General features: G+C 73.9%; 38 protein-coding genes (2 of these 38 only partly in view). 11 read left to right on the top strand and 27 right to left on the bottom strand.

The genetic code is table 11. The features are described from left to right. The 10 genes from R2D22_RS33335 to sbnA all read right to left on the bottom strand — a co-directional run. Window positions 1-1,136, bottom strand: the 5' portion of a protein-coding gene (locus tag R2D22_RS33335; protein WP_318108859.1) for an MFS transporter. 121 nt of this gene lie to the left of the window's left edge; only the first 1,136 of its 1,257 coding nucleotides appear in the window; the start codon lies at window positions 1,134-1,136; its stop codon lies off the left edge, out of view. A gap of 100 nt (window positions 1,137-1,236) precedes the next feature. Continuing rightward, window positions 1,237-2,430, bottom strand: a complete 1,194-nt coding sequence (locus R2D22_RS33330; protein ID WP_318108857.1) for an ATP-grasp domain-containing protein — start codon at window positions 2,428-2,430, stop codon at window positions 1,237-1,239. Between the two features lie 35 nt (window positions 2,431-2,465). Further along, window positions 2,466-3,152 (bottom strand): LysE family translocator, encoded by a 687-nt coding sequence (locus R2D22_RS33325; protein WP_318108855.1) that lies wholly within the window; start codon window positions 3,150-3,152, stop codon window positions 2,466-2,468. 2 nt (window positions 3,153-3,154) lie between these two features. Continuing rightward, complete coding sequence (locus tag R2D22_RS33320; protein WP_318108854.1) at window positions 3,155-6,268, bottom strand: non-ribosomal peptide synthetase; 3,114 nt, start codon at window positions 6,266-6,268, stop codon at window positions 3,155-3,157. Between the two features lie 10 nt (window positions 6,269-6,278). Next, the gene (locus tag R2D22_RS33315) at window positions 6,279-7,337 is read right to left on the bottom strand and encodes a TauD/TfdA family dioxygenase (protein ID WP_318108852.1); all 1,059 of its coding nucleotides are present in this window, start codon (window positions 7,335-7,337) and stop codon (window positions 6,279-6,281) included. Then, window positions 7,334-12,490, bottom strand: a complete 5,157-nt coding sequence (locus R2D22_RS33310) for a non-ribosomal peptide synthetase (RefSeq protein WP_318108851.1) — start codon at window positions 12,488-12,490, stop codon at window positions 7,334-7,336. Before R2D22_RS33310 ends, R2D22_RS33315 begins: the two co-directional genes overlap by 4 nt. After that, on the bottom strand, window positions 12,487-14,349 hold the full coding sequence (asnB, locus tag R2D22_RS33305) for an asparagine synthase (glutamine-hydrolyzing) (RefSeq protein ID WP_318108849.1): 1,863 nt from the start codon (window positions 14,347-14,349) through the stop codon (window positions 12,487-12,489). Before asnB ends, R2D22_RS33310 begins: the two co-directional genes overlap by 4 nt. A 2-nt stretch (window positions 14,350-14,351) precedes the next feature. Further along, window positions 14,352-15,593 carry a phenylacetate--CoA ligase family protein gene (locus tag R2D22_RS33300; RefSeq protein ID WP_318108847.1) on the bottom strand — a complete coding sequence of 414 codons (1,242 nt, stop codon included), beginning with the start codon at window positions 15,591-15,593 and terminating at the stop codon, window positions 14,352-14,354. Further along, window positions 15,590-16,615 carry a 2,3-diaminopropionate biosynthesis protein SbnB gene (gene sbnB, locus R2D22_RS33295; protein ID WP_318108846.1) on the bottom strand — a complete coding sequence of 342 codons (1,026 nt, stop codon included), beginning with the start codon at window positions 16,613-16,615 and terminating at the stop codon, window positions 15,590-15,592. Before sbnB ends, R2D22_RS33300 begins: the two co-directional genes overlap by 4 nt. Then, the gene (sbnA, locus tag R2D22_RS33290; RefSeq protein ID WP_318108845.1) at window positions 16,615-17,607 is read right to left on the bottom strand and encodes a 2,3-diaminopropionate biosynthesis protein SbnA; all 993 of its coding nucleotides are present in this window, start codon (window positions 17,605-17,607) and stop codon (window positions 16,615-16,617) included. The genes sbnB and sbnA overlap by 1 nt, the downstream gene beginning before the upstream one ends. A 506-nt stretch (window positions 17,608-18,113) precedes the next feature. Here sbnA and R2D22_RS33285 point away from each other — a divergent pair. Beyond that, window positions 18,114-18,674, top strand: coding sequence for an LmbU family transcriptional regulator (locus tag R2D22_RS33285; RefSeq protein ID WP_318108843.1), 561 nt, complete (start codon window positions 18,114-18,116; stop codon window positions 18,672-18,674). 85 nt (window positions 18,675-18,759) lie between these two features. Then, window positions 18,760-19,692 (top strand): IclR family transcriptional regulator, encoded by a 933-nt coding sequence (locus R2D22_RS33280; RefSeq protein ID WP_318108842.1) that lies wholly within the window; start codon window positions 18,760-18,762, stop codon window positions 19,690-19,692. Here R2D22_RS33280 and R2D22_RS33275 read toward each other — a convergent pair. After that, entirely contained in the window at window positions 19,680-20,582 is a 903-nt protein-coding gene (locus R2D22_RS33275) for an IclR family transcriptional regulator (protein WP_318108840.1), read from the bottom strand. The two genes, R2D22_RS33280 and R2D22_RS33275, sit on opposite strands and share 13 nt — an antisense overlap. 94 nt (window positions 20,583-20,676) lie before the next feature. Here R2D22_RS33275 and R2D22_RS33270 point away from each other — a divergent pair, with 94 nt between their 5' ends. Further along, window positions 20,677-21,405: a thioesterase II family protein gene (locus R2D22_RS33270; protein WP_318108839.1), complete on the top strand. Its 729-nt coding sequence runs from the start codon at window positions 20,677-20,679 to the stop codon at window positions 21,403-21,405. Here R2D22_RS33270 and R2D22_RS33265 read toward each other — a convergent pair. Then, entirely contained in the window at window positions 21,380-22,687 is a 1,308-nt protein-coding gene (locus tag R2D22_RS33265; protein WP_318108838.1) for an NAD(P)/FAD-dependent oxidoreductase, read from the bottom strand. The genes R2D22_RS33270 and R2D22_RS33265 overlap by 26 nt on opposite strands. Window positions 22,688-22,779: 92 nt before the next feature. Between R2D22_RS33265 and purF the strand changes: the two genes are divergently transcribed. The 3 genes from purF to R2D22_RS33250 all read left to right on the top strand — a co-directional run bounded on the left by purF (window position 22,780) and on the right by R2D22_RS33250 (window position 26,105). Then, a complete protein-coding gene (gene purF, locus R2D22_RS33260; protein WP_318108836.1) occupies window positions 22,780-24,372 on the top strand; it encodes an amidophosphoribosyltransferase in 1,593 nt (530 codons plus the stop codon). 69 nt (window positions 24,373-24,441) lie between these two features. Further along, entirely contained in the window at window positions 24,442-25,320 is an 879-nt protein-coding gene (locus R2D22_RS33255; RefSeq protein WP_318108835.1) for a nucleoside-diphosphate kinase, read from the top strand. After that, on the top strand, window positions 25,317-26,105 hold the full coding sequence (locus tag R2D22_RS33250; protein ID WP_318108833.1) for a nucleoside-diphosphate kinase: 789 nt from the start codon (window positions 25,317-25,319) through the stop codon (window positions 26,103-26,105). The genes R2D22_RS33255 and R2D22_RS33250 overlap by 4 nt, the downstream gene beginning before the upstream one ends. Here R2D22_RS33250 and R2D22_RS33245 read toward each other — a convergent pair. The 6 genes from R2D22_RS33245 to R2D22_RS33220 form a co-directional block, all read right to left on the bottom strand. Continuing rightward, complete coding sequence (locus tag R2D22_RS33245) at window positions 26,078-27,196, bottom strand: oxidoreductase family protein (RefSeq protein ID WP_318108831.1); 1,119 nt, start codon at window positions 27,194-27,196, stop codon at window positions 26,078-26,080. The genes R2D22_RS33250 and R2D22_RS33245 overlap by 28 nt on opposite strands. Window positions 27,197-27,200: 4 nt before the next feature. Beyond that, window positions 27,201-39,824, bottom strand: coding sequence for a non-ribosomal peptide synthetase/type I polyketide synthase (locus R2D22_RS33240; RefSeq protein ID WP_318108829.1), 12,624 nt, complete (start codon window positions 39,822-39,824; stop codon window positions 27,201-27,203). A gap of 113 nt (window positions 39,825-39,937) precedes the next feature. After that, entirely contained in the window at window positions 39,938-40,477 is a 540-nt protein-coding gene (locus R2D22_RS33235; protein WP_318108828.1) for a CYTH domain-containing protein, read from the bottom strand. Between the two features lie 48 nt (window positions 40,478-40,525). Further along, window positions 40,526-41,797: an MFS transporter gene (locus R2D22_RS33230; RefSeq protein ID WP_318108825.1), complete on the bottom strand. Its 1,272-nt coding sequence runs from the start codon at window positions 41,795-41,797 to the stop codon at window positions 40,526-40,528. Continuing rightward, complete coding sequence (locus R2D22_RS33225; protein WP_318108824.1) at window positions 41,794-42,936, bottom strand: hypothetical protein; 1,143 nt, start codon at window positions 42,934-42,936, stop codon at window positions 41,794-41,796. The genes R2D22_RS33230 and R2D22_RS33225 overlap by 4 nt, the downstream gene beginning before the upstream one ends. Window positions 42,937-43,260: 324 nt before the next feature. After that, complete coding sequence (locus R2D22_RS33220; protein ID WP_318108823.1) at window positions 43,261-43,950, bottom strand: cupin domain-containing protein; 690 nt, start codon at window positions 43,948-43,950, stop codon at window positions 43,261-43,263. 251 nt (window positions 43,951-44,201) lie between these two features. Here R2D22_RS33220 and R2D22_RS33215 point away from each other — a divergent pair, with 251 nt between their 5' ends. After that, window positions 44,202-47,012, top strand: coding sequence for a helix-turn-helix transcriptional regulator (locus R2D22_RS33215; protein ID WP_318108822.1), 2,811 nt, complete (start codon window positions 44,202-44,204; stop codon window positions 47,010-47,012). Window positions 47,013-47,075: 63 nt separating this feature from the next. Here the strand turns inward: R2D22_RS33215 and R2D22_RS33210 are convergent, their stop codons facing one another. The 5 genes from R2D22_RS33210 to R2D22_RS33190 all read right to left on the bottom strand — a co-directional run bounded on the left by R2D22_RS33210 (window position 47,076) and on the right by R2D22_RS33190 (window position 50,193). Further along, a complete protein-coding gene (locus R2D22_RS33210; RefSeq protein WP_318108820.1) occupies window positions 47,076-47,342 on the bottom strand; it encodes an SHOCT domain-containing protein in 267 nt (88 codons plus the stop codon). Between the two features lie 52 nt (window positions 47,343-47,394). Further along, entirely contained in the window at window positions 47,395-47,844 is a 450-nt protein-coding gene (locus R2D22_RS33205; protein ID WP_318108819.1) for a DUF6325 family protein, read from the bottom strand. Continuing rightward, the gene (locus R2D22_RS33200; protein WP_318110132.1) at window positions 47,841-48,209 is read right to left on the bottom strand and encodes an SHOCT domain-containing protein; all 369 of its coding nucleotides are present in this window, start codon (window positions 48,207-48,209) and stop codon (window positions 47,841-47,843) included. The genes R2D22_RS33205 and R2D22_RS33200 overlap by 4 nt, the downstream gene beginning before the upstream one ends. 96 nt (window positions 48,210-48,305) lie before the next feature. Next, window positions 48,306-48,707 (bottom strand): SHOCT domain-containing protein, encoded by a 402-nt coding sequence (locus tag R2D22_RS33195; RefSeq protein WP_318108818.1) that lies wholly within the window; start codon window positions 48,705-48,707, stop codon window positions 48,306-48,308. 154 nt (window positions 48,708-48,861) lie between these two features. Then, window positions 48,862-50,193, bottom strand: coding sequence for a hypothetical protein (locus R2D22_RS33190; protein WP_318108817.1), 1,332 nt, complete (start codon window positions 50,191-50,193; stop codon window positions 48,862-48,864). Window positions 50,194-50,325: 132 nt separating this feature from the next. Between R2D22_RS33190 and R2D22_RS33185 the strand changes: the two genes are divergently transcribed. Beyond that, window positions 50,326-51,666, top strand: a complete 1,341-nt coding sequence (locus R2D22_RS33185; protein WP_318108816.1) for a DUF2254 family protein — start codon at window positions 50,326-50,328, stop codon at window positions 51,664-51,666. Here the strand turns inward: R2D22_RS33185 and R2D22_RS33180 are convergent. The 3 genes from R2D22_RS33180 to R2D22_RS33170 form a co-directional block, all read right to left on the bottom strand. Further along, window positions 51,663-52,085, bottom strand: a complete 423-nt coding sequence (locus tag R2D22_RS33180) for a DUF7144 family membrane protein (protein ID WP_318108815.1) — start codon at window positions 52,083-52,085, stop codon at window positions 51,663-51,665. The genes R2D22_RS33185 and R2D22_RS33180 overlap by 4 nt on opposite strands. 158 nt (window positions 52,086-52,243) lie before the next feature. After that, entirely contained in the window at window positions 52,244-52,864 is a 621-nt protein-coding gene (locus R2D22_RS33175; protein ID WP_318108813.1) for an L-threonylcarbamoyladenylate synthase, read from the bottom strand. Window positions 52,865-52,954: 90 nt separating this feature from the next. After that, window positions 52,955-53,308, bottom strand: coding sequence for an MmcQ/YjbR family DNA-binding protein (locus R2D22_RS33170; protein ID WP_318108812.1), 354 nt, complete (start codon window positions 53,306-53,308; stop codon window positions 52,955-52,957). A 105-nt stretch (window positions 53,309-53,413) separates the two neighbouring features. On the opposite strand from R2D22_RS33170, the gene R2D22_RS33165 reads away from it, so the two are divergent. Both R2D22_RS33165 and R2D22_RS33160 read left to right on the top strand, forming a co-directional pair. Further along, the gene (locus R2D22_RS33165; protein ID WP_318108810.1) at window positions 53,414-55,522 is read left to right on the top strand and encodes a DUF4139 domain-containing protein; all 2,109 of its coding nucleotides are present in this window, start codon (window positions 53,414-53,416) and stop codon (window positions 55,520-55,522) included. A 6-nt stretch (window positions 55,523-55,528) separates the two neighbouring features. After that, on the top strand, window positions 55,529-57,091 hold the full coding sequence (locus R2D22_RS33160; protein ID WP_318108808.1) for a mucoidy inhibitor MuiA family protein: 1,563 nt from the start codon (window positions 55,529-55,531) through the stop codon (window positions 57,089-57,091). 10 nt (window positions 57,092-57,101) lie between these two features. Here the strand turns inward: R2D22_RS33160 and R2D22_RS33155 are convergent, their stop codons facing one another. Beyond that, a complete protein-coding gene (locus R2D22_RS33155) occupies window positions 57,102-57,509 on the bottom strand; it encodes a RidA family protein (protein WP_318108807.1) in 408 nt (135 codons plus the stop codon). A 102-nt stretch (window positions 57,510-57,611) separates the two neighbouring features. Between R2D22_RS33155 and R2D22_RS33150 the strand changes: the two genes are divergently transcribed. Further along, window positions 57,612-57,671 carry the 5' end (the start) of a helix-turn-helix transcriptional regulator gene (locus tag R2D22_RS33150; protein WP_318108806.1) on the top strand. 921 nt of this gene lie beyond the right edge of the window, so 60 of the gene's 981 nt are visible here — the first part of the coding sequence; it begins with the start codon at window positions 57,612-57,614; its stop codon lies off the right edge, out of view.

Genomic DNA, 57,671 nt, shown 5'->3' with positions numbered 1-57,671 from the left:
CACATGGACCAGACGGCGGCGTCGTGGAACTCGAAGAGGGCCGCCCCGATCGCGGGGCCGACGGCGTAGCCGATGGACTGGCTGGTGGCCATCAGCCCGATGTAGCGGCCGCGCAGCTCCGGCGGGGCGATCAGGGCAGGGTACGCGCTGACCGGCGGCGCGCTCACGATCTCGCCGAGCGTCCACACCAGGGTGCCCACGACCAGGATCCACAGCCCGGCGGGCAGCCCGAACAGGGCGACGCCCACGCAGAGCACCAGGCTGCCCAGGGCCATGGTGAGGCGCATCGGCAGCACCTGGAGGACCCGGGTGAGCGGGAGTTCGCCGAGGATCACGACCAGCGCGTTGAGCGCCACGAGGCTGGTGAACACGTAGTCGGAGTGGCCGCGGGCCGCCACCTCCAGGGGGAGCACCGTCTGGTACTGGATCTCGACGACGGCCACCAGGAACGTGCCCGCCACCACGAGCACGTACCGGCGGTCGCGGAGCGCGGGCAGGTAACCGCCCTTCGACGCGGCGGCGGAGCCGTCGCTCTTGCCGCGCGGCATGACGGGCAGGCGCCACAGCACCGCGGCGGCCACCAGGAGCGCGGCGGCGGCGTTCACGAAGAAGACCAGCGTGTACGAGACCTGGGCGAGCGAGGCGCCGAGCAGCGGCCCGAGGGTGGCACCCGTGTTCAGGCCGAGCCGCATCGCCGCCGAGGCCATGACCAGCCGGTCGGCCGGGGTGAGTTCGGCGAGCATCGCGGTGGCCGCGGGCCGGTACAGCTGTCCGGTGGCGCCCGCGCAGGCGATCACCACGAGGAGCAGCCACATGGACTCGCCGGCGAGCAGCGGGACGGCCGCGACCAGCAGGCCGTACACGGTCATCGAGCCGGCGATGGAGGCGCGCGCCCCGACCCGGTCGGTGATCGCGCCGCCGGCGAGGACGCCGGGGATGGCGCCCAGGCCGAAGGCGGTCAGCGCCATCCCGGCGCGGGCCGCCGGGTAGTCGGCCTCGCGGGTCAGGAACAGCACGAGGAAGATCGGGACGAAGCTGCCCATGCGGTTGATCGCGATGCCGACGAGCAGCACGACCACCTCGCCGGGCAGCTCCCGGAGGGTCCTGAGGACCCCTGCCGGCTTGGTTTCCGCCACTGTCTGTCTTCTCCTTCTGCCGTTCGTTCGTGCGCCGGTCCCGCCGGTCGCGCCTGGTTCCGCCGGTTCCGTCGGTCCCGCGGGTCCCGCGGGTCCCGCCTCAGCCGAAGCGGGGGTGCAGCCGGCTCTCCGCGTCCCGTATCCGCTGCCGGAGCGCCGCGCGCTCGTCGGCCCCCACCACGAGGTAGCCGGGCCGTTCGTGGCTGTAGCGCCATACCGGCACGCTGTCGCCGTCGGCGACCTCCACGTAGGCCTCGACGACGCCGTCCGAGGCCCGGCATTCCTCCACGCCCGTCACCCCGGCGACGCGCACGTCCTGCCAGGGCAGGAAGTGCACGGCGGCGTGCCGGTACGCGGCGGGCTCCGGCGGCGTGGGGGCGGCGCCCGGGATTACGGAGCGGACGGCCAGTTCGTACTGGTCGGCGCCGCTGACCAGGCGCGTGAGCAGCGGGATCCGGTCGCCGCCGGCGCGGGTGTGGGTCTCGATGACGAACGCCCGGCCGTCGGAGACCATGACCTCGGTGTGCGAGGCGCCGAGGGTGATCTCCAGCGCGTCCAGGCAGCGCCGGACGCATTCCGTGATCGCCTGCTCGGTCTCGGGCGGCAGGAGGGCCGGCACCTCGTGGCCGGTCTCGACGAAGTGCGGCTGTCCCGTGGTCGCCTTGGCGGTGATGCCGAGGATGCGGTGGTCGCCGTCGAAGGACACCGCCTCGACGCTGAACTCGTCGCCCCTGAGGAACTGTTCCCACAGCGCCCCGGTCAGCTCCTCCGCCCGGTCCCGGTACTCCCCCGGGGTCTCGACGTACGCGATGCCCTGGCTCCCCGTGCCCTCCGCGGGCTTCACGATCAGCGGGAAGTCCTTGTCGCCGGGCGTGTCCGTGCCGACGACGCCGAACGCCGGGCCGGGCACGGTGTCCGCGAGGACGCGCCGCATCAGCAGCTTGTTGCGGGCCCGAACGACGGCGCGCACCGGTACGGAGGGCAGGCCGAGGGCTTCCGAGAGCATGGCGGCGGGCAGCGAGCCCATCTCGGTGAACGACAGGACGGCTCGGACGGAGTCCGGCAGCGGCACCCGGAGCACGCTCAACGGGTCGCTCTTGAACGGCACATGGACGACGCCGACCGCGCCCGGCACCGACGCCGGGGGCTCGTCGACCGGGTCGACGAGCCAGAGGAAGGGGATGCCCAGGCGCGCCAGGGTCTCGTAGCCCTCGGCGGGCCTGGAGCCGATCAGGACGGCGATGCCGTCGGCCGGCGCCCCCTCGGGCAGCGTCGGAGCGATTGCGGCGGTCATGCTGTTCTCCTCGTTTCCCGGCTGTCGCCGGACTCTCATACCGGGCGCTCGGACAGCGCCACGTCCACCCCGACCAGGACCAGTGCGGTTCCGGTGATCGCGTCCATCGCACGCCGTACGGCCGGGTGCGCGAGCCGCTCGCGGAGCCTGCGTACGCCGAGGACGAGCAGGCCGAACCAGACGAGCCCCTCCAGGTCGTGCACGAGCGTGAGCACGATGCCGGTCAGGAGCTGCGGCGCGCCGTCGGGGATGAACTGCGGCAGCATCGCCATGTAGAAGACGCCGAACTTCGGGTTGAGCAGGTTGGTCGCGGTGCCGCGCCACCACAGGCGGACCAGGGAGTCGCCGCCCGCCGCCGGGTCCGCCTCGGGCATCGGGTCCGCCTCGGGCGGTGGCTCTGCCGGGGCGGGCGCCCCGGCGCCGTCCGGGCCGCGGCCCGGACGGCTGCGCCACAGCATGCCGAGCCCCAGCCACAGCAGATAGCCGGCCCCGGCGATCCGCAGCACCAGGTACGCCGCGTCGGAGGCGGCGAGCACGGCGGTGGCGCCCACGGACGCGGCCACGCCCCAGCACAGGGCACCGGTGTTGATGCCCAGGGCGGTCGCCATGGCGCCGCGCGGACCGACGGCCACGGCGGTCCGGAGCACCAGGGCGGTGTCCAGACCGGGCGTGATCGTCAGCAGCCCGGCGACCAGGGCGAACGACGCGAGCTCCGCGAACATCCCTACAGTCCCTCGCCCGTCGCCCGCAGCAGGGCCTCCAGCTCCTCCGGCGTGCTCGCCCCCGTCATCTCCCGGATCACGGCGACGGCCAGGTCGGCGACGCAGCGCTCGGTGAAGACGGTGGTCAGCGGCAGGTCGAGGCCGAACTCCTCGTTCACCGCGGCGATCATGCGGGCGGCGAGGAGCGAATGGCCGCCGAGTTCGAAGAAGTTGTCCCGCGCGCCGATCCCGGTGCGGCCCAGGACGGTGCTCCAGATCTCCGCCAGGGCGATCTCCAGTTCTCCGGAGGGCGCCACGTAGGCGGCGCTGAGCGTGGTCTGCCGCGCGGTGCCCGGGGCGGGCAGCGCGGCGGTGTCCACCTTGCCGTTGACGGTGCGGGGCCACTCCGGGACCAGGACCAGCTCGGCCGGCCGCATGTACTCGGGCAGCCGGGCCGCCAGCCGCTCGCGCAGCCGGGCGTGGACCTCGTCGACCGGGCCTGCGGTGACGGCGTAGCCGACGAGCGAGGGGTCGCCGCTCTCGGGCTTGTGCAGGACCGCGAGCGCGTCCTCCACGGCGGGGTCCTCGCGCAGCACGGCGGAGATCTCGCCGAGTTCGATGCGGAAGCCGCGGAGCTTGACCTGACCGTCCGCGCGGCCGAGGAACTCGATCGCGCCGTCCGGCCGGAACCGGCCGCGGTCGCCGGTGCGGTACATCCGCGCGTGCAACGGGTCGCCGGCGGCGAACGGGTTGGGCACGAACGCGGCCGCCGTCAGGTCGTCCCGGCCCAGGTAGCCGCGGGCGAGGCCCACGCCGGAGATGTGGATCTCGCCCACGACGCCGGGCGGCACGGGCCGGTCCTGGGCGTCGAGGACGTACAGCCGGGCGCCGGGCAGCGCGGGCCCGAGGTGCGGGCGTTCGCCGCGCACCTCGCCGACCGCGGCGTTCACGGTCGCCTCGGTGGGGCCGTACACGTTGTAGAACGCCGGGCCGCTCTCCGCGAGCCGGGGCCACAGGGACTCGGGTATCGCCTCGCCGCCGACCAGCACCAGTTCGGGCCGGTAGCCGGTGGAGTCCAGCAGGCCGCGCTGCACGAGCAGGGCCAGGAAGGACGGCGTGACGTCGAGGACCTGGAGCCGGTGCCGCTCGGCGAACTCCAGGAACAGGCCCGGGTCCTGGCGGGAGGCGTCGTCGTACAGGTACAGCGTGCACCCGTACAGGAGGGTGAGGATGCGCTCCACGGAGCCGTCGAAGGCGAGCGAGGCGGTGAAGCCGGCCCGCAGGCCCGCGCCCTCGGGATCGTGCCGGCGGTAGATCCGCTCGCGGTGCGCGCGGGCGAGGTAGACGGCCGAACGGTGCTCGATCTGGACGCCCTTGGGGCGTCCGGTGGTTCCCGAGGTGTAGATGACGTAGGCGAGGTCGCTCACCCCGCGCTCCACCTCCTCCGGCCCGGCGGCCGGAGCCGCGCCGTCCAGGAGGTCGGCGACGGTGATCACCGGCACCGGCAGTTCGCCGGCCGGCCGCTCGGGCAGATCGGTGACCAGGAGCGCGCTGCCGCTGTCGCCGAGGATGAAGCCGATCCGATCCGCGGGCGTCGCCGGGTCGAGCGGGACGTACGCCATCCCGGCGCGCCACACGCCGAGCACCACGGCGACCATCTCGGCGCTGCGCTCCACCAGCAGGCCGACCCGGGCGCCCGGGCCCAGGCCCTGGCGTCGCAGCCCGTCCGCCACGACCGCGGCGCGCGCGTCGAGTTCGGCGTAGGTGAATCCGTGGCCGGCGGCGTGGACGGCGAGGCGGTCCGGGGTGCGGGCGGCCTGCCGGGCGAACAGCTCGTAGACGTGTCCGGCCTCGTACGGGGTCTCCTCAGGCGCGTGCCCGAAGCCGGCGAGCACGTCACCCGTGCCTGCCACGGTCAGCAGGGCCAGCTCGGCGACCGGACGATCCGGGTCGGCGGTCAGCCCGTCGAGCAGGACGCCGAGGGACGCGCCCAGGGACTCGGCGGTGGCCCGGCCGGCCGCGGAGTCGTGGCGCAGGGTCAGCCGGAGGGACCCTGGGCCGCGCAGCACCTCCAGGCCGAAGGCCAGGGGCTGGGCGGCGTCCAGGTCGGCAAGGGCCTCGACGGCGGCGTCGGAGCCCAGGGCCAGGTCGGTGAAGAGGACCGGGCGGCGCGGCTCGCGGGCGTCGCAGTCGGCCGTGCCGCGGGGCACGTCGTCCCAGCTGAAGTGGTCGGTCAGGGCGAGGAGTCCGGCGCGCTGCACGGCCAGCCGCTCCACGAGCTCGCGGCCGGTCTCCTCCTCGCCGAGCCCGGCGGCGAGCGGCAGGTGCCAGGAGAGCAGGCCCGCGGTGGTCGCCAGGTCGGGGTAACGGCGGCGGTGGTCCACGTGGACGCCGCACTGGAAGTCGCGGTCGGCGTTGTGGCGCCACAGGACGACGAGCCAGGCCGCCAGGACGACGGTGCCTGCGTCGGTGTCGAGCTTCGCCGCGAGGTCGGCGATCCGCGCGCGCAGAGCGTCGTCGACGGCGAGTTCGACGCGGCCGCCGTCCTCGTCCGCTTCGGCCGCGGGGCCGTCGGTGTACGCGTCCTGGCCGAGCCGCGGGGACTTCAGGCCGGGTGCGAGCGCGAGGGAGGTCGCGGAACCCTCGGGCTCCTGGGTGCGCATCTGCTGCTGCCAGGCCGCGTACTGGCCGATCTGCACGGGCTCGGCGGGCTCGGCGCCTTCGAGCAGGTCCAGCAGTTCGGCACCGAGGGCGGCGAGGCCCGCGGCGTCGACGGTGCGGGCGGAGAGCGACAGGGCCAGCTCGGCCGGGGCTCCGTCGCCGCCGGGCCGGTGCTCGACCCGCAGCGGCAGTCCGGGCAGCGTGGCGGTCGCGCCGCCCGCCGGACCGTCCGGCTCCTGCCACTGCAGGGCGGCCGGGGCGTGGACGGCGTTCACGACGCCGTACCCGGCGGGGGCGGGGACCACGCGGCTGCGCAGCGCGTCGTGCCGGGCTACCAGGCGCCCGACGGAGGCTCGGACGTGCGCGGTGTCCCGGGCGGCGTCGAGCCGCAGGACGAACCGGGCCGCGGCGTCCCGGTCGGGGGACTCGGCCTGCTGCAGGGCGGCGATGTGGTGCGCGATCTCTTCGGTGCTCAACGTGCGTCCCTCACTGGTGCGCGGCGTCGGGGCCGGCGGCGAACGCGCCGTGGTCGGCCGGGTCGGACATGGAGACGAGGACCTTGCGGTCCCCGGTGAAGGGCTCGCGGCCGTGGCAGACCCGCAGGTTGTCGACGAGCATGATGTCGTTGCGGCGCCACGGGAAGCGCACGGTGTGCGCCGCGTAGGCGGCGCGGATGTCGTCCAGGTACGCGTCGGGGATGACACCGCCGTCGCCGAAGTACGCGTGCCGCGGCAGGTCCTCCTCTGGGAGCGCCTCCAGGAGCGCGGCGCGGATGGCGGGCTCCAGGTTGCTCACGTGGAAGAGGTGGACCTGGTTGAACCAGACGCGGCGGTCCGCGCCGCGCAGGTGCAGGGTGGCGGGCAGCACCTCCCGGGTCATCAGCCGGTCGCCGTCCTTCCACTCGCAGGCCAGCCGGTGGTCCGCGCAGTACGCCTCCACCTCGGCGCGGTCCTCGGTCTGGAAGGCCTCCTGCCAGGTCAGTTCGAGACCGGCGCCGAAGTTCCGCGCGTACGTGATGCCGCGCCGGACGAACTCCTCGCGCACGGCCGGGTCGATCGCGTCGAAGACGGCGGCGTTGTCGGCGATCGGGGTGGCCCCGCCGGTCTCGGCGACGGTCACCGAGTGGAACATGATGCGCTGCGGCCAGGCGTACTGGAAGGCGTTCTCGCTGTGCAGCGCGATGGAGTGGGTGGCGGGGTACTCGGTGGAGGTGTAGATCCCCTTCTTCTCCAGGGTGCGCCGGGTGGAGCGCTGGGTGTACTCCAGGGAGCCGCTGCCCACGGCGGCGGCGAACGACTGGAATCCGGTGTCGGGGTCCACCGCGAACCCGCGGAAGAGGAGCGCTCCGTGCTCGGCCAGGAGGCTGTCCACGCGGGCCCGGTTGTCGGCGGCCCACTGGCCGGCCGGGAGCCGGGGCACGGCGGCCTCGATGACCAGCGGCGGCGCGCCGGCGTCGGCGAGCGGGTGGACGCGCACCGGCTCGGCCGGCTGGGTGCCGGTCATGGCCCCGGGGCCGAAGCTGCGGAAGTCGGGTGTGCTGCTCATCTGCCATCCTTGCTGGGCGATCGGGTGGGGGTCGGCGCGTCGTCGGCGAGCAACGGACGCAGGAGCGCGGCCAGTCGCTCCGCTCCGGGGCCGCGGAGCATGCCCTCGTGGTCTCCCTCGACGCGCGTGACGCGCAGGGGTCCGTCGACGAAGGGCGCCCAGAGCGCGGGGACGTCGTCCACGTACGCGTTGTCCTCGGCGGCGGCGTAGAGGACCGGGCCCCGGTACGGGTCGCCGGTCTCCATGGGGTGCTCGGCGCAGAGTGCGAGGTTGCTCCGCAGGGCGCGCAGGTGCCGCGTCAGCAGGCGGGCGTCGGCGTCGCCGGTGGACGGCGCGTGGCCGCCGGAGCCGGCGAGCTTCCGCAGGGCCAGTCCGACCTGCTGCTCGTCGGTGAGGCCGGCCAGTTCGGCGTCGGTGAAGTCGGCCCTGCCGCCGAAGAGGCTGCGCAGCACCAGCGCGGGGCTGACGCGGATCTCGCCGAGGATCCGGGGCAGGTACGTGTCCACCAGCACCAGGGCGACCTCGTGGCCGCGTGCCTGGAGCCTGCGGGCGGTCTCCCAGGCGATGACGCCGCCGAGGGAGTGCCCGAGGAGCCGGTACGGCCCGGTGGGCTGCGCCTGGAGGATCGCGGCGCCGTAGTGGTCGGCCATCTCGGCGAGGCTGCCGAACGGCTGCTCCCCCGGGCCGTGGCCGGGGCAGCGGATGCCGACGAACGGCTGGTCCGCCCCGAGCGCGGCCGAGAGGGGCTGGTAGCAGAGCACGTCTCCCGCGCCGGGGTGGACTGCGAAGAGCGGGGGCCGGTCCGCCCCGCCTGCGGCGTCGCGCACCCGGACCAGGACGGATGTGCCGCCGGTGTCGCGGGGCCGCGTGTCGAGGCGCGCGGCCAGGGCCGCGGGGGTCTGATGGGCGAACAGTTCGGCCAGCGGCAGGTCGACGCCGAGGGCGGACCGGATCCTGCCGACGAGGCGGGCGGCGAGCATCGAATGGCCGCCCAGGTCGAAGAAGTTGGCGTCCGGCGACACCGGGCCGACGGCCAGGACCTCCGCGAAGAGGGCCGTCAGGAGGCGTTCGCCGGCCGTGCGCGGTTCCCTGTCCGGGGCGCCTCCGGTGGCCTCCTCCGGAGCCGGCAGGCGCCGGTGGTCGATCTTGCCATTGGAGGTCAGCGGCATCGCGTCCACGAAGACGTAGCGTGCGGGCAGCATGTAGACCGGGAGCCGCTCCTCGAGGACCTTGCGCAGGGGTGCGGCCTCGCGCGGCGCGCCGGGCGCGGGCACGATCCAGGCGACGAGATGCCGGGTCTCGCTCGTCTCGCCGACGGCGAGGACGACCCGTTCGGCCACCTCCGGGCAGGCCGACAGGGCCGTCTCGATCTCGCCCAGCTCCATCCGGTAGCCGCGGATCTTGACCTGGTGGTCCAGCCGGCCCGCGTACTCCAGGCCCCCGTCCGGCAGTAGCCGGGCGAGGTCTCCGGAGCGGTAGATCCGGCTGTCCGGTCCCGCCCCGGAGTCCAGGGTGTCGGGCACGAAGCGCTGTGCCGTCAGCTCGGGCTTGTGGAGGTAGCCGCGGGCCACGCCGAGTCCGCCGACCCAGAGTTCGCCGGTGGCGCCGGGCGGCAGCAGCCGGCCGGCCGGGTCGACGACCCAGATCTTCAGGTCGGGCAGCGGGCGGCCGATGACGCTGCGGCCCGCCTCGATGTCGGCCTCGGTCACCTCGTGGTACGTCACGTGGACCGTGGTCTCGGTGATGCCGTACATGTTCACGAGCCGCGGGGCGTCCGGGCCGTGGCGCTCCACCCAGGGGCGCAGGGCCGCGAAGTCCAGCGCCTCACCGCCGAACACGACGTGGCGCAGCGCCAGTTCGACGGGTGCCGGGCGGGTGGCCTCCTCCCGGACGATCTGGGTGAAGGCGGAGGGGGTCTGGTTGAGGAAGGTCACCCGCTCGGCGACCAGCAGGCCGAGGAAGGCCGCAGGGTCGCGGGCCACCATGGACGGCACGACGACGAGCCGCCCGCCGTGCAGCAGAGCGCCCCAGATCTCCCAGACGGAGAAGTCGAAGGCGTACGAGTGGAAGAGCGTCCAGACGTCGTCGGGGCCGAAGCCGAACCACTCCTCGGTGGAGCCGAAGAGCCGGACGACGTTCCCGTGCGTCACCTCCACGCCCTTGGGCGTGCCGGTGGTGCCGGAGGTGTAGATGATGTACGCGGTGTCGTCGGCGGAGACGTCCGGCAGGACGGCCGCCGGGCCGGTCCCCTCGAGTTCGGCGACGGTGCGCACCGGGGCCGTGGCGGTGGCGAACCGGTCGCGGAGGGCGTCCTCGGTGAGGATCAGGGCCGGTGCGGCGTCCTCGGTGATCAGCGCCATGCGGGCGTCGGGGAACAGCGGGTCCAGCGGCACGTAGGCGGCGCCGGAGCGCAGGACGGCCAGCAGGGCGACGACGAGGTCGATGCCGCGCTCCATGCAGATCGCGACCCTTCGGGGGCCACCGGCCGCGTCGAGCGCGGGGCAGAGCGCGCCGGCGAGGGCGTCCACCCGGGCGGAGAGCGCGCCGTACTTCAGCGACTCGCCCTGGTGGGTGACGGCCACGGCGTCCGGCCGGCGGGCGGCCTGCGCCGCGATAAGTCCGGACAGCGAGGCGGTGGGCACGCTGGTCACGGCGTCGCCGTTGACGCCGGTGAGCCACAGCTCGCGCTCGTCGGGCAGGACGAGTTCGAGCCGCTCCCAGGCGTCCGCGCCGCGCAGGCACAGCTGCTCCATCAGGAACCCGAGGCGTTCGGCCGGTCGGTGCACGACGTGGCCGGCCGGTTCGTCCGGTGCGGCGACGCCCGGTTCCAGGCGGAGCCCGCCGCCGATCAGCGGCCTGGCCGTCAGCAGCGGGGCATCGGGCAGGCCGGCGACGGCGGTCCGTACACCAGGGGCGGCGGCGGGTCCGGCGACGTACCGGAGCAGCGGCGGGGCGACCGGGACGGCGCCGGAGGCGATGCCGTCGAGCGTCGCGGTCACTTCGCCGGTGTACGGGGCGGGTTCGCCGGTGCAGAGGGCGTTCAGGTAGTGCAGGCCGGTTCGCAGCAGTACGTCGGCGTCCGTGCCGCAGGCGGCTGCCCGCTCCTGCACGGCGCGCCACAGCTCCGGGGAGAGCACGGCCGGGTCGGCCGCCGGGGCGGGCGTTGCTCCGTGACCGCTGAACTCCGCGTATCGGTCCATGAGTTCGCGCCCGAGGCCGTCCGCGGCCTGCTCGTCCCAGACGGCTGTGCCACCGGTGAGCAGCGCGTGGACGGCGCCGTCCACCGAGCGGCCGAGGTCGATCCGGAGGGCGTACGCGCCTTCCTCGGACCCCGTTCCGGCGCAGGCCGCTTCGGCGACCAGACGGGCCGGGTCCGAGGCGTGCGCGCGCAGTTCGGCGAACGCGGGGGCGTCGGGCTCGGCTCGCTCCGCCTCGGTCCACGTGCAGAGCACCGTCTCGTTCAGACAGCCGATCCGGTGGGCCCGGGTGCGCAGTTCGGGGCGGGCGGCGGCCACCGCGTGCACGGATCGCCGCCAGGCGGCGGGGTCCCACGGGCCGTTGAGCTCGACGAGCAGGGCGCGGGAGCCCGCGGCGTCCGGCACGACGGCCAGGTCGGCGGGCGGCTCCGGGTGGCCGAGCGCCCGGGTGAGGGCGGCGCGGGACACCGGGGGCAGGGTGTCGAGGGGGCTGTCGGGCGTGGTCACGGCCTCGTGCAGCAGGGTGAGATAGCGCGCGGCGAGCCGCTCGACGGTCTCGTGGTCGAACAGGTCGGTGCTGTACTCGACGCTGCCCCAGAGCCCGTCCCCGTCGCCGTCCTCGCCGAACTCGAAGGACAGCTCGAACTTGCTGGTCCCGATCGGCACCTCGCGCCTGCGCAGGGGCAGCGAACCGGGCTCCGTGGCGGCCTGCTTGGGGGTGTTCTGCATGGCGAAGAGCACCTGGAACACCGGCGGCCGGCTGAGGGTGCGCGGCACCTGGAGCGCCTCGGTCAGAAGGTCGAAGGGCACGTCCTGATGCGCGTACGCGTGGAGTGCCTCGTCGCGAACCTGGTCGACCAGTTCGCCGAGGCGCATGCCGGGCTCGATCCGGGCGGCCAACGGCAGCACGTTGACGAAGAAGCCGATGAGGGGCGCGACGGCCGGGTCCTCGCGTCCGGCCACCGGCATGCCGACGACGACCCGGCGTCGGCCGGACTGCCGGGCCAGCACGTACTGGAGCAGACCGGCCATGATCATGGCCAGGCTCGCGCCGCGGCGGCTCGCGTACCGCTGGAGGGCGTCGCGCAGTTCGCGCGGAACGGACATCTCGACGACGCCGCCGTTCCCCGACAGCCGCTCGGGGCGCGGCCGGTCGAGCGGCAGCTCCAGCGGCTCGGGCAGCGGGGCGAGCCGGTCGCGCCAGGCGTCGGCCCGGCGGCGCAGGGCGGCGCTGCGGCCGGCCTCCCGCCGGCTCGCCGCGTGGTCGGCGTAACGGCACGGGAGGGCGGGCAGGTCCGGCTCGCGGCCGGCGGTGAACGCCACGTAGGCGGTGCCCAGTTCACGTTCCAGGACGGCCATCGACCAGCCGTCGGAGACGCTGTGGTGCATCGAGGTCAGGAGGATGTGCCGGCTCGCGCCGAGCCGCAGCAGCAGGACGCGGAAGAGCGGCCCGCGGCCGAGGTCGAACGGCTCGCGGGCGGCATCGGCCAGGGCCGTGCGGGCGGCCTCCTCGCGCGACTCCGGCGCCACACCGGTCAGGTCGCGCAGCGGGAGGTCGAGGCGTGCCGGGGCGGTGACGGCCACGTGCGCCTCGCCGTCGCGCACGGTGAAGTGCGAGCGCAGCGGCTCGTGCCGGTGCTGCAGGTGCTCCAGCGAGCAGCGCAGCGCCTCGGTGTCGAGGGCGCCGTCGATCTCGTACGCGACCGGCATGTTGTACGTGAGCGAGCCCGGGTCCATCTGGTCGAGCAGCCACAGCCGTCGTTGGGCGTACGACGCCGGGTGCGGGCCGTCCTGGGCCGCCCCGGCGGCGGGCGCCGGGCGCGTGGGCTCCGCCGGTCCGGTGCCGGCCGCGCGGCGCTGCGCGGCGAGCGCCTTCAGCCGGTCGATGGAGACGCCGCCCGCGACGCGGCTGAGCCGCGCGGCGGCCCGGGGGTCCGTCGGGTTGATCTCGCTCATGAAAGACCTGCACCTGCCGCGGTCAGTACGTCGGTGTCGCTCGTGGCCGGCCCGATGGCGTGCCAGCGTTCGAGCATGAACAGGGTCCACAGCGCGTAGCTGTGCTCCGGGCGGAACTCGGTCACGAAGCGCCGCAGCGCGTCGGGCCGGAAGTAGCCGCGGGTCAGGGACGCGTCCGAGAGCAGGGTGGTCTCGATGAGCGGGCGCAGGTGTCGGCCCAGCCACTCCTCCAGCGGCACCGCGAGCTCCTGCTTGCGGCGGCCGACGATCCCGGCGGGCAGGTAGCGCCGCGCCACGTGCTTGAGGATCGCCTTCTCGTCGCCGCCGACCAGCTTCAGCGAGGGGCTGAGCGAGGTCACGTACTCGACGAGGCGGTGGTCCAGGAACGGGCTGCGCGGCTCCACGGAGTGGGCCATCGCCATCCGGTCGATCTTCACCAACTGGGCGTCGGGCAGCCAGAAGCCGCAGTCCAGCTGCATGACCCGGTCGAGTTCGTGGGCGTTCGCGTCGGTGTCCGCGAACCGGGCGCGCAGCGGGTTCGCCGCGCCGCCGGCAGCCGCCACGCGGTCGCGGAACTCCGGGGTGTAGAGCTGCCCCTTGAGCCCGTCGCGCAGGCCGTCGACGAGGACGGCACGGTAGCGGTCGGCGATGTCGCCGGCGCCGCCGGCTAGCAGGTCGGCGTCGACGCGGTGGGCGTCGGCCGGGGCGACGGCGGGCAGTCCGGCGAAGACCCGGTAGCGGCCGTAGCCGCAGAAGATCTCGTCCGAGCCGTCGCCGGTGAGGGTGACGGTGACGTGCTCCCGGGCGAGCTTGTACATGTAGTACGCGGCGATCGCCGAGGGGAAGGCGTACGGCTCGCCGGTGTGCCGGATGATCCGGTCGACGGCGTCGAGCGCGTCCTGGACGCCGATGCGGTAGTTGTGGTGCTCGGTGCCGCAGTGTTCGGCGACGGTCCTGGCGTGCGCGGACTCGTCGAAGGCCTGCTGCTCGAAGCCGACGGAGAAGGTGTGCAGCGGGGTGCGGGTCTCCCGGGCGGCGAGGGCGACGACCAGGCTGGAGTCGAGGCCGCCGCTGAGCATCGCGCCGAGCGGGACCTCTGCGCCCAGCCGGTCCGCGACCGCGGTGCGCAGCAGCGTGTCGACGCGGTCCGCGGCCTCCTCCCACGGGGGCGTCTCGGCCGGGGTGAAGTCGTAGCGCCAGTAGCGCCGTTCCTCGGCGGGCCGGCCGTCCTCGAAGGACAGCACGGTCGCCGGGGGGACCTTGCGGACGTGCCGGTACACGGTGTGCGGGGCGGGGACGACCCGGTGGCTCAGGTACAGGTCGACCGCGACCGGGTCGACCTCGGTGTCGAGGTCCGGGCAGGCGGTCAGGGCCGGCAGCTCGGAGGCGAAGACCACGCTGCCGTCCGGCCGCCGGCTGTGGAACAGCGGCTTCTTGCCCGCCCGGTCCGTGATCAGCAGCAGGCGGCGGACGCGCGTGTCGTACAGCGCGATGGCGAACATGCCGTGCAGCTCGCCGACGAAGTCGGGGCCCAGGGCCTCGTAGAGCGCGGGGATGACATGGGCGTCGCTCGCGCCGCCCACGGGGTGCCCCAGCCGCTCCAGGCGACGGCGCAGCTCGGCGTGGTTGTAGATCTCGCCGTTGAACACGCAGACGACCGAGCGGTCGGCGTTGAACACCGGCTGTCCGTCGTCGTGGATGCCCACGACGCGGAGCCGGCACATGCCGAGCGCGGCGCCGTCGCCGGTGTGCAGGCCGGTCTCGTCCGGGCCGCGGTGGGCCATCCGGGCGCAGGCGTCGGCGACGAAGGAGGTGCCCCCGACCGCGCCGGGGCCCGTGATGCCGGCGATTCCGCACATGGTCAGGCCCCCTGGACGTGATAGAGCCGCTTGGCGCGGGTGGGCGTCAGCTCCTCGGGCCGTACGGCGCGGACGCCGACCGGCGGGACGAGGCCGGACGCGACCATCTGGGCGACGTCCGGGGCGGCCGTCATCAGGCGGTCGCGCAGGGCGTCGGCGCGCTCGGCGGGCAGCTCGGGCAGGGCCAGCCGGATCTCCAGCAGGCCGTCGTCGACGACCTCGAACGGGACGCCGGGGAACTCCTCGGTCACGGCGGCGCACAGGTCGTGGCTGCTGATCCGCTCGCCGTGCTTGGTCTCGCCCTGGGCGCGCCCGTCGATCCGGTCGAAGGCGAACACCTCGCGGCCCCGCCAGGTGATCGTGCGCAGACCGCTGATCTCGTCGTTGGTGGCGAAGCGCAGGGCCGGGAAGTAGCGCCGGGTGAAGGAGGTGAGCAGCAGCAGTCCGGAGCGTCCGGCGTCCGGGTCCGCGGGCTGTTCGGCCCCCTCGGGGGTCAGGACCTCGGGGTGGATGTGGTCGTGGAAGTGGTAGAGCCCGGTCTCGGCGCAGAAGTATCCGATGGCGCCGATCTCGATGCTGCCGAAGACGTCCAGGACGTCCTCGAAGCCGATGCCGAGGCGCTCCGCGACGCGGCGGCGCCAGGGCGCGGGGGCCACGTCGCCGACGACCATGACCTTGCGGGGCCGGATGTCGAGTTCCTGGTCGGCCCGGAGCAGGCTGTCGAGGATCATCGGCATGGTGAACAGCACATCGGGCTGGGCCTCGTTGAGCGCCTTGACGTGCTCCTCGACGGGCGCGGTGAAGTCGATGTCGCGTGCGTCGAACCCGAGGGAGAGGAAGATCCGGCGGGCCAGCGCCGCCGCGTGCCCGGTGCCGAGGTCGGCGACCGCCACGGCTCCGGGTACGCACGGGGCGAGGAAGTCGGCGAAGAGCGTGGCCCGTTGGGCGGCGTACGCGTCGTCGTCGCCGGGGCCGTACAGGATCCGCTTGCGGCGGCCGGTGGCGGTGCCCGAGGTCAGGTAGCCGTCGGCGTCCGGGAACTGCTCGTGCGGTTCCGTGTAGTAGTGCTCGGTGAGCAACTCGGCGTTGATGACGGGGAGTTCGTGCAGTGGGCTGTCGTCCGAGAGGCCGCGGTCCGCGAGGAGCTTGGCGTACCAGGGGAAGTTGGCGGCGTGCATGCGGACCAGGCCGGCGACGCGCCGCGCCCGGTCGCCGGTCGGGGCGCCGGCGGTTGCGTTCGTCATATCTTCTGGTTCTCCTGCTCCCAGCGCTCGGTCTCGCCGAAGAAGCCGGGGATCTCGACGGCCTCCTCGCTGCGGAGCGCCTCCTGGTACACGTGCATGCCGACGGCGAGGTCGAGCACCCCGAGTCCGAACGGGGAGAAGATCCGCGGCTTGTCCGCGGTGAGCGTCACGTCGCCCCGGAGGAGCTCGGCGAGGGTGCCGTCGATGAAGTCGCGGTGGCCGTACTTCTGTTCGGCCAGGTGCGGGGAGGTGTTGGCGGTGAGGCAGTGGTCGATGTCGTCGACGAGGTTGTGGGACTCCGCGACGAGCTCGGGGCCGAGGTCGCGCAGGGAGATGTTCAGGACGTTCTGCCCGGCGGCGAAGGCGTCCGGGGCGGTCACGTACGGCTCGGCGGCGGTGGTCGCGAAGACGACGAGCTCGGCACCCTCGACGCAGGCCTCCAGGGACGGCGCGAGCGTGGCCTCGGCGCCCAGCGTGCCGATGTACCCGGTCAGCCGCTCGCCGTACTCGGCGATCCGGTCGAAGACCCGGTACTCGCCGACCTCCCAGCCGGCCGCGAACAGGAAGTCGACGATGTTCCGGGAGATCACCCCGGCACCGATCACGGCGACCCGGCCGGCGCTCGCGCCGCCCTGCAGGGCCGTGGCGGCGACGGCCGCCGAGGCGGCCGTGCGGGCGGCGCTGATCTGCGAGGCCTCCAGGCAGGCGAAGGGGTAGCCGGTCGCCATGTCGTTGAGCAGCAGCGCGGCCGACGCGCGCGGCACGTTGCGGGCGACGTTGTCGGGGAAGCTGCTGATCCACTTGATCCCCGCGACCTCCTGCTCGCCACCGAGGTAGGCGGGCAGCGCGATGATGCGCGCGTTCGGCCGCTGCGGGAAGCGCAGGAAGTAGCTGTTGGGGTTGATGGTCTCGCCGTCGTGGTGCCGCAGATAGGTGCGGCGTACCTGCTCGATGATGTCCGCGCGGGACGCGGAGACGATGCGGCGGGCTGCCGCACCGCTGATGACATGGAATGGGAACATCAGTGACCCGTCTCCCCGGAAATTGCCATGAATGCCTCGGTGAGGTCCGCATCGGACCCGAACGTCGAGGCCACCCAACTGTCGTTGTAAATCGTCTGTACGTAGCGGTCGCCGAGGTCCGGCGAAATCGCCACGATCCGGGACCCCTCAGGAATGTCCGGAGCCATCCGGGAGAGTGCGGACATCACGGATCCCGTCGATCCACCGACCATCAGTCCGCGCCTTCTGGCGAGTTCCCGGCAGGTTCTGACCGCTTCTTCCTCGGCGACCATCACGATCTCGTCCACCGCGTCGGGCCGGCATATCTCCGGAACCCTGCTGGTGCCGAGCCCCGGAATGTAACGGGGTCCGGGGGAATGCCCGAAAGTGACCGATCCCTGCGAGTCGACCGCGATGATCCTGGTCTGCGGGGAATGGCGGCGGAAATGCGTGGCGCAACCCATCATGGTCCCGGTCGTTCCGGCCCCGACGAAGAGGTAGTCCACCCGCCCGATCTCCCGGAGAATGGCGGAGGCGGTGCGCACCGCGTGCGTGCGCACATTCGCCGGATTCGCGTACTGGTTCAGCCAGACGAGACCGGGATCGCGCTGCAGCCGCTGCCGGATGTAGTCGATGCGGGTACCGAGGTATCCGCCGTTGGCGTCCCGCCGGTCCACCTCGACGACATCGACCCCGAGCGCCCGCATGAGGCGCACGCTGTGCCGTGAGGCGTTGGGGTCGGTGACGCAGGTGAAGGAGAGTCCCTTGCCCACGGACACCAGGGCCAGTGCCACGCCCAGGCTTCCGGAGGACGACTCGATGATGCGTCCGCCGGCGGTGAGGAGCCCGGATCGTTCGGCGTCCTCCACCATCCCGACGGCGGTCTTCAGCTTGATGGATCCGGCCGGGTTGAGGCCTTCCAGTTTGAGGAACACCTCGCCGCCGGGGACCATCCCGTCCAGCCGTAGAAAGATGTCATCGGTGACAATGTCGTACACATGGTCCAGAATCACGGCCCGCCCCCGGGTAGCATCATCGAAACAAGCGAGGCGCTGTCGCCTTCTCCCTTCCGCGTCGGTGACAGGCACAGCGGAAGCCGCGCACGGCCGTCCCGTCGTGAACAGGGGACTGAGCAGGCGCGGACGTCGGGCCTCCGGTTCAGATCGCTGCAGGCGGCAGCAGGTGAACCCACTCCTCGACGGCCGAGATCACGATAGGTCGCCGAGTGCGGCACTCGGTCATCGCGGCCGGAAGTTTCCGTGCGACGGTATGCGGATCCCGGAATGAATCCGCGTCACGGAACAGTGCCCGGCCGGTCATTGCCCGGCCTCAGCCCGTGCGCCATGCTCCAGCCGCAGCAGCGAAACTCCGGATGAACGCGCTGTGGACGTGGAGAGGTAGTGAGACAATGACTGGACCGGTCAGGCCGTCCCTTACCGGGTCATCGCGCGCGATGACGAAGGCGCGGAAACCGGTCACGCCCGGTCCGGCCGGCGGAGTTCTGGTCACCCGCGTCGGAATGCGCCTTCCGCAGGTCCTTCCTTTCAGCCGCTGGGAACAGGCCGGGCGCAGACTCGCCGGCATCGCCGATTCGACGGCCTGGTGCCTGGGCGACTGGCTGATCTACGGCCAGAGCATGTACGCGGACCGCTATCAGCGGGCGGTCGAGGCGGCCGGTCTCGACTACCAGACCCTGCGCAACTACGCGTGGGTGGCGCGGCGTTTCGACCTGGACCGGCGGCGCGAGGAGCTGAGCTTCCAGCACCACGCCGAGGTCGCCGCGCTGCCCCCCGAGACGCAGGACCGCTGGCTCGACCATGCGCAGAGCCGGGCGTGGTCCCGCAATCAGCTGCGGACCGCGGTACGGGCCGAGCGGCAGGCGGCACTGGGGGCGGGGAACGACGTCGCGGAGACGGTGCTGCTCCCCCGGGTGAGCGTCGAGGTGTCGCTGGTGGCCCGCTGGCGGGAGGCGGCGGAGGAGGCGGGGTGCAGCCTCAACGACTGGATCGTCGGCACCCTGGACCGCTGCGCGGTGCAACTCCTGGCGGAACGGCCGGACGAACGGCAGACTGTCGCCTAGGGGGTGTCTTCCGGATCATGCCGGATCAGGGAGCGGCGTCCGGTGCGTGCGATCGCAAGGCGGAGGAGGGAGCCAACGCGGAGCGTTGGCGACTGACGACAACGCGGCGAGCGTGCGCGCCAGGCGTCGCGAGCCCGGCATGATCCGGAAGACACCCCCTGGACCGCCCGGCTCCGACCAGCCGGGACAGCCCCGCGGCCCGCCCGGCCGCGCCCCGCCGTACACGTCCCTTGTCGTCCCCACCGACCTGGAGATCTGCGCACGTATGAAGGTGGTGAGCCGCGCCCTGCGCGTGCTGCACGAGCTGGCACAGAAGGAATGCGGCGCCACGCTCAGCGAGTTGGCGCACGAGGCGGAGATTCCGGTCAGCAGCATGCACCGGATCCTCCAGGCACTCCAGGCGGAGGGCCTGGTGAGCCGGTCGCAGCGGAATCACCGTTATTTCCTCGGCCCGGCGGCCCAGCCGCTCGCGAACGAGGCCACCCGCCGCCCGCTGTCCCCACCTCCGCCGGAGGCCACCGAACTGGCCCGGGCGAGCGGTGAACGGGTGCTGCTCTCGGAGCTGTTCGACGACCGGGTGATCTGCACGGCGGTCGCGGTGCCGGAACGGCACGAGGACCTGAACCTGTTCGCGCAGGCCGGCCAGCCGATGCCGCTGCACGCCTCGGCGTCGGCCCGGATCCTGCTGGCGTTCCGGCCGACCGCCGAGGTGCGGGGCTGGCTGCAGCACCGGCCGCTGACCCGGTTCACCGCGACCACCCCGCGGACGGTGGACGAGGTCGTGGAACGGCTGGAGCGGACCCGGACGCTCGGGTACGACGAGTCCCCCGGCGAACTCCAGCCGGGGATCTGGGCCGTGGGCGTCCCGCTGCGCACGTCGACCGGCCGGGTCTGCGCGGGCCTGACGATCGCGGCGCGGGCCGAGCACGCGGCCACGCCCGAGCGGCGGACGGAGCTGCTGGAGCTGGTCCGTGGCAGTGCCCGGGAGATCTCCGCCGGACTGGGCTACGACGGGTAGGCGCCCTGGCGGCCCGTCACGGACGGACCGGGCCGCGGCGTCCGGGACGCCTTCGGCGGCTGCTCCGCCTCGCGGGCCGTGACCGTGCCGGACCGCGGCGGCGGGCCGCCGTAGCCGAGCTCGACGGCGACGGCGTGGGCCGTGAGGATCGCCTCGGCCTTGATGCGGTTCGCCCTGCGGCGCGGGAGCCGGGACCGCTGGGTCAGCACGGCCAGGCCGGCGATCACCCGCCCGGCGCCGTTGCGCACCGGCGCCGCGATCTCCCAGGACTCCGGGCCCCACTCCTCGTGGGCGATCTCGAAGCCCCGGCGGCGCACCACCGCCAGCTGCTGGACCAGGTCCTGGACGCTGTCGAAGGCCACCGTGCGGTCCGGTCCCGGGTCCTGGTCCGCGAGCAGCCGCCCCACCTCGACGTCCTCCAGGTCGAGCAGCAGCGCCCGGGCCGCGGCGGCGGTACGGAAGGGCACGACGCCCTGCGGTCCCGCGTACGGTCCGGACCAGTGCTCCGGGCCGCTGCCGAAGACCACGACGGCCCTGCGGGCTCGCATCTCGACGAGTACGGTCCGTTCGCCGAACCGTTCCGCCAGCTCGGTCACGGCACGGACGGCCCCGGTGGACGCCAGGACCGCCGGACGCAGGGCGCCGAGCCCCACGTCCAGTGCGGCGGGCCCCAGATAACAGCGCGCCCCGCCCATCTGCCGGGTGACGAACCCCTGGTGCTGGAGTTCACCCAGCAGCCGGTGCAAAGTGGTCGGCGGCAACTGCACCCGCTCGCCCAGCTGGCGCGGCGTCAGCCCCTCCGGAGAAGCCGCGAGGGCTTTGATGACGAGATGCGCGCGCGCCATGATCTGCATGTACTCCCCCAACATCGGCGAGGGCACGCCGGTCACGCGTACCCACCCCTTCGCCGTGCCGCTGGTGTGCGGATGGGCGGAGCTTACAACCCAAGGATCGGCGCGCTGTCCCCGGATCGGAGCCCTGCGGGTGAAACTCCTCTGCCTGCCCCACGCGGGCGGCTCGGCCGCCGTCTACGCACGCTGGACCCGCCTGTTCGGGCCGGGGGTCCGGGTCGTGCCGGTCGAGTACCCGGGCCATGGCCGGCGGCTGCGGGAGCCCCTGCACATCTCCGCCGCCACCCTGGTCGACCGGCTCGTCGAGGAACTCCGGCCGCTGCTGCGGGAGGGGCCGTTCGCGGTGTTCGGCCACAGCATGGGCGGTCTGCTCGCCTTCCGGTTCACGCACGAGCTGGTACGCCGCGGACTGCCGCTGCCCGCCCGGTTGTTCCTGTCCGCGGCGCGCCCGCCGGGTCACCCGGCCACGGCCGCGCTGCACACGCTCGACGACGCCGGACTGGTCGCCGCGCTCGCGGAGCTGGGCGGCGCGCCGCCCGAGGTGCTCGCCGATCCGGAGTTCGTTCGCACGCTGCTGCCGGTGGTCCGGGCGGACCTGCTGCTCGCCGAGACGTGGGCGTTCCGTCCGCCGGCTCCGCTCGACGTGCCCGTGTCGGTGCTGAGCGGGCTCGCGGACCCGCTGGCGCCGCCGGGGGTCACGGCGGGCTGGCGTCCCCACTTCGCCGGGGCGTTCGCGCGCCGGGCGTATCCGGGCGGTCACTTCTTCCCGTTCGACGCGGCGAGCGGAGTGCCGGCCGACCTCCGGCAGGCCCTCGGTGGGGCGGCTCAGGGGACGTTCAGCACAGGCCGAACGGGGGCTTGAGGAAGTCCGGCCGGCTCCCGTCGGCCTCCTGCGGGTGGTGCGACGCGGCGAGGGGGGTGAACACGTCGCGCGGGACGGGGCAGTCCCAGGGCAGGCCGAGCACCTCGCCGGCGGCCAGCCGGCCGATCTCGTCCGATCCCCGGGCGCCGTGGCCGTTGCCGCCGATGGCGACGGTGAGGGTCTCGTCCTCGTCGGGGTGTCCGATGTACGGGTACTTGGACGGGGTCTTCTCGATGATGCAGGCGGCGGAGCGCACCGACTCGGCCTTCAGACCGGGGACGAGCAGGTCCGCCATGGTCGTCAGGAACGCCTCCTGGGCGGGGGTGATCTGCTGGTCGCGGTACCAGGCGACCATGGCGTCGACCGAGCAGAGCTCCTGGACGATGGGCTGCATGCCCGGCCCGATCCGCATGTACCAGCGGCCGTCCGGGTAGCGGATGGGCGGCAGCAGGTAGAGCGACATGTTGTCGTCGCCGGTGTCCTCGGGGTCGACGGTCACCACGGTCGGCAGCCGGCGCAGGCTGTCGAGCCGGTCGGGGGCCACCTCGAAGAGCAGGTTGGGCTCGGTGAACGCGCGCAGGGCCAGCTGCGTCCCGCCGGGCAGGACGCCGTTGTGGTTCGAGAAGGCACCGGTGGCGATCAGGACGCGCTCGGCGACGATCTCCCTGGTCCCGTCGTCACCCTCGGCGCGCAGCCGCCACAGCCCGGCGGCGGCGTCCTTGCGGATCGAGGTGACCGCGGCTCGCAGCAGCCCCGCTCCGGAGCGCCGGGCCAGCTCCAGCTGGGCGCTGACCAGGCGGCGCGGGTTGAGATAGCCGGCCTGCTCCCGCTCCAGGAGCCCCTCCACGCCGCCCACCATGGGCAGGCGGCCCAGGTCCGGGAACTCGGCGCACAGTTCGTCCTCGGTGCGGCGCTCCACCGCGATGCCCTCGGCGGCGCACTGCCGCAGGATCCCGTCCGTCCGGTGGCCGATCGACCGGGCCATCAGGACGAGGGAGCCGCATTCGTGGAAGAAGTCGACGCCGGACTCGGTCTCGATCTCCCGGAACCGCTCCTGGGAGCGGGAGTCGAGGGTTCCCCAGACCTCGTCCCAGCCGAGGCGCCGGGTGATCCGCGCCTCGTCGAAGTGGGCGCCGAAGGCGTGGCGGCTCGCGCTCGCGCCGTCCTCGGGCTCCGCCGGGCCGATCACGAGGACGCGGGCGCCGGACCTGCTCAGATGCCTCGCGGCAGCGGAGCCGAACATTCCGGCACCGACGACCGCGACCTCGACGATCTCCGACATGACCCTCCGAGCTATTGGGAGCCGGCCGGCCGGAGCAACTGACTCCGCGTCACCGACGTTGCTGGACAAGGGAGTTGCACATCTCCCGAAAGATGAAGGGGCACGCTAGCAGCCGAGCCGCGAACCGCCTCGGCCCGAGCGTACGACCGGTGCCGCGGTTGTCCCGCCGGCGGGACGAACGGCGGGCGAAGTCCTGGTCAGCGGCCTGCCGGGGCATGCCCGGCCACCTCGTCGGCACTCCCGCGCGGATCGGCGTCGCCCCTACACTCGGCGCCATGGTGCGCGACGACGACAAGCCGAAGGAAGCATGTGGAGTCTTTGGGCTGTGGGCCCCGGGAAGTCCGGTGTCCCACACGATCTATCTCGGACTCTTCGCGCTTCAGCACAGAGGGCAGGAGTCCGCGGGCATAGCCGTCAGCGACGGCTCGAAGATCTGGGTCGACAAGGGCATGGGCCTGGTCCCGACGATCTTCGACGACCACCGGCTGCAGGCGCTGCAGGGACGCGCCGGCATCGGACACACCCGCTACGCCACGACCGGCTCCAGCAGCTGGGCCAACGCCCAGCCCGTGTACGGCAACGCCGCGGAGCTGCACTTCGCGCTCGCGCACAACGGCAACCTCGTCAACACCGAGGACCTGGCGCGTGAACTCGGCCTCGGTGCCGATGAGTTCGGCAGCGACAGCGATGTGGCCGCGGCTCTGCTGGCCCGCGAGCTGGAGGGCGACCGGACCGCCGACGAGCACGCCCTGGTGTCCGCCTTCGCCCGTGTCCTGCCGCGCCTGAGCGGCGCGTTCTCCCTGGTCCTGCTCGCCGACGACTGCCTCGTCGGGGTCCGCGACCCGCGCGGTTTCCGCCCGCTCTTCCTCGGCAGGCTGGACGGCGGCTGGGTGCTGGCCTCCGAGACGCCCGCGCTCGACGTGGTCGGTGCCGAGGTGGTGCGCGAGGTCGAGCCGGGCGAGATGGTCGTCATCGACGCCGACGGCGTGCGCTCCCTGCGGCCGTCCTGGCCCGAGACGCCCGAACCGCGGCTGTGTTCCTTCGAGTACGTGTACTTCGCCCGCCCGGACGGATACCTGCGCGGCCAGAACGTGCACCGGGCGCGGCAGCGGATGGGCGAGGAGCTGGCCCGGCAGGCGCCGGCCGACGCCGACGTCGTCGTGCCGATTCCGGAGTCGAGCATTCCGGGCGCGCAGGGCTACGCCCACGAGTCCGGCATCCCGTACGTGGACGGGTTCATCAAGAACCGCTACATCGGCCGCACCTTCATCGCGCCCACGCAAGAACTGCGCCGCAACGCGGTGCGGATCAAGCTCAACCCGATCCGGGACAACGTCGCCGGCAAGCGCGTCGTCGTCATCGAGGACTCCATCGTCCGCGCCACCACACTGCGCGAGACGATGCGCATGCTGCGTCAGGCGGACGTCGCCGAGATCCACCTGCGGGTCCTCTCCCCGCCGTACCGCTGGCCGTGCTTCTACGGGATGGCCACCACCGACCGCTCGCAGCTGATCGCGGCGGAGCTGGAGGTGGACCAGATCCGGGAGTACCTCGGCGCGGACTCGCTCGCCTATCTGGAGAGCGACGCGATGCTCCGGGCGATCGACCCGCAGAATCCTTCCGGCCTGTGCACCGCGTGCCTGACCGGCGACTACCCGACGCCCGTGCCGTCCGTGCCGTCCTGACGGCGGACCCGCCCGACGGGGCGGACGCACCACCTCGCGGAACCGATCACCAGGAAAGGCGCCTCCAGCATGGCCGACCCCACCGTCCGCCCCCCGGCGAGCGGAGCCCAGTCCTTCGTCGTCGTGAAACCCGATGCCGAGGCGGCGGGGCTGACCGGCGCCGTCTCCGACTACTGGCGCGCCTTCGGGTACCGCGTCGAGGACCACGGCACCCGGACGCTGACCCGGCAGGACGTGTTCCGGCTGGGCACCCTGTCCTCCCGCCGGGCCGCTCCGGTGAAGCACGAGTTCAACGCCCAGTACCTCACCTCCGGTCCGGTGCGGACGCTGATGATCGAGGGGCCCGACGCGATCCGGGCGGGGGTCTCGCTGAAGACCACCTTCCGGCAGAACATCGACGCCTCCGAGCTGTTCAGCCTCATGCACACACCGGCCGACGACGAGGAGTACACGCGCCAGATCGCGGTGCTCCGCGACGAACCGGCCGGCCCGGAGGAGGAGCACCGGGAGCTGACCGAGGACGAGGTCGCGTCCCGCTGCCTGCTCGACCGGGAGACCCTGAGCGCGTTGGTCGCCGAGGAGCTGCGCGTGCTGCCCGCCCGGCGGGCGGCGGGCGAGGCCGGGGTGGTCCCGGCGGAGCTGGACGCGGCCCCGTTCGACCAGTACTTCGGCATCGTGATCTGGGACGACACGAAGCACTCGGTGGACGACTTCGCGGCGATCGTGCGCGAGGAGCTGCCGGAGCTGCGGGCCGACTGGGCGGCGCGGGCAGCGCTGCGGATCAAGGCCCTGCTGCCCGCTCCGGTGGCGGTGCGCAGGGCGGCCGACGCCGGACGGACCTGGCAGGAGCTGACCAACCGGCACGAGCTGCGGGCCTCGCTGGTCCGGGTGTCCGAGGAGGAGACGGCCGCGCTGCGCGCCGTGCGCGTGGAGGGAAGCGGCCGATGACCGAGCACGAGACGCAGACGACGTTCGTCATGCTCAAGCCCGACGCCGTCGAGCGCGGCATCGAGGCCGAGGTCCTGGAGATGTTCGCCCGCTTCGGCCTCCGCCCGGAGGGCCGCGTGGAGCGTCGGCTCACGGTGTCCGACGTGGCGGCGCTCGACCACGAGGACGGACGCCACCGCAATCCGGTGCAGTTCGCGGTGAACTGCGACTACCTGACCCGCAGCCCGGTCGTCGGCTGGCGGATGACGGGTCCCGGCGCACTCGGTGTCGCGCTGACCGTCAAGGCCCTGGTCCGCCAGCGTTACGGCGACAGCGACCTGGCGAACCTCATGCACGCGGCCGAGGACGCCTGGGAGGCCGACTCCCAGATCAAGATGTTCGCGCAGGGTCCCGCCCCCGTCTCCGCCCCGTACGCGGACACCGACCCGGCCGTGCACCGGATGGCCGCCGAGGTCCTGGCGTCGCCCGACGTCCCGCCCGTGGCGGGCGGCGTCACCGGCGACGAGGGCTTCGGGGTGATTCTGCACGACGACGGCTGCCAGTACCTGGACGACGTCATCAAGGGCCTGCAGGGCGGGCTTCCGGGCCTCCCCTTCGAGCGCGCCGCCGCGATGGCGATCGCCGTCAAGGTCCGTCGCGACCTGGAGGTGTTCACCGGCACCGCCGCCGAGGCGGCCACGGCGCTGCTCGACCTGGACGGCCAGGGCCTGCCGGTGCTGCTGCGCGAACCACGCGGCGGCGCGGCCGCGGCGGCCTCTCAGACGGCGCGCGGCACCGTGCCGTAGACCTCCCCCGACGACCGGCGCAGACCCGCGTCGGCGAAGTCCCGCACCCGCCCGGCGAAGCCCTGCCGCTCCGCCGGGCTCATGCCGTTCAGGTAGTCCTCGAGCGTCGCCAGCGCCACCAGGCCGGCGAACGGCAGCGCCCGGTCGTAGTCCGCGCGGCACTCCTGGGCCGGGTACACCAACTCGCAGTGCTCGGTGAGCGTCGTGCGGTAGATCCCGAGCAGGTCGTCCTGCCACGCCCGCCGCGCCTCCGGGGCGAGCGACGAGAGCAGGAACAGCGCCACGTCGGTCAGCGGGTTCCCCCACATCGCGAACTGCCAGTCGATCAGCAGGGCCCGCTGCCGCTCCGGCGCCGCGCCCGCAGGGGTGAACAGCACGTTCGCGGCCCAGCAGTCGCCGTGGCACAGGGACACGATCGCGCCGGTGGTGTGCGAGCCGCCGAGCGTCCGCGCCACGTCCAGCTCCCGGAGCGCCCGCAGTGTCCCGGCGGACGGCCCGTCCGGCGCGAAGTCGGCCGCAAGCCGGGGCAGTTCGTCGAGGCCCATTCGCACCGCCGCGACGAGCGCGTCCGACCGGGCCGAGTAGAGCCACGGGTACGGGGGTGCGAGCGGATCGGCACCGCGCCGCGCCGACGCGGCGTGGAACAGCGCCAGGCACCGTACGGCGGCGGCCGCGGCGCTCCGGCCGAGCCCGGTGGCCATGGTGCGGGCGAAGCCGGCCGGCGGGCCGACGTCCTCCAGGGCGAGCGCGCCGAGGCCGTCCGGGCCCAGCGCCGACCAGTGGCAGTCCGGCGACACCTTCGGGGCGGCCGGTCCGCGCGCCGCCAGATACCGGTAGAGCTCCACCTCGCGCCGGCCGATGTCGGTGAGCAGGTTCCCCCACTCACTGCGGTCGTCGGGCGGCCCCTTCAGGACGAACGACCTTTCCCCGCAACGGACTTGGTGGACGCTGCCCATCATGCCGTCCGAGTGGGAGATCGACCGGACGTCGATCGTCTCGTGCCCGGTGAGCCGCCACCCAAGGTGGCGGCGGATCCACGCGTGGTCCACCTCCGCCGCGGCGGGGACAAGGCTCCCGTCCTCCGGTCGCACGCGCTCAGCCCTCCGTCCCGCGCGGCCGTCCCGAGGCCCGTGGCAGCAGGCCCTCGGCGGCGAAGCGCTCCAGGTAGCGGGGCAGCAGCTCGCGCAGCGACGGGCAGGACGCGGTCACGGCCGGCGCCCCGGCACGGGCCCGCCGTACGTCGAGCCGGGCGCGGCGGAAGACCGGATCGGTGGACTCGGTGAACAGAGGCAGCAGCGGGTAGAGCGGGTTGTCGTCCTCGTACCGCACCTCGCCCAGCAGGGCCTCCCAGCGGTGCAGCGGCACGACGTCCAGCGGGAAGCCCGCGCCGCGGAGCACGCCGACGAACGCGTCGTAGGGCAGCGGGTCGGGGTGCGTCAGGTGGTACGTCCCCCCGGCGGGCTCCGACCGGGAGAGTTCCACGATCATCCGGGAGACGTAGTCCGCGGGGGCCGCGTCGACGGTCGCGTCCATCTCGGGGCAGACACCCATCCGGACGATGCCCCGGATGAAGCGGTTGAGGAAGTCCCCGGGCTGTCCGCAGCCGCCGGCGACCGCTCCGGTGATGGCGCCGGGACGGTAGACGGAGGCGGGCAGTCCGGCGGCGCGCGCCTGCTCGACCAGCTTCTCGGCCACCCACTTCGTCTCCGCGTACCCGCCGCCGAACTGGCTGTCCCCGTGGGTCAGCGGCTCGTCCTCGTAGATCGTCGCCTGCCGCAGGTAGCCGTAGGCGTCGAAGACGGCATCGGTCGACACGTAGTGGAACGGCTTGGCCAGGCCGGTCGCCGCGAGACGCAGGAGTTCACGGGTCGCCTCCACGTTGACGGGCCGCAAACGGTCGTAGGGCAGCAGGGAGTTGACCTGGGCACCGTTGTGGTGGACGGCGTCGATGCGTTCGGCGAGCGCCCGCCGGGCGGCGTCGTCGAGTCCGAGCCCGGGGGCGGCGAGATCGCCCGGGACGCCGACCACGCGGGCGCGCTCGGCCTCGTCCACGCCGCCGAGTTCCGCGAGCCGCTCCAGCACCCGCTGCCTGGCGTGCTGTGCGTCGTCCGCCCGGACCAGACAGTGCACCCGCGCCGAGGTGTGCCGCAGCAGGTCCAGGGCGAGGTACCCGCCGAGGAAGCCGGTGGCGCCGGTGAGGAGCACGTCGCGCGGCGGGCCGGTCACGGTGTCGCGCGGGACCGTGAAGTCGGCCCCGAGCCGGACGTCGTCCACCAGGCGGCTCGCGGTCCGGGACGCTCCTGCGACGGGGACCGGGGCGGGCGCGGCCGGGGCGGGCGCGGCCGGGGCGGGCGGGGGCGGGAAGAAGCCGCCGGCGCGCAGTTCGGTGAGGCAGTCCTTCGCCGTCTCGGCGATCAGCCGCACGTCGTCCGGGGCGTGGGCGGTGGAGAGGAAGCAGACCCGGGTCTCCAGGACGTAGATCCCCTTGAGCGCCAGCAGATGGAAGAACAGGTCGATCGCCAGCGGGAAACGCTGGAGGCTGTACTCCCCCTCGCCGATGAAGCGGAACATCGAGGAGAAGTGCACGATCCGCAGCGGGAAGCCCTCACGCCGGCAGAAGGCGTTGAAGTCCTCCGCGAGTCGGGTCACGTTCTCGGCGAGGGCGGACTGGAGCTCGGGGCCCTCCTCCCGCACCCGGGTCAGCACCGCGTGGGCGGCGGCCATCGTCAGCGGGTTCTTGTTGAACGTCCCGCCGAAGAACGTGGTCGGCGTCGTGGGCCGCGAGTCGTCACCGAAGTTCCACTGGCCGCCGTCCACGGTGTCCATGAACGCGGCCCGGCCGGCCACCGCCCCGATCGGCATGCCGCCGCCGAGGATCTTCCCGTACGTCACGAGGTCGGCCGAGACCCCGGACCACGCCTGGGCGCCGCCGGGGTGGACCCGGAAGCCGGTGATCACCTCGTCGAAGATCAGCGCGGTGCCCGCCCCTGCGGTGATCTCCCGCAACTCCCGCAGGAAGTCGACGGGCCGGAGGTCGGGACGGCGGCTCTGCACGGGTTCGACGAGCACGGCCGCGAGGTCGCCGGCCAGCTCCCGGATCGTGGCGAGGCTCTCCGCCGTGCCGTACTCGAGGACGACGACGTCGTCCATCGGGCCGACGCCGATGCCGCGTGCCATCGGCAGGGAGTTGCGGGTTCCGGCGGGCAGGGCCAGCGTCTGGTCGGACCAGCCGTGGTACGAGCCCTCGAACATCACGAAGCGGGTGCGGCCCGTCGCGGCGCGCGCGAAGCGGAGCGCGGCCATCACGGCCTCGGTGCCGGAGTTGCAGAACGCCGCCCGGGACATGCCGGTGACCTCGCACAGCAGCCGGGCGACCTGCCCGGCCTGCCGGGCCTGCGGGCCGATGTGGAACCCGTCCTCGAGCTGGCCGCGCAGCGCGTCGGTGACGAAGTCGGGCCGGTGGCCGAAGAGATGGACGCCGTAGCCCATCGAGATGTCGAGGTAGTCGTTCCCGTCGATGTCCCGGAACCGGGACCCCGACGAGCGCTCGACCACGATCGGGTACGCGATCTCCTTGCACAGCGGCTGGAAGGGAGGCATCCGGCAGTTGGTCAGGAACGGCCGCTCGCGCTCCGCCTCGGCCTTGGACCCGGGGGTCCGCGCCGCGTAGCGCTCGACGAGGTCGACGAGAAAACGCTCTTGACGGGGCGTCAGAGTCTCCGAGGCCGGCGGGCGGGCGACGACGCCCGCGCCGCCGCCGAGCGCGCTGGGCCCGGACCGGAAGGCGGGGGTGGTCGGCTCCTCCGGGGCCGGGGGAGCGGCGGGCCGGTGTGTGACCGGTTCGGGCGCGGCGGCCGGCGTCTGCGTCGACCGGCCGGCCACGAGGACCGCCAGGTCGTGCAGCGTCGTCGCCTCCTCGAAGAGCTGCTGGAAGGCGAGCACCACCTGGAACCGCTCCCGGACGAACTGGCTGACGCGCATGAACGTCAGGGAGTCCGCGCCCAGTTCGTCGAAGCGGTCGGTGTCGGACAGGTCCTGGGTCCGCATCCCGAGGAGCTGCGCCACGTGCGCGCGCAGGGCGTCGCCCACGTCGGTGAGGTGCGTGGTGTCGTGCGGCAACGGCGTCGGCGGCGCCGGTTCGGGAACGGCCTGGGCAGGGGGCTGCGCGGGCAGGACCGGGAGGGACGACACCGGTGGGGCCTCGCTTTCGACGATCCGGACACGGACGCGCTTGAACGGGTAGGAGGGGAGCGGGACGCGGCGCGGAACACCCGGCCCGTGGGCGGCCGCCCAGTCGACGTCCTGGCCCGCGCACCACGCGGCGGCCAGGGCGGCCGGGCCCCCGGCGCCCGTCGGCGCGGCCGGGACCGCCGTACCGGCGGCGGGCGCCTCGCCGCGGAAGACGTCCGGTCCCTGGGCCCCGCCGCGCAGGAACTCCGCGAGGCGATCGCGCAGCGCGTCCAGGTCCGGCGCCACGACGGCGAGCCGGATCCGGTGCCGCTTCCGTCCGGTCTGGAGGGTGTAGGCGACCTCGGCCGGATCCGTGGGGGCTCCCGGTTCCGCGAGGGCCTCGGTGAACTGCCGTACGGACGCCGCGAGATCGGCCTCGTCGCGGGCGGAGAAGGGGAAGACGTCGCGGGCGTCGCCGCCGGCCGGGCGCGTCCCCGGGACCGGCCCCGGGGCGGCCTCGACCAGGACATGGGCGTTGGTCCCGCTGGCCCCGAAGGAGCTCACGCCGGCGATCCGCGGGGCGCCCGCGGGCCACGGCGTGGCCGCGTGCTCGACCGCGAGCGGCAGGCCGTCCCAGTCCACGGCGGTGCTGAGCCGGTCGCAGTGGATCTGCGGCGGGACGACTCCGTGCCGCAGCGCGAGCACCACCTTGATGACCCCGGCGAGCCCCGCGGCCTCCTCCAGGTGGCCGATGTTGGCCTTGACCGAGCCGATCCGCAGCGGCTCCGTGCGCTTGCCGAGGGCCTCGGCGAGCGCGTGGAGCTCGATCGGGTCGCCGAGCGGGGTGCCGGTGCCGTGCGCCTCGACGTACGTCACGTCCTCCGCCTCCAGGCGGGCGTCCGCCAGCGCCCGGGTGAGCAGGCGCGCCTGCGCGCCGCCGTTCGGCACGGTCAGACCGGCGCTGGGGCCGTCGTGGTTGACCGCGGTACCGCGGATCACCGCCAGGACGGGGTCGCCGTCGGCGACCGCCCGGTCGAGGCGCTTCAGCAGGACCACCGCGCCGCCCTCGCCGCGGCCGAAACCGTCCGCGTCGGCGGAGAACGCCTTGGAGCGGCCGTCGGGCGCCAGCACCCGCAGTCTGCACAGTTGCACGGTCTCCTCGGGGGCGAGATGCAGTTTCGCCGCCCCGACCACGGCCGTGCCGCACTCGCCCTGGCGGATCGCCCGCACCGCCGAGTGCAGGGCCACGAGCGAGGACGAGCACGCGGTCGCGACGACCATGCTGGGCCCGTGCAGCCCGAGCTTGTAGGACAGCCGGCCGGCCGCGAAGCTCAGCGTGGTGCCCGTGGAGATGTAGGGCTCGTGACCGAGCCGCGGCGCCGCCTGCCGGAAGTGGTCGTTGGTGAACTCGTCGCAGCCGAGGTACACGGCCGTGTCCCCGCCGCGCAGCGTGTCCGGGTCGATGCCGGCGGACTCGATCGCGCTCCAGGTCTCCTCCAGGAGCAGCCGGTGCCGCGGGTCCATGCAGGCCGCCTCGCGGGGTGAGATCCCGAAGAACGCGGCGTCGAAGCGGTCCACGTCGTCGAGCAGGGCCGCGCGGCGGACGTAGGTCCGGCCCGGCGCGTCCGGGTCCTCGTCGTACAGCCGGTCGCTGTCCCAGCGCTCCCCCGGGATGTCGCGCACCGCGTCCCGGCCCTCGGCGAGGAGCCGCCAGAACTCCTCGGGCGAGTTCGCGTCGGGGAACCGGCACGCCATGCCGATGATCGCGACGGCCTCGTCGGCGGGCAGGTACCGGTCGGGCCGGTGCCGGTCGGGCCGGCCCTCGGCGTCGGTCCCTCGTACGTCCAGGGGTGCGGCGCCCTCGTCCACGTGCTCGTCGCGGGGCTCGTCGGCCTCCGCCGCGATCTCCGCGCCGAAGTGCCGCTCCTCCAGGTGCCGTACGAGCGCGTCGAGGCATGGGTGGTCGAAGGCGAGCGTGGCGGGCAGCGGTGTGCCGAGCACGCCGTGCAGCCGGCCGCGCAGCTCCAGGGCTCCCAGGGAGTCCATGCCCAGCTCGGTGAAGCCCCGGACCGGGTCGACCGGCCCCTCGGCGTCGCCGGTCAGCACCTCGGCCACCGTCGCCGTGACGGTGGCCCGCAGCAGTCGGCGCGCCGCTTCCGGCGGCGTCCGGAGCAGCCGCGCCGCGAACGGGGCGTCGGGCGTGGGGCCCTGGGACCGGCCGTCCTCTCCCGCCGTGCGACGGCGGGCCGTCGCCCGGTCGGTCCGTACGGCGGAGAGGGCGTCGCTGTCCAGGTCGGCGACGGTGGCATGGGCCGGGCCGCCGCGTGTCAGAGCGGCGAGCGCGGCGAGCGCCGCGTCCGGCGGGAGCGGCGTCTCGCCGGCGTCGCGCAGCCGCTCCTGGTGCTCCTCGGCGAGCCGGGCCGACATGCCGGAGCCGGCCCAGCTCCCCCAGCTGACGGCGAGCGCCGGCAGCCCGAGCCGCGCGCGGTGCCGTGCGAGGGCGTCCAGGAAGCCGTTGGCGTACGCGTAACTGCCCTGCCCGGCATAGCCGATGCGGGTGGCGAGCGAGGAGAACAGGACGAAGAAGTCCAGCGGCCGGTCCTGGGTGTGGCGGTGCAGGTTCCAGGCTCCGGCCGCCTTCGGCCGGAGCACCGCGGCGCAGCGCTCGGTGGTCTGGCGCAGCAGGATGCCGTCGTCGAGGGTGCCTGCGCAGTGGACGACACCGCGGAGATCAGGGCCGCAGTCGTCGACGACCCGGCGCATCGCCTCCTCGTCGGCGACGTCGGCACGCACGCGGTCCACGCGGGTGCCGGTCGCCACGAGCTCGGCCCAGAGCGGGTCGTCGACCGGGGGTCGGCCCGTCCTGCCGACCAGGACGACCCGGCGGGGCCGCCCGCGGGCGATGTCCAGGGCGACGCGTAGGCCGAGGGCGCCGGTGCCGCCGGTGATCAGGTAGACGCCGTCGGGGCGGACCGGCAGACCACCGCCGTCGCCGGGCCCGCCGGCCGACGGGGCGCCGTTCCACGGCCGCAGCCGGGGCCGGTGCACGTGCCCGTCGTGGACGGCGAGTTCCTCCTCGCCGCCGGGCGCTCCGTGGACCAACAGCCGTACGAAGGCCGCGAGATCGGCCGCTCCGGGTTCGGCGCTCACCGCCACGGACACACAGTCGAGTTCGGGGTGCTCCCGGCCGATCGTCCGTGCGAGCGCGGGGAGTCCGGACAGCGCCAGCTCACCTTCCGAGGCGGGCGTGCCGAGCGCGCTCTCGCGCGTCACGAACCACAGCTGCCGGACCACCGGCACCTCGGCGACGCTCGCCAGGAGCTCCCGCGCCTCCGCCAGGACGCGTTCCGCAGCGCGCGAGGGGTCCTCGCCGAAGGACGGCTCGGGTACGAAGACGACCCGCAGCTCCCCCGGACCGCCGGGACCGCCCGGCGGGACCGCCTCGACGCGCGCCTCATGACCGTGCCCGCGCAGCTTCTCGGCGAGGCGGCCGGCGAGTCCGTCGGCCGCGCCGACCAGTACGAAGCGGCGTACGAGGGTCGAGCCCTCCGCCACCGACTCCAGCCGGTCCCAGGCCAGTTCGAAGGCCGGTGCGGGCGTGGCGCCGGCAGGGGGCGGTTCGGGCGAGCCGGCCGGTCGGGTCCCGACCCAGTGGCGCTCGCGCTGGAAGGCGTACGCGGGCAGCGGCACCCGCCGGCGCGGGAACGGTGCCTCGAAGCCCACCCAGTCGACCGGCACGCCGGCCAGGTGGAGTGCGCGGAACGCCCCGAGGACGGCCTCCGGGTCGCGCGGCGTCAGGCTGGGCAGCCAGAGCAGCTCCGGGTCGGTCAGGCAGGCCCGTCCGAGCCCGACGAGTGTGGGCTTCGGGCCCAGTTCGACGAAGGCGCGCACCCCGAGGCGGTACGCCGCCCGCACCGCGGGGGCGAACAGGACGGGAGCGGTGACCTGGCGGACCCAGTAGTCGGCCGTCTCCATCTCGCCCGGCCCGACCGGCTCGCCGGTGACGGTCGACACCAGGTCCGTCTTCGGTGCGTCGTACCGGATGCCTTCGGCCACCGCCCGGAAGGCGTCGAGCATCGGCCGCATCAGCGGGGAGTGGAAGGCGTGCGAGGTGTTGAGGGCGACGGTGTCGACGCCCGCCGCGCGCAGCTCCCGGCAGAGGGAGTCGAGCACGTCGGCGTTCCCCGAGAGCACCGTGAGGTCGGGCGCGTTGACGGCGGCGACCGAGACGGTGTCGCCGTGGTCCACCAGGTGCGGCGTCACCCGCTCGACGGCCGCGTGGACCTGGGCCATCGCCCCTTCGCGCGGCAGGCCGCCCATCAGCCGGGCGCGGGCGGTGACCAGCCTCAGCGCGTCCTCCGGGCCGAACACGCCCGCCAGGCAGGCCGCCACGTACTCGCCGAGGCTGTGGCCCAGGAGCACGTCGGGTCGTACGCCCCAGGACTCCCAGAGGCGGCCGAGCGCGTACCCGACGGTGAAGAGCGCGGGCTGCGCGTCGGAGGTGTCGGCGAGGAGGCCGTCGGGGTCGGCGCCGTCCACCAGCGGGACGACGGACCGACCGGTGAGCGTCCGCAGGATGGCGTCGCACTCGTCGACGGCGGCCCGGAACACCGGCTGGGTGCGGTACAGGCGGCCGCCCATCCCCGCGTACTGCGCGCCCTGCCCGGTGAACAGGAACCCGATCTGCGGCTGCCGGCCCTCGTCGGCCCGGGACACGAGCGTGCCGAGGTCCGGGGCGGCCAGCATCCCGGCGAGCTGGGCGCGGGCGCTGTCGGCGCCGGCGGCCAGGACGGCGACCCGCCGGTCGAAGTGCCGCCGGCCCGTCGCGGCGGTGTGGCACATGTCGGCGAACTCCCGGTCGTCGCGCCCCGACAACCAGTCCAGGTGGCGGCGTACGCCGTCGCGCAGCGCCTGCGTCGAGCGCGCCGAGAGCGGCAGCAGATGCGCGCCGCGCTCGTGCACCGACGGCTCCGGTGCCGCGACGGCGGGCGGCTCCTCCAGGACGACGTGGCAGTTCGTGCCGCCCATGCCGAACGAGCTCACGCCGGCCAGGCGCGGGACGCCGTCGGGTGACGACCACGCGCGGAGTTCGGAGTTGACGCGGAACGGGCTCTCCGCCAGCCCGGCCAGCGGGTTGGCCTCGGTGAAGTTCAGGCTCGGGGGCAGCATCCGGTGCTGCAGGCTGAGCGCCGTCTTGATGAGGCCCACCACGCCGGCCGCCTCGTCCAGGTGCCCGATGTTGGTCTTGACCGAGCCGATGGCGCAGTACGCGCCGTCGCGCCGGGAGCTGCGGCGGAACGCCTCGGTCAGCCCGGCGATCTCGATCGGGTCACCGAGCCGGGTGCCGGTGCCGTGGGCCTCCACGTACGAGATCTCGTCGGCGCGCACGCCCGCGTCGCGGTGGGCCTCGGCGATGACGTCGGCCTGGGCGGCGACGCTCGGTCCGGTGTAGTCGACCTTGCCCGCGCCGTCGTTGTTGACGGCCGATCCCCTGACGACGGCGTGGATGTGATCGCCGTCGGCGAGCGCCGCGGACAGCCGCTTCAGCACCACGACGCCCAGCCCGTTCCCGAAGACCGTGCCGGCCGCGCGGGCGTCGAAGGCCCGGCAGTGCCCGTCGGGCGAGAGCATCATGCCGTCGCGCCACAGATAGCCGGTGTTCTGCGGAGTGATGACGGACACGCCGCCCGCCAGGGCCGTGTCGCAGTCACCGGCCCGGATGGCCCGGCAGGCCAGGTGCACGGCGACCAGCGAGGTCGAGCAGGTCGACTGCACATTGACGCCCGGGCCGCGCAGATCGAGCTTGTACGAGACGCGGGTGGCCAGATGGTCGCTCGCGTTGCCCTGTTCGATGCGCAGCTCGGTGGGCTCGTCGAAGTGGCGGTGGCTCAGGAAGGTACGCGAGCCGAGCTTCGCCGGGAGCACGTTGTTGACCAGGTACGTGCTGAGGGCGGCGCCCGCGTAGACGCCGGTCCTGCCCTGCCGGGGGTCGATGCCGGCGTTCTCGACGGCCTCCCAGGCGCATTCGAGGAACAGGCGCTGCTGGGGGTCGATCACCGCCGCCTCGGCGGGGCTGTAGCCGAAGAAGGCGGCGTCGAAGCGGTCCGCGTCCGCGACGGCGGCGACCGCCGGGACGAAGCGCGGATCGCCCGTTCCGTCCTGCTCCAGCCTGAACAGCTCGGTGTCCGGCAGGGTCCGGACGGATTCGACGCCGTCCCGGAGGTTGGCCCAGAACTCGGTGAGGTCGCGGGCGCCGGGGACGCGGCAGGCCATGCCGATGACGGCGACGGCGTCGTCGTTCGCGGGCCCAGGCACGGTCGCGGGCCCGGGCCCGGGCTCAGGTGCGGGCGCGGGCGTCCGGACGGACGTCGGCGCTTCCTCGGGCCGGGGCTCCGACCCCTCCAGGAAGCGGGCCAGCGCGTCGACGGTGGGGTGGCGGAACAGCGCCACGGCGGGCAGCTCCCTGCCGAGGGCGCTCTCGATCCGCTGGTGCGCCTGCACGAGCAGGACGGAGTCGCCGCCCAGTTCGAAGAAGTTCCTGCCCCGGTCGACGTCCGGGAGTTCGAGGAGCTCGGCCCAGATCCGCGCCACGGACTCCCGCAGGCCGGACAGGCGGTCCGAGCCTCCGCCCCGCGCCTGCCGGACGTCCGCCCGGCCGTCCGGCAGCGCGCGGACGTCCACCTTGCCGCTCGGGGTGAGCGGCAGGGCGTCGAGCGCGAGGACGGCCGTGGGCACCATGTGGTCGGGGAGCCGGTCCGTCAGGCTCGCCCGGATGCGGTCGGGCATCGTGCCGTCCGCGTCGCCGTCCCGCAGCACGACGTACGCGATCAGCCGGGTGCGCCCCTGGGCGCCCGCCTTGGCAGCGACGACGCACTCGGCGACGGCGGGGTGCTCCGCGAGGACGGCCTCGACCTCGCTCGGTTCGACCCGGAAGCCGCGGATCTTCACCTGGTTGTCGGCCCGGCCCAGGCACTCGATCGTGCCGTCCGGGCGGTACCGGCCTAGGTCGCCCATCCGGTAGAGCCGCCTGCCCTGGACGCCGAACGGGCTGGGGGTGAACCGTTCCGCGGTCAGTTCCGGCCGGCGGTGGTAACCGCGGGCGAGGCTGTCGCCCTCCGCGTAGATCTCCCCGGTCGCGCCGACCGGGAGCGGCCGGAGCGCCTCGTCGAGGATGTAGAGGTTCATGTTGTGCACGGTCGCGCGGCCGACGGGGACGACGTCCGGCCAGTCACCGGGGTCGCCGGCGAGGGTGTGGGTGGCGACGTCGATGCACTCGGTCGACCCGTAGTGGTTGTGGATCACGCAGCCGCTCCGGCGGGCGAACTCGCGGATCTCCGGGGTGATCCGCAACACCTCGCCGCCGACGATCAGTTCGCGGAGGTCGGTCGGCGCCGGAGCGGTGCGGGCGGCCTGCGCGATCTGCTGCAGGGTCACGAACGGCATGTACCACTTCTCGACGCGCCGGCCGCGGACGAAGTCGAGCAGCGCCATCGGGTTGCGCCGGGTGTCCTCGTCGACCTGGACCAGCGTCGCGCCCGTGCAGAGCCCCGCGAGGATCTCGTGGAAGGCGACGTCGAAGCTGATGGGCGAGTAGAGGAGCGTACGGGTGCCGGGCTCGGCGAGCCACGCCTCGCGGTGCCAGGCGACGAGGTTGGCGAGGGCGGCGTGGTCCACCAGGACGCCCTTGGGCCGGCCCGTCGAGCCGGAGGTGTAGATGCAGTACGCGAGCGCCTCGGCCGAAACCTCCGCCACCGGAAGAGGCCCGTCCTCGGACTCCGCCGCGTCCGTGGAGTACTTCGTCGCCGCCACGTCCGGCTCCGTGTCCGGCCGTACGAGGGTCAGCCCGGCGAACAGCTCGGCGAGCACCGGGTCGCGGTCCGACACCGCGTCGTCCGTGATCAGGACGCGTACCCCGGCGTCCTCGATCATGAAGGCCAGGCGCTCCGGCGGGTAGGCCGCGTCGAGCGGGACGACGACGCAGCCGGCCTTCAGGACGGCGAGCACCGCGACGACCTGTTCGGCGGACCGGTCGAGGCAGAGGCCGACCATGTCCCCCGGCGCGGCGCCCGCCCCGCTCAGCCGCGCGGCGAGGCGGTCCGCGCTCCGGTCGAGTTCCGCGTAGCGGAGCCGGGTCTCGCCGCACTCGACGGCGACGGCGTCGGGGGTGCGTGCGACCTGCTCCTCGACCAGGCGGTGGACGGCGACCCGGCGGTACGGCGTACGGGTCGTGTTCCACCACTGTGCTTCGAGCGCGTCCTGCTCCTCGTCGGCGGCCAGGCTCAGCAGCGTGGCCACGGTGTCGCCGGGCCGGGCGAGGGCGGTGGCGAGCAGGCGGTCGAGCTGGTGCGCCGCCCGCGCGACCGTCTCCGGTTCGTGGAGTGCGGCGTGCGCGGCCCAGTCGAGCGCGATGCCCCCGTCGAGGCGCCGGGCGGTGACGCGCAGGTCGTGGTGGACGTACGCGGCCGGGACCTCGTACTCCGCCACGGCGAGCCCGTCGGGCCGGGGCAGACTGCCGACCGGGGGCAGTTCCAGCTCGGAGTCGAACAGGACCCGGAAGAGCGGGGTGCCGTCGGCGGCGGTCTCCGCGTCCCGTGCGTACGCCGCCTCGTCCGTCCGCCGGACCACCGCCTCGAAGGAGTCGTCCTCGCCGATCGGCAGCCGCAGCACGGCGACGCCGCCGCGGGGACCGAGCAGCGGGCGCGCGGCGTCGGACCCACGGGTCCGAACCGTCCGGCCGAAGGTCGCCTCGGCCGTGGTGCCGTAGCGGCGGAGCAGGACGGCGAAGGCCGCGGTCAGCACGGTGGAGAGCGGGCAGCCGAGCCGCTCGGCGAGCAGCTCGGCCCGGGCGGCCCTGGCCGCGGTCAGCACCTGGCGGTGGGACGTGGCGCGGCCGGTGCTCTCGGGGGGTCGCGGGCGGAACACGGGCAGCACGCTCGGCTCCGGTTCTCCGCCGGCCCGGTCGGCCGGGAGCTCCGTACGACGGTCCGCCGCGGCCCGGTCCGGGGCGTGCCGTCCGGCCGCGTACTCCCGGTACGGGCGGGGCGTGCCGCCGCCCGGCTCCCCGTCCAGGGCGGGCCGGGGCTCCAGGATCTCCCGGAGGACGTGCAGCAGCGTCTCGGCGTCCGCCACCGCGGTGTGCATGGAGAGCACCAGCACACGGCGGTCGCCGGAGAGGCGGACGAGGAGCACCCGCCACAACGGGCCGGTGCCGAGGTCGAAGGGCCGGGCGGTGAACGCCTCGACGAGCTCCCGTACGTGGGGCGCGTGGGGGTCATCGGTCCCCGTCGCGTCCTCGAAGGAGAGGTCGGGTTCGGGCGCGGGAAGCACCTGCTGCACCGGCCGCCCTGCGTCGGCCCGCAGGACGGTGCGGAGGATCTCGTGCCGGGCCGTCGCCCGGTGCAGGGCCTGCCGCAGTCCGGTCTCCGCGAGGGGTCCGGTGAGCAGCAGCGCCCGATGCACGTGGAGCGCGGCGCTGCCGGGTTCCAGGCGGTCGAGGACGAACACCCGCTGTTGTTCGGGAGATGCGGCGTACTGCTCGTGATCGGGCATGGCGGGGCGGCGCGCTTTCGTTTCGACGGCTCGGGGGACGGCGGCGGGTGTGGTGCCGGCCGGACGTACGCGGGGGACGGCCGCGTACGTCCGGCGTCGGTCGCTCTCGGGGGTCAGTCCCGCACGGCGGGCGGCGCGGAGGTGGTGCCCGCGACCGGGTCGACGACCGGCGGGACGCCGCGGCTGAGCTGCCGGTTGCCCCATTCGGCGCGGCCGGTCACGTCCTCGCCGAACCAGTCGGGGACGATGAAGTCGCGGGCCTGCTCGACGTCGTCGAACTCGATCTCGACGACCCTGAGTCCCGCGAGGACGCCGGTGTAGACGTCCACCGAGGCGGTGGTGCCCGCCGCGTCGAGGGCGACGGTCCAGCGCTCTTTGTCGAGCCGGTCGGGGGCGAGCTCCCAGAGCTGGTCGAAGACCGTCTGCGGAACCGGGAACTCGACCTCCTGGCGGACGTTCACCGACGGGCCGCCGTCGGACCGGGGGGCCTTGACCGTCATGAGGAACGCGTCGTCCTTGGCCCGGAGCCGGACCTCGATGTTCGACTCGGCGTCGGTCAGGTAGGCCTGCCGGATCACCACGCGGGTGCTGCCCTCCGGGATGCTCCAGCCCTCCCGTACCAGGAACTTGCGCTCGATCTCCAGGGGTACCACGGGAACTCCATTCCTCGGGACGGGCCGGGACGGGTCGCCGGCGCGCCGCTATGCGGCGGCGGGGGTCGCCTCCCGGTCCAGGGGGTCGTTGAGCCGGCGCAGCGGGGTGAGCCAGACCAGGCCCATCCACAGCACGAGGCAGCCGCCGGCCAGCACGATGGTCCGGCCCTGGCCGAACCACTGGGCGCTGAAGCCGCCGACGAGCGAGCCCAGCGGCAGCGAGCCGTGGGACAGCAGGCGGTACCCGGCGGTGACGCGGCCGAGCTTCTCCGGCGGGCACATCTGCTGACGTGCACTCATGGAGTGCACGTTGTAGATGCCGAGGCCCGCCGAGTACAGGCCGATGCCCGCGGCGCAGACCGCGCCGCGCGTCAGCCCCGCGACGAACACCGCGCTCGCCGCGACCAGGACCATGCCGACGCCCACGAGCACGTTGCCGGCGGTCATCGCGCCGACGCGGGTGAGCACCGTGCCCAGACGATCGGAGACCGCCGCGCCGCCGACGCCGCCGACGGCGCCGACCGCGTACAGCAGGCCGATCTGGAGCGGCGAGAAGTCCAGGGTGTCGACGGCGTAGAGCACGAAGATCGTCAGGTACGCCTGGATGAACAGGTTGGCCACGCCGCCCGAGAGCCCGAGCATGAGCAGCGGCTTGGACCGGAGCAGGAACCGGAATCCGTCGACGACCATCGCCCGCCACTTCTCCCGGACGGGCGGACGCTCGGCGGCGCGGGGCTTCAGCGAGGCGATGAGGCCGCCGGAGACCAGGAAGCCGACCGCGTCCATCAGGATCGCGTAGGGCGCGGTGAGCGTCTGCACGAGAAGTCCGGCGAGGCCGGGGCCGGCGACGTCGGTGACCGAGTAGCTGGCGTTGACGGCGGCGTTGCCCGCGACGATCTGCTGCTGCGGGACGATCTGCGGCAGCATCGAGTGGTGGGCGACGTCGCCGAGCGCGGCGAGGCAGCCCGTCAGCGCGCTGAGCACGTACAGCGGCCCCAGGCTGAGCAGGTCCAGCGCGGCGAGCAGCGGGACGCCGAGCAGCAGTACGCCGCGCACGAGGTCGCAGAGGGCGTTGACCAGCCGGGGCGAGTACCGGTCGCTGACGACGCCGGCGATCGGCGTCATGAACAGGGTCGGCACGAGGTGGGCGGCGGTGAGCAGCCCGAGCTGCGCGGCGTCGGCGTCGAGCAACGTGACGGCGGTCAGCGGCAGGGCGAGGACCGTGACGTGGGCGCCGGCGCCCGCGACCGTGACCGCCGCCCAGAAGCGGCGGAAGTCACGGTTGCGGAACACCTCGCGCCGCGCGGCGGACGAGTTCACGAGTCGTCGGCGTCCGCGCGGGACGGGACGATCAGTTCCCGTGCGACGAGGCTGTCGTAGTAGGCGAGGACGTCGTCCTCGCCTACGTCCAGGCCCTGCTCGGACATGATCTTCCGGGCCGTCGTCGCGGCGTCGGCCCGGGGCCGGCCGTGGGCGACGCCCCACAGCAGGACGCCCTCGCGGCTCAGCTCCACGCCGGCGCCGACCTGCTGGGTGACGACGAAGCCGTCCGAGAAGGGGAGCAGCGTGTAGCGGGGGTTGCGGCGGGTGTGCGCCGGCCGGGGGCCGGTGACCGGGGCGTACCGGTAGCCTGTGGCGGCCATGGCCAGGAGGTCCTGCGCGAGCCAGATGTTGCGGGCGACGGCGTCCGCCGGGTCCGGCAGACCGAGGTCCCGGATCACCGCGGACAGCTCCGCGTCCTGCGGGCCGCCGTCACCGAAGGTGCGCGCCCATTTCGCCCAGAGCCACTTGGTGTTGACGTACAGGTCGCCGGCGGCGCAAAGATAGGCCTCCGCGGCGAAGTAGACCATTTCCCGCGACTGGTACTCGGCGGACTGCAGATCGCCGTTGAGCACGGCGCCGGAGACGTCCTCCGCGGCATTCTGCGCGTCCTGCGCATGACGGGATATGAGGAGTTTCCGGAACTCACTGCCGGCGGCCGTCAGTTTCCTGTGCAGGCGGTCGAGTTCGCCGTCGTCCACGACGATCTCGCTGAGCAGGAACCGGGTGACCCGGTCGAGCCTGGAACGGCTCGCGAATCCGATCTGCTCGGCGTCGGAGGAGGTCGCCGTGAAGGAGGTGAAGCGGTCGATCAGGGATTCCAGATCGCGCAGCTTCAGATATTCGACGTCGACCCGCTGCCCCTCGAAGAACAGTTGCTCCTCGGTGTCGCCCTCGCCCTCGTCGAGCACGACGAACAGGTCGATGTCGGAGCACGGCGAGCCCAGTCCGGCCAAGGGCGCGCCACCCGTGTAGATGCGACGGAACCCCTGCTCGGCGGCCATGTGACGGGCCATCCGGGTGCCCCGGCCACGGATCGCGTCCAGCTTCTCGGCGAACTGCTCGGCACTCAGCGGCGCGTCGAGGCGCCCCGCCGCGGCGAAGGTGTGCTCGGCGTCGTTGGTTCCTGTCGCGGTCATTCCAGCCTTCCTTGTACGACGACGCAGTGAGGGCTGCGGATTCGACCGCAGCCCTCTCCCTGATTTCTACGAATCAGGGGCGATGCAGGTGAGTCACTCGTTGATGTCGAGGACCACGTCGGAGGGAAGCTTACCCATGTCAATTCACCCCTTTTCAGTGCGAGTTCGGAGATCCGAACGGGACACGACCGGAATCGAGGGGCTGCTCCGGTGGATGCGGTGAGCCATCCGCCGGAGCGCCGTCCTCGTTTCGCCGGAACCATATGTCGGCGGTTACCCGGACCGAAAGACTCCGCCGCCCCGTCCGGCAGGACGGAACGATCTTCACGGGCGGGGTCGACGGAACAGGCCGGCAGTGTCGAACTTGGCGGTGAGCGCCCGCAGGTGAGCGGGGGTCATCCGCTTGCGCGCCGTCTCCTCCGCGGACTCCTGGTCGGCCCCGTAGTGCCACAGCCGCTCCCCGGTCGCGGGGTCCACCAGGAAGGACCGGTCCTTGGCGGCGGGGCCGCGGACGACGAGGGAGACGGTGTCGGGTTCCGCGACGAGCGCGTGCAGCATCCGGTGGTGCAGGGCGTACACGGTGCCCGCGCGTTCCTGCCGCACGTGCAGCGCCCGGGGCGCCTCCAACGGCGTCACGTCGTCGGCCTCCCCGTACAGGGTGTGCCGGAACGCTCCCTGGAGAACGACGCTCGCGAAGGACCAGCGGTGGTTGTGGGGCAGGTCGTAGCAGCCCGACCAGAAGGCGTGCAGCCGCACCCGTACGCCCGACTCCTCGTCGGCGTACAGCACGACCTTGTCCAGCTGCTGACCGAGCCCGGCGGTGGCCTCCGCGTCGGGGTGCTCGCACAGTGCCAGGAGGTCCGGCCGGTCCGGGAGCTCGTCGAGCGCCCGGCGGACGAAGCCGCGGTCCTCGTCGAGGCGCTCCAGCACCTTGCGGTTGGCCGCCTCCACGGCGTCCATGTCCTCCCAGTCGAGCGAGCGCAACGGCTCGACGAGTGCTGCCAGATCCTGCACGGATGGTTCCCCTTCGTGGCTGCCGAGGCGCGGCGAGGTGTCCCGCCGGCGGGACATCCTCATCCGGGACCGGGCGGTATCGGGCATCCCGGCGGCGGTGTCACGGCCGGTGGCGCGGGAGGCCTGCTGCGCGGGGTTCCTGGAGCAGACGGGGACGTAAGCGCATGATTCACCCTCTGCACCCCTTGCGTCGGCGGCGCGCTGCCCCCTCACGCGTTGCGGCGGCCGTCGGCCCGGGTGAGGATCGAACCGTGGGTGATGGGGACCGCAGGGATCCCACCACGGAGGTGCTGACCCCCGGCGGGGATCCCGTGCTCGCCGCGCGCTTCACCGTGCCCGTGATCCCGGAGACCTTCGTCCGCAGGCCCCGCCTCGTCGCACAGCTGACGGCCGGCCCGCGGACCCCGCTGACCCTGGTCGAGGGACCGGCCGGCGCGGGCAAGACCTGCCTGGTCGCCGACTGGATCACCGGCCCGGACGCGCCGGGACCCGTGGCCTGGCTGACCGTGGAACCCGAGGACAACGAACCGGGCGTCTTCTGGACCTATGTGCTGGAGGCCGTACGGCGCCACGGCATCCCGCTGCCCGACACCCTCACCGGCCCGTCCCGGGCGGGCGCCGTCGACCACTCGCTGCTCACCCGTCTGGCGGCCTGGCTGAGCGGCCGCGAGACGCCGGTGACCCTCGTCCTGGACGACTTCGACCGGGTGGCCGACTCGGCGGAGGTGGCGGACGAGCTGCAGTTCGTGCTGCGCCACGCGGACGGCGGCCTCCGCCTGGTCGTCATCAGCCGGACGCGGCCGCTGCTGCCGCTGCACCGCTACCGGGCCGCCGGCGAGTTCATCGAGGTCGACGCCGACAACCTGGCCTTCCGTACCGAGGAGGCGGCGGCCCTCGTCGCGGCACACGGACTGGCACTGTCCGAGGACGGGGTACGGGCGTTGACGGAGCGTACCGGCGGCTGGGCGGCCGGACTGCGGCTGAGCGCCCTGGAGGCGCAGCGGGCCGACGATCCCGAGTACTTCCTGGGCGACTTCGACGCCGGCCGGAGCACGCTCGCGGACTTCCTCCTCGCGGAGGTGCTCCACGAACGGCCCGCCGAGGCACAGGACCTGCTGCTGCGCACCAGCATCCTGGAGCGGACCCACCCCGGCCTGGCCGACGCGCTCACCGGACGCGACGACGCGGAGCCGGTCCTCGCGGAGCTGCTGCGCGCGAACGCGTTCCTCGAACCCCTCGGACACTCCTGGTACCGGCTGAATCCGCTCTTCGCAGAGGTCCTGCGGGTCCACCTGCGCGAACGCAGTCCCGGCCTGGAGCCGGAGCTGCACCGCACGGCCTCCGCGTGGCTGAGCGCGGCCGGGCTGCTCGACGAGGCCCTCTCCCACGCGGCCGAGGCGGGCGACTGGGAGCTGGCCGCCGCCGAGCTGGTCGACGGGCCGGCGATCGGCCGGCTGCTCGACGGGCCGGACGCCGGGCGGCTGGACGGGCTCTTCGCCGGCATGCCGCCCGACACGCCAGGACCTGCCGCGGACCTGGTGCGCGCGGCCCGCGAACTGACCCGGCACGACGTCGAGCTGGGCTTCGCGTACCTGCGCCGGGCGGAGGAGAGCCTGCCGGACGCCGGGGCCGTCGGCGACGGGCGCGACGGGCCTGTCGGTGCCGGTCGTGACGCCGCGGCCGTACGGCTGAGCAGCGCGCTGCTGCGAGCGCTCGGCGCCAGGGTGACGGGCTCCGCGGACATGGCCGAGGCGGCCGTCGAGACCGCGGCGGAGGCCGAGCGCACCCTCCACGACGACCGGCTGGAACCGTTCCGGGAGCTGCGGGCCGGCCTGCTCACCGATGTCGGCGCGGCCCAGCTGTGGGAGGGCCGCTTCGAGGCCGCCCACGCGACGCTGTCCGCCGTGGTGGAGACCGTCGAGACGACGGCCCTGGACGGGGCGCCCTCGGACATTGCGAGCTTGCACGCGGGGTCCTCGGACATGGCCGAGGGCGACGGGCCGTCGACGGCCCGGTTCCGGTACGAGGCCCTCGGGCGGATCGCGCTGATCGAGTTCCTGCACGGCCGGCCCGGACGTGCCGAGTCCCACGCCCGGGCGGCGCTCGCCGAGACGGAACGAGCGGGTCTGCCGGAGCTCGCGGGCAGCGGGGCCGCCGAACTCGTCCTGGCCGCCGTCGCCATGGACCGCCACGACCTGCCGGCCGCGCACGACCACCTCGACCGAGGCGCGGCCCCCTCCGCGCGGTCGGACGCACCGCGCGATCCCGTCGTCGCCGCCCTGCTGGCCCTGTTGCGGTCCCGCCTGCTGCACGCGGAGGGCGATCCCCGGGCGGCGCTGCGCGTCCTGGACGAGCTGGCGGAGCGGACGACGGCCCCGGTGGACCGCTCCCCTTGGGTGAGCGACCTCGTCACGACGGCCACGGCCGCGGCGCACCTGGCGGAGGACGATCCGAAGGCCGCGGTCGAGGTCTTCGAGAAACGGCCGCCGCACGGCGCGGAGTGCCGGGTCGCCGAGGCCCGGGCGCGCCTGGCGGCCGGTCAGGGCGAGGCGGCCCTGGGCATCCTCGACGGACTCTCCGAGGGCCGGGGCGAGGGGCCGGCCGTGGTGGCGCGGGTCCTGCTCGCCCGGGCGCAGACCGTCCACGTCCTCGGTGACACCGTCACCGCGGAGAACCTGGTGCTGCGGGCCCTGGCCGCCGCGCGACCGCATCACCTCCGGCGGCCCTTCCTGGAGGCGGGGCCATGGCTGTGGCGGCTGCTGGCCCGGCGCCCCGCGCTCGCGCGCGGGCACGACTGGCTGCTCCCGGTCCTGCCGCGGAACGGCGCCGTCCCGGACCTGCCGCAGGAGGATCCGCCCGAACCGCTGACCACGCCCCTCAGCGAGCGGGAACAGGACGCCCTGGAGCGTCTGGCGCAATTCATGACGACCCTGGAGATCGCCGCGGACCTGCACCTGTCGGTCAACACGGTGAAGACGCACCTGAAGACGCTGTACCGCAAGCTGGGCGTCACCCGGCGCGGCGAGGCGGTCCGCCGCGCCCGCGAACTCGGCCTCCTCTGAGGCCCGTCCGCCCCGCGGCGACCGCCTCTCCACCCCTTGTCAGGCGTCGATTCGGATGCCGGGTCAGATGCCGAGGAGCCGCGCCTTGGCGACACTGAACTCCGTGTCCGTCAGCACGCCCTCGCCGTGCAGTTCCCCGAGCCGGGTGAGCTCGTCGAGCAACGAGGCACCGCCGGAGGCCGCCGCGGCAGGCGTGGGCGACTGCGCGGCGGCCGGCTGCGGCGCCTCCTCGTGGTGCTGGTTCTGTGCGGTCCGGCGGCCCGCCGTGTACGCGGCTCCGCCGACGAGCGCGCCCCGCAGCAGGGGACGGCGGCGACGTCCCAGCGGCATGGTCCTCATCCTCTCCTCCGCGGCACACGCCTCCGTGTACCGGCCCCGGTCCTCAGGCCGCCCGCCGGGCGGCGTCCGTCGCGGCGAGTTCCGCCTCGACCTCGGCGATCTGCTCGTACGGGATCCGGACCGTCGCCAGGAGCCGCCCGTCGTGGCGGCGGGCCTCCTCGGCCACCTCGCGCGCCCACACGTTCTCCACCAGCAGCGCGAGGACGGTGGAGTCACGGTCCATCACACCGGCGATCTCCTCGACGTCGTCGAGGCCGACCAGACCCAGCGTCCGGCGTGCCGCGATCTCGGCGGCCACGTCGCCCAGGCCCGCGATGTCGGCCAGCTCCACCCGCTCGACCGACCCGTCCGCGCTCTTGATCACCACGAGCGCGTCGAGGATGCGGACCGCCTCGCGGCGTTCCACACGCTCCAGCGCGGCCAGGAACGAGTCGGGCGGTTGGCCGGCCGGGAACGCCAGGACGACGAGGTCGACGGGTCCGAGTGCGGTCATGCCAGGACCTTCGCCTTCGCCTGCTCGTACTCGGCGTCGGTGATGTCGCCGTGGTCGTGCAGGCCGGCCAGCTTGACCAGCTCGTCCGTCCTGGTCGGCGTGGCCGCGGCGGGGGTGTCCGCCGAGGCTTCCCTGACGTAGTCACGGAACGCGTCTTCCTGCTCCTTCATCTGGCGCATGTCGCGCTGACCCATCGAGCGCCCGCGGGCGATCAGGTAGACGAAGACGCCCAGGAAGGGCAGCACACAGACGAAGACGGTCCAGCCGGCCTTGCCCCAGCCGCCGAGGTCGTCGTCACGGAAGATGTCCATGATCACGCGGAACAGCAGGACGAACCACATGATCCACAGGAAGAACCACAGCATGGTCCAGAACGTGTTGAGGAGGGGGTAGTCCACGGTTGCCTCCGCTTGTCTTCCGCCGTGCGGACGGCCGTTGGGCCGCCGCGCGGGCGGCGCCGGTCAGGACGTGAGCACCTTGCTCTTGGCCTGCTCGTACTCGTTGTCCGAGATGGCCCCCTGGTCGTGCAGGGCCGCCAGCTTCCCCAGTTCGTCGGCCTTCGTCGCCTTGGGCGCCGGGCCGGTGGCCGCGGCCTTCTGGACGTACGACCGGAACGCCTGCTCCTGGACCTGGGCCCGGCGCAGTTCACGCTCGCCCATGCCCTTGCCGCGGGCGATCAGGTAGACGAAGACGCCCAGGAAGGGCAGCACACAGACGAGGACCGTCCAGCCGGCCTTGCCCCAGCCGCCCAGGTCGTCGTCACGGAAGATGTCCCCGATCACGCGGAACAGCAGCATGAACCACATGATCCACAGGAAGAACCACAGCATGGTCAGGAACGCTTCGAGCAGGGGGTAGTCCATTGCGGCCTCCGCAATGCCGGCGGCCACGCCCGATGCGTGGCCGGTGAGGGCCTGACGCCTCTCACGGTGCGCCGGGCCGCCCCGCCCCGCATCACCCGCCACGGGTGAGCCCCGCGCCGGCGGGCCGGGCGGGGCTCATCGGGCGTGGGCGGCGCTAGGCGGTGCCGCCGGCCCCCTGGTCCGCGGCCGTCCGCTCGGCGGCCAGCGTGGCCCGGCCGCCCGCCGCGAGCAGCGCCAGCACGGCCAGGACGGCGAGCAGGATCAGCACCAGCAGCAGGATCGTGAGCACGGTGGGGTGGTTCCAGAGCGCGAAGAGGAGCGCCACGAGGAGCAGTGCGCCGACGGCGATCCAGCGGCGGTGGTGCTCCGCCCAGACGCCCACCCGTCCGGTGTGGACCTGGTGTCCGTACGCCCAGCCGGCGATCGTGTCGGCGGTGCGGTCGGAGGTGCCGCGGACGGCGGTCGGCAACCGTCCGGGACCCACCAGGTACGCGCCGAGCGCGATCACCACGCCGAGCACGATCGCCGTGCGCAGACTGACCCGCAGGAATTTCAGCAGGGTGTCGAAGACCGCCGCCGCGGCCGCCTCCGACTGCACCTTGGCGGGCAGGTGGTCCAGGTAGTAGCGGCGCGCGACGACCAGCCCGATGGCCACCACCAGGCAGGCGAACGCGGCGCCGAGCGCGGTGCGGGCGAGGGCCCGCCGCCGCCGGCGGGCCAGCAGCACGCCGCCGGCGCCGAGCAGGACGACGATGACGGGGAACCAGTTGCCGATCACGTCCAGCAGGTGCGCGCCGTCGCGGATCTTCTCGAGCTGGTCGGACTGGAACAGCACCATCTGCTTGTCGACGTCCGGGATCTTCTCCGCCGGGCCCAGACCCGCGTCGACAAGCTGCTGCTTCACCTGCTCCACGACCTCGCCGATGTCCAGCGTGACCGTGCCCCCCTCGACACCCACCGCCCCTCGGCCCTCACCCGTGAGCGCGTGCACGACCGCGTCGTGGGCCCGGCGGTTGGCCTTCTCCCACACCGTCGCGAAGACGTCGCCGTGCACGACCCGCGTGGCGACCTTCTTCACCGCGCCGTCGACGGCGTCGTCGATCTGCGGCCCGAGGCCGCGCAGCGCCGTGGCGGCCCGCGGCGGCAGGCCCTGGGACTGCAGCCAGCCGGAGATGTCCGCGGCCACCTGGTTGCCGTTCACCCGGACGTCGGCGGCCTCCGTGATCCGGTTCACCGCGGCGTCCTGGATGGCCGGATCGGTCGCGAGCGGGGCGACCGTGGAGACGTACCGGTCGGTGTCGAGCGCGATGTCGTGCACCCACACGGTGAGCAGGGCGATCGGCACCAGGATGCAGGTGAGCACGATCAGTACGGCGGATCCCGTCGCGCGGGCGATCCGCCCGGGCGCCGAGCCCTTTCCCTTCTCAGTGGAGGGAGCGGCGGGCGGGGGATCGGGGGCGGACGGCGGCTCGTGCGGGACGCTCATGGAGACTCCAGACTTCCGGACGTGCTCCCCCCATTCACGGGCGCGCGGCGGCGCGCGGCACGCCGAGCGCGCCCGCACGGGGGAAGCACGGCCGGCGTGCGCGCGGGTGCACGGCCCCCTACCGTCGGTCGCGTGGAGGCCCAACCGCTGCACGTCCGGGGCCCCGTGCCCCAGGGGCGGGTGGGCCCTGCGGCCGTGATCCGCTACCGGATCCTCATGGCGCTGCCGGTGGTCGCCGCGGTGGCGCTCGGGCTCGGACTCCCCCGATGGGAGGACGAGATCCCCCGGGTCGGGCTGACCTACGAGACCGGGACGGCGCAGGCCGCGCTCGCCGCGATCGCGGGCGGCATGATCACCCTGTCCGGGTTCGTCATCACCGGCGTCACACTGGTGATCCAGACCGTGCAGAGCATGTCGCCGCGGCTCATCGCGGTGATCCGCCACTTCAACCAGTCGCTGGTCATCGTGGGGCTGCTCATCGGCACCGCCGTGTACGCCCTCGTCGTCCTGGCCCAGATCCAGGCCGACGAGACGCCCCGGGTGTCGGTGACCCTCGCGGTGGCCCTCGTGGTCGCCGACACGGCGGTACTGCTCTGGAGCCTGACGGGGCTGCGGAACGTCGTGACCGGGGGCGGGCTGGCCCAGGTGGTCGGACGCCGGATGGCCGTGGCGCTCGACGTGCTGCTGCCGCCGGACGAGCGGGAGCTGCGCACGGTGGACCTGACGGACCTGCGGCCCGCCGTTCCCGGCGTCCCACTGATCCACACGGGCGGGCCCGGCGTCGTCCGGGGCGTCGCCGAGCGGCGGCTGATCCGCCTCACGGAACGCCACGACGCCCGCGTCGAGCTCGACGTGTGGCCGGGTCAGCACCTCGTTCCCGGCGCCGTCCTCGGCCGGGTCCACGGGCTTGCCGGGCTGCCGGAGGCGTCCCGCGAGCGCATGCTGCGCCGCATCGCCCCGCGCGTGCGCGTGGGACGGTTCCGGACCGTCGACCAGGACCCGGCGTACGGGCTGCGCCTGTTGGTGGACATCGCGACGCGTGCCCTCTCACCGGCCGTCAACGACCCCACGACCGCCGTGGAGTCGCTGGACCAGATCGAGGAGGTGCTCGTCCGGCTGGCCGGGCGCCCGCTCGGCACCACCGTCGTCACCGGCCCGTCCGGCACCCCGCGGCTGCTGCGGCCGGGTCCCGGCTGGACGGAGCTGGTGAGTCTGGCGCTCGACGAGATCCTGGCGTACGGGGCGCGGTCCCTGCAGGTCGTGCGCCGCGTACGCGCGCTCCTCGTCACGGTGACCGAGGCGGCTCCGCCGGGTCGGCGGGCGCCGCTCACCGAGCGGGCCGCCCTGGTGGAACGGCTGGCCGGTGGGTTCCCCGATCCGCTGTTCGTGGCGACGGCGTCGGTGGCGGACGGCCAGGGCATCGGCGGCGCCGGCGGGCGGGCCGAGCCCCGGCCGGACGGCTTCGCCGGCTAGGCGAGGTCGTCGGTGTCCTTCTTCGTCACGCACAGGCCCCAGATGACGAAGGCGTACAGCGCGATGAGGATGAGCGACCAGACCGGATAGTACGGGATGGACAGGAAGTTCGCGATGATCAGCAGCCCCGCGATGCCCACGCCGACGACACGCGCCCACGTGGCCTTCGCGAACAGGCCGAGGCTCACGACCACGGCGATGGCGCCCAGCACCAGCTGGATCCATCCCCAACTGGTCAGGTCGAACTTGAACACGTAGTTGGGGGTGGCCAGGAAGACGTCGTCGTCGGCGATCGCCATGATGCCGCGGAAGAGGTCGAGGATTCCGGCGATGAACAGCATCACCGCTGCGAACACGGTCAGGCCGCCGGCGGCGGCCATCGAGCCGGGCGAACGGGGATGATGGGTCGTGGTGGCCATGGTGGCCTCCGTTCCTCACGAGGCTGCTCCACGCAGTCCTTCGCCTTCGAGCGTCCGCCCGGCGCAACGCCCCCGTCGTCACCCGGAGCGGGTGAGGGGACCGTTTCGGACCGGGTTCAGGGCCCGGATCCGGTGTTCCTCCCCGCCCTCCGGCCGCGTCACTCGAACCGAGCGGGGTCCCCGGCGCCTCGCCGTACGATCTCGGCCTCGCCGCCGGAGAAGTCGACGACCGTCGTCGGCTCCGTGCCGCAGTCCCCCGAGTCGACCACCGCGTCCACCAGGTGGTCGAGCCGTTCCTTGATCTCCCAGCCCTGCGTCAGCGGCTCGCCCTCGTCGGGCAGCAGCAGCGTGCTCGACACCAGGGGCTCGCCCAGCTCGGCCAGCAGCGCGCGGGTCACGGCGTGGTCGGGGATCCTGACGCCGACCGTCTTCTTCTTCGGGTGCATCAGGCGGCGCGGAACCTCCTTGGTCGCGGGCAGGATGAAGGTGTAGCTCCCCGGCGTCGCCGACTTGATGGCGCGGAACACGTCGTTGTCGATGTGCACGAACTGGCCCAGCTGTCCGAAGTTCTCGCACACGAGCGTGAAGTGGTGACGGTCGTCCAGCCGCCGGATCGACCGGATCCGGTCGACACCGTCCTGATTACCCATCCGGCAGCCCAGCGCGAAGCAGGAGTCGGTGGGATACGCGATGAGGGCTCCGGACCGGAGGCTGTCGACCACGGTGCCGATGGTGCGTGACTGGGGGGTCTGCGGGTGCACGTCGAAGTACTTCGCCATCGCTCGACCCTACGGGACGACGGACGGCCGGGGCAGACGTTCGCCGCTCGGGCCACCCGAACGAATGCCGGTCGCCGGCCCGCGCCGCCGCTACTCCGGGGGGACGAGACCGGGGTGAGCCTTGAGAAGTCTCGGCGGCGCCGCCTGGGACCACGAGTCGACGACGATCGCCCGGAGTTCGTCCGCGTCGTCGACGGCGGCCAGGCGCACGCGTACCCAGGCGAACGACGCCTCGTGGTCCGCGATCCAGAACTTGGCGGGCTCGGCGAGGACCAGTTCGTCCCGCTCCAGCTTCGGGCAGCGGACGGCCATCGACGTCTCGTCGTCGGGCAGGGTGAGGAACATCTTCCCGGCGACCCGGAACGTCGGCATGGACCAGGCCACCTTCTCGGTCGTCTCCGGCAGGGAGAGGGCGAGTTCACGGACTTCTTCGGACGAGCTCATGCCCCGACGGTACGACGGGCCGCTGACATCGGGATGCGACACGGACAGCAGGACCGTACCGGCGTAGGCTTCCGCCCAGTACGGACGAAGCGGGGGGCTGCGGAGATGACGGCTGGGACGGAACCGGCGGGGCGATGGGGTTCGGCCCTCGACGCGGTCGTGGTGTACGCGCAGGGTGCGCTCTGCCGGCGGCTGGCCCGGGGCGGTGTGCCGTCGGACGGCCGGGTACGGGTGACGGGACTGCCGCGTTCGCTCGACCCGGGTTCGCTGCGGGCCCGGGTCCTCGGCGACTCGGGGGTACGTGTCACCGAGGCCCGGGTGGAGGTCGAGGCGGAGCCGCTCGACAGCGGCGCGCCGGACGCGCTGCGCGAGGAGGTGGCGCGACTGCAGGACGTCTACGAGGCGGCCGAGGGGCGCCGGAACCGCCAACTGCGTCTGATCGACGAGATCAAGGGCCTGCATCCGGTGCCGCCGGCCCGCAAGCGCGACGACCCGCACCGCCGCACCGCCGTCGACGCGTGGCTGGAACTCGCCGACTTCGTCGACGAGCGGCTGACCGGACTGCACGCGCGGCTCGTCGAGCTGGAGGAGGCGCTGCGCCTCGCCGAGCACGAACTCGAGGTCGCCGCCGACCGGCTCGACCGCGCCTCGACCGACGCTCCGGCGACGCACGTGGAGACGACGTACTGCGCCGTCCTCACCCTCGCCGGCGCCGACGGCGGTGCCGCCGAGGTCGAGCTGGAGCTGGAGTACGGCGTGCCGGGCGCCGTCTGGGTGCCCACCTACCGCCTCACCGCCCGTCAGAACGACGACGCCGGCCGCCTGGTGCTGCGCGCCTCGGTCGCCCAGCGCACCGGCGAGGACTGGACCGGCGTGCGCATCGCCCTGGCCACCGCCGACCTCCGGCGCCGCACGGACCTGCCGAGGCTCCGCTCGGTCCGCATCGGACGCCGCCAGGCGGCCCCGCAGCCGTCGGGCTGGCGCGAGCCACCGGCCGGGCTGGCCGACCTCTTCACCGGGTACGCCTCGGCCGGGCCCCGCCCCACCCCGCCCGGCCTGCGCGCGATCGGCGCGGTCGGCGGCGCGCCCGGAGCGGCCGCCGCGGCCGAGGACGCCGTGGCCGTCGCCGCGCCGCTGCCCCAGCCGCCCCCGCCGCCCGCCGCCGTCCCGGCGCCCGGAGGCGCGTACGGCGGTCCGCCCCAGGGCTTCGCCGGCCCGCCGCCCGGCGGCCCGCCGCCCACTCGGTCGGCGCGTGCGCGTACCGGCCGGCCGGGCTTCGGCGGACGCCCCTCCGCGCCCGGTGCCGCACCCGCACCCGCGGCACCCGCGGCACCCGGTGGCGTACCGGCCCCGGCTCCCGCACCGCCGCCCGTCGGTCCGCCGCAGCCGAGCGGCGCCGAGCTCGACTACGCCGCGCTCGTCCTGAGCGGCCCCGAGGAACACCGCAACCGGAAGGGCCGCTTGTTCCCGGGTGCTCCGTCCGACGCGGTGGCGGCCGAGTACCGGCGCCGCGCGGAGGCGGTGACCTCGGTACCGCTGCCCGGCCACGCGGTCCGGCCCCGCACCTCCGCCGGCTCCTTCGACCACCGTTACGACGCCGCCGCCCGCGCCGACGTGCCGTCGGACGGCACCTGGCACACCGTCACCGTCGGCGAGATCCCGGTGGGTCTGCGCACCGAGTACCTCTGCGTGCCGTCTGTGGAGCAGACCGTGTACGGGACGCTGGTGCTCTCCAACGCCACCGACCAGGCCCTGCTGGCCGGCCCGGTGGAGGTCACCGTCGACGGCGAGTTCCTGCTGACCGCCGCGCTGCCCACGCTCGCCCCCGGCCAGGAGCGCCGGGTGGGGCTCGGGGCGGCCGAGGGCATCCGGGTCACCCGCCGTACGCACCTGAACGAATCGACCGCCGGCCTGCGCAACAACGTCACCGTGCTCGACCACCGTGTCCACGTGGAGCTGGCCAACCGGCTCGGGCGGGCGGTCACCGTCGAGGTCCGCGAACGGGTCCCGGTCTCCTCGGAGTCGGACGTCCGGATCGAGGAACGGGCCGACTGGACCGCGCCCGAGCCCGACAGGGGTCCCGAGCACCACACCCCCGGCACCCGCGTCTGGCGGGTGGAGCTGCCCTCCGGCGGCACCACCGCCCTCGACGGCGCGTACGAGATCCGCATTCCGGCCGGCAAGGCCCTGGTCGGCGGCAACCGCAGGAGCTGACACACCATGTCCACGGCACCGAAGCCGATCGCCCTCCCCGTCACCGCCGTCACCTGCCTGGAGGACCGCGCCCACGTCGAGCGTTCCGTCGTGCTCGACCTGGAGCGCGGGGTCCAGCGGCTGCGTCTCGGCCCCGTCAGCGCGCTGGCCGTCGACCGTACGCTCCACGCCGAGCTGGCCGCCGAACACCCGGCGGCCGTCCTCGACGTACGGATCGTCCGGACGTGGACGCCGCGCGACCCGCGGCCGTCCGCCGAGGACGACTCGGCCGTGCGCCGGCGCGTGACCGCCCTCGAAGAGGAGCAACTGACGCTGGAGCAGCAGCGGGACAGACTGCGCGCCCGCCTCGACGCCCTCGGCCGGCTCGCCGCCGACCTGCTGCGGGACATCGGCGAGGGCACCGGCTCCGGGGAGTCGGAGCGCTCGCGCTGGTCCCGCGAACTGGACCGGGTGGACGGTGAGCGGGACCAGTACGGTGAGCGACTGCGCGCCGTCGAAGCCCGGTTGTCCCTCCTCGCCGTCGAACTCCGGGACGTCCAGAGGGCCATGGACCTCTCCGAGGAGGAACCGGCCGAGCTGGTCGGCCACGTGGAGCTCACGGTGGAGGCGGCGGCCGCCGGGCCGGCCACGCTGCGCCTGAGCCATCTCACCCCGTGCGCGCTGTGGCGGCCCGCCTACCGGGCCGTGCTCGACGGGGGGTCGCTGACGCTGGAGACCGACGCGATGGTCTGGCAGCGCACCGGCGAGGACTGGTCGGACGTACGGCTGACGCTGTCCACGGCCCGGTCGGCGCTGGCCGGCGACCCGCCGCGACTGGACGAGGACCGGCTGACGCTCAAGGACCGCACGGCAGAGGAGCGCCGCACGGTCGAGGTCGAGCTGCGCGAGGAGGAGATCGCGGACCTCGGCCCGACCGCGGTGCTCGGGCTGCCGGGTGTGGACGACGGCGGCGAGGCGCGCGTACTGAGCGTCCCGGCACCGGTCTCGGTGCCCGCGGACGGCCGCGCGCACCGGGTGCCGGTCTCCGCGTTCAGCACGGCCGCGGGCAGCGAGTACGCCTGCTCGCCCGAACTGTCCCCGCTGGTCACCCAGGTGGTGCGGTTCGACAACCGGTCCGGGCACGCGCTGCTCGCCGGGCCCGTGGACCTGGTCCGCGGCAGCGGCTTCGCCGGCCGCGGCACGCTGGACTTCACCACCCCCGGCGCCCCCGTCGAGCTCGCCTTCGGCAGCTGCGACGACCACCGGGTGATCCGGCGCGCCGAGGAGTCCCGCGACACCACCGGCCTCACCCAGCGCACCGTGGTCACCCGCACGGTCCACCTGAACCTGTCCCGCTTCTCCGCCCCCGGGGAACGGGGCGAGCGAATGATCGCCGTCCAGGAGCGCATCCCGGTCTCCGAGGTCTCGGCGGTGGAGGTCCGCCTACGCAAGGAAGCCTGCTCCCCCGCGCCGGACTCCCTCGACACCGAGGGGATCGCCCGCTGGAACGTCCCCCTCGCACCGGGCGGCCGCCGCACGATCACCCTGGTCTACGAACTCTCGGCGAGCTCCAAGGTCGCGGGGCTCTAGCGGCGGCGGCTCACGGCCGGGCGGCGAGGGCCTCGACCTCGAAGAGCACGTCGGGCGCGGCCAGGGCGGCGACGCCGATGAGGGTCTGGGTGGGCGGTGCGGAACCCCAGCGCTCGTGGACGGCGCCGGCGATCGGGCCGAGCTTGGTGACGTCGTGGTTCACGACGTACGTCCTGAGCTGGACGACGTGGCTCAGGTCGAGCCCGTGGGCGGCGAGGGCGACGCCGATGTTGTCGAACGTCCGCTTCACCTGCTCGGCGAAGTCGGCCGAGACGACCGCGCCGTCCGGGCCCGATCCGTACTGACCCGCGATCAGGACCAGTTCCGTGCCCGCGGGCACGGCGGCGGTGTGGCTGTAGCCGAACGGGACCGGGTCGTGCAGAGCGTCCGGGTTGACCAGGGTGTGCGTGTGCGTCATGCGGGTCACCTCTCGTGTGCGATGGATCTGTGTGCTGTGCCGTGCTGAAGCCTCGCAACGATTCACGACACGGTGTGTCATGTATTCGGTTAGCGTTCTTCGATGCGCGCGGATCGGCTGGTCTCCCTGGTACTGCTGCTGCGGCAGCACGGCCGGCTCTCC

The sequence above is a fragment of the Streptomyces sp. HUAS YS2 genome, assembly GCF_033343995.1.
In the GTDB taxonomy this organism is placed as follows: Bacteria; Actinomycetota; Actinomycetes; order Streptomycetales; family Streptomycetaceae; genus Streptomyces; species Streptomyces solicathayae.
This window is presented reverse-complemented; position numbering and strand designations above follow the sequence as displayed.

Excerpts from the sequence above, each read along its gene's own strand:
- R2D22_RS33200 (WP_318110132.1), bottom strand. The coding sequence starts at position 48,209 with ATGCTGTGGTTCTTCCTGTGGATCATGTGGTTCGTCCTGCTGTTCCGC.
- R2D22_RS33300 (WP_318108847.1), bottom strand. The coding sequence starts at position 15,593 with ATGACGAACGCAACCGCCGGCGCCCCGACCGGCGACCGGGCGCGGCGC.
- asnB (WP_318108849.1), bottom strand. The coding sequence starts at position 14,349 with ATGTGCGGAATCGCCGGCATCACGGGCCCCGGCGCGGTCGGGGGCACC.
- R2D22_RS33160 (WP_318108808.1), top strand. The coding sequence starts at position 55,529 with ATGTCCACGGCACCGAAGCCGATCGCCCTCCCCGTCACCGCCGTCACC.
- R2D22_RS33330 (WP_318108857.1), bottom strand. The coding sequence starts at position 2,430 with ATGACCGCCGCAATCGCTCCGACGCTGCCCGAGGGGGCGCCGGCCGAC.
- R2D22_RS33285 (WP_318108843.1), top strand. The coding sequence starts at position 18,114 with ATGCGCCTTCCGCAGGTCCTTCCTTTCAGCCGCTGGGAACAGGCCGGG.
- R2D22_RS33190 (WP_318108817.1), bottom strand. The coding sequence starts at position 50,193 with ATGAGCGTCCCGCACGAGCCGCCGTCCGCCCCCGATCCCCCGCCCGCC.
- R2D22_RS33155 (WP_318108807.1), bottom strand. The coding sequence starts at position 57,509 with ATGACGCACACGCACACCCTGGTCAACCCGGACGCTCTGCACGACCCG.
- R2D22_RS33180 (WP_318108815.1), bottom strand. The coding sequence starts at position 52,085 with ATGGCCACCACGACCCATCATCCCCGTTCGCCCGGCTCGATGGCCGCC.
- R2D22_RS33325 (WP_318108855.1), bottom strand. The coding sequence starts at position 3,152 with ATGTTCGCGGAGCTCGCGTCGTTCGCCCTGGTCGCCGGGCTGCTGACG.
- R2D22_RS33175 (WP_318108813.1), bottom strand. The coding sequence starts at position 52,864 with ATGGCGAAGTACTTCGACGTGCACCCGCAGACCCCCCAGTCACGCACC.
- R2D22_RS33195 (WP_318108818.1), bottom strand. The coding sequence starts at position 48,707 with ATGGACTACCCCCTGCTCGAAGCGTTCCTGACCATGCTGTGGTTCTTC.
- R2D22_RS33240 (WP_318108829.1), bottom strand. The coding sequence starts at position 39,824 with ATGCCCGATCACGAGCAGTACGCCGCATCTCCCGAACAACAGCGGGTG.
- sbnB (WP_318108846.1), bottom strand. The coding sequence starts at position 16,615 with ATGTTCCCATTCCATGTCATCAGCGGTGCGGCAGCCCGCCGCATCGTC.
- R2D22_RS33165 (WP_318108810.1), top strand. The coding sequence starts at position 53,414 with ATGACGGCTGGGACGGAACCGGCGGGGCGATGGGGTTCGGCCCTCGAC.
- R2D22_RS33210 (WP_318108820.1), bottom strand. The coding sequence starts at position 47,342 with ATGCCGCTGGGACGTCGCCGCCGTCCCCTGCTGCGGGGCGCGCTCGTC.
- R2D22_RS33310 (WP_318108851.1), bottom strand. The coding sequence starts at position 12,490 with ATGAGCGAGATCAACCCGACGGACCCCCGGGCCGCCGCGCGGCTCAGC.
- R2D22_RS33170 (WP_318108812.1), bottom strand. The coding sequence starts at position 53,308 with ATGAGCTCGTCCGAAGAAGTCCGTGAACTCGCCCTCTCCCTGCCGGAG.
- R2D22_RS33315 (WP_318108852.1), bottom strand. The coding sequence starts at position 7,337 with ATGAGCAGCACACCCGACTTCCGCAGCTTCGGCCCCGGGGCCATGACC.
- R2D22_RS33255 (WP_318108835.1), top strand. The coding sequence starts at position 24,442 with ATGGCCGACCCCACCGTCCGCCCCCCGGCGAGCGGAGCCCAGTCCTTC.
- R2D22_RS33225 (WP_318108824.1), bottom strand. The coding sequence starts at position 42,936 with ATGACCGCGACAGGAACCAACGACGCCGAGCACACCTTCGCCGCGGCG.
- R2D22_RS33265 (WP_318108838.1), bottom strand. The coding sequence starts at position 22,687 with ATGTCGGAGATCGTCGAGGTCGCGGTCGTCGGTGCCGGAATGTTCGGC.
- R2D22_RS33205 (WP_318108819.1), bottom strand. The coding sequence starts at position 47,844 with ATGACCGCACTCGGACCCGTCGACCTCGTCGTCCTGGCGTTCCCGGCC.
- purF (WP_318108836.1), top strand. The coding sequence starts at position 22,780 with ATGAAGGGGCACGCTAGCAGCCGAGCCGCGAACCGCCTCGGCCCGAGC.
- R2D22_RS33250 (WP_318108833.1), top strand. The coding sequence starts at position 25,317 with ATGACCGAGCACGAGACGCAGACGACGTTCGTCATGCTCAAGCCCGAC.